We start from the raw sequence: 55,236 nt of genomic DNA, 5'->3' as shown, positions 1-55,236 counted from the left end.
TCCGCCGACGCCATTGCAGAGATATTTTTTCCCCACCTCCTGCCCGGTCAATCCATCGTTGTTCAACAGGACTTCTTTCATACATCCCAGCCGTGGCTGGCGGCCCAGATGCAGCGCCTGTCGGCGTTCTTCACACCGCTAGCATTATGCAAGCAGACTGCGATGGTCTTTCAATGCCGTACGCGGCCTGACACGCCGTCTCTGCATGCCGCCCGCACCGCGCGGCTGACGGATGACGACCTGGTTGCCGATATCCGGTCCGCGCAGAAATGGTTGCGCCGCTACAGCCGTCCCTGGCGCTTTCTGCATCTCACGCAAGCCGTGGAAAAGAACCCCGGTGCCCGGGAAGCATGGCGATTCCGTTCCGCCCCCTGAAACGGGAAAGGCCGCCCCGAAGGGCGGCCCGGAAACCACGACTGCCTGTCGGGTTACTCGATGATTTTGGAGACGACGCCTGCGCCGACGGTACGTCCGCCTTCGCGGATGGCGAAGCGCAGTTTCTCTTCCATCGCGATCGGCGCAATCAGTTCGACCTTGAACGACACGTTGTCCCCCGGCATCACCATCTCGGTGCCTTCGGCCAGTTGCACGGTGCCGGTCACATCCGTCGTGCGGAAGTAGAACTGCGGACGGTAGTTCGCGAAGAACGGCGTGTGACGACCGCCCTCATCCTTCGTCAGGATGTAGGCCTCCGCCTCGAACTTCGTGTGCGGTGTCACCGAACCGGGCTTGCACAGCACCTGGCCACGCTCAACCTGGTCACGGTCGATCCCCCGCAAAAGCGCCCCGATGTTGTCTCCAGCCTCGCCTCGGTCCAGAAGCTTGCGGAACATCTCAACGCCCGTGCAGGTCGTCTTCTGCGTCGCCTTGATCCCGACAATCTGAACCTCGTCGCCAACGTTGATGACCCCGCGCTCAACTCGGCCCGTCACAACCGTGCCACGGCCCGAAATCGAGAAAACGTCCTCAACCGGCATCAAAAACGGCTGATCAACCGCACGCTCGGGCGTCGGAATGTAATCGTCAACCGCTGTCATCAACTCACGGATCTTGTTTTCCCCAATCTCGGGATCGCGCCCCTCCATCGCGGCAAGTGCAGATCCCGCCACAATCGGAATGTCGTCGCCGGGATACTCATACGAAGACAGAAGCTCGCGAACCTCCATCTCGACAAGCTCCAGAAGCTCCGCGTCGTCAACCTGATCAACCTTGTTCAGAAAAACGACCATCGCCGGAATGCCAACCTGGCGGCCAAGAAGAATGTGCTCTCGCGTCTGCGGCATCGGACCGTCAGCAGCGTTCACAACCAAAATCGCGCCGTCCATCTGCGCCGCGCCCGTGATCATGTTCTTCACGTAGTCCGCGTGACCGGGGCAGTCCACATGCGCGTAGTGACGGTTCTCCGTCTCGTACTCAACATGCGCCGTCGAAATCGTGATCCCGCGTGCCTTCTCCTCAGGCGCGCCATCAATCTGGTCATACGCCCGAAAATCCCCGAAATACTTCGTGATCGCAGCCGTCAGCGTCGTCTTCCCGTGGTCAACGTGACCAATCGTGCCGATGTTAACGTGCGGTTTCGTACGTTCAAACTTTGCCTTAGCCATATTCGAGGCGCCTCATTCCTTTAGGGGGCCATAACGGACCCGAGTCAGCATCGGGCGCTCTTTATTTGCTGGGGGCTTGGAAATCAAGGCCCTGTTGATCCCCCACCGTGCCGGGCTGTTGCAGCCACGCGTCACGATGGCGCGCCAGCCAGCGCTCGATCTGAAGCGCGGCATTGCGTGCGAGTGCTCTCATTTGTTCCTCGCGCGAGCGGGTCAGACCGGTGCCGATCAGCGTATCGGCACCCAGATCTTCGAACACGACGATCTGTTCCGGCGCGTCGTGCAGTTTCCGCCCGGCAGCGTCATCCCAAAGATTGGCGGAAATCACCAGAACCGATTTGGGCGCCGCAACCACCGGCACACCGGGCACCGCCAGCGCATACCCATCTACATTCACGGCGATATGGTAAAGCCGCCTCCCGCCGCGACCGCCGAAGCGGGTGGTGATTTCTTCCCTCAGAACGGTCTCCCATTCTTCGGCCAGCGCCCTGCGCGATGGCGGAATGGGTTTGGCGTTGCCTGCCAAGACGATGGCATGGCCCAGCCGGAAATCCCCCAGATCTTCGTGCGGGGCATCCAGATTGACGGGGGCGCAGCCCGCGCACAAAAGAGCAACCCCCAACACCCCCCGCCGGAGCCGGAAAAACAGCATACATGCCTCCTGTCAGTCGGTGAAGCGATTGTTTCTCGGGAAACCACGGGGCGCCATCCGTCCGGCTCCGGCGCGCTTTCCGAGCCACTCGCTCAGATCGGTTTCCGTACGCGTGCGCCCCGCCGGATCACGCCAGATCAGGCCGTCTTCCAACCGGAAGGTCCTCGCATCGGACAGGCCGCCATCCTTGTATTTCTGCAACCGAACGCCCTTGCCTCGGGCCATCTCGGGCAGTTCGTCCAGCGCAAAAACCAGCAGCTTCCGGTTTTCTCCCACGCAGGCAACGTGATCGCCCGAAACCGTGCAGCAAACACTGGCCTCCACATCGCCGCGCAGGTTCAGGACCTGCTTGCCCGCACGGGTCTGGGCCAGAACCTCATCCGCGGGCACCACGAAACCGTCCCCGGCACCGGAGGCCACCAGCAGGCGCACCCCGGCCCGGTGAATGAACAGGCTGACGATCCCGCTCTCGTTGGGCAGGTCCACCATCAGGCGCACCGGCTCCCCCATACCACGCCCGCCGGGCAACTGCGCGGCGGCAAGCGTATAGAAACGCCCGTTCGCCCCGAACAGCAGAAGCTTGTCGGTCGTTTCGGCATGGATAAGAAAACGCCCCTCATCGCCATCCTTGAACTTCAGGCCGGTGTCCGGGGAGATATGACCCTTCAACGCCCGCACCCAGCCCATTTTCGAACAGACCACGGTGATAGGCTCGCGCTCGATCATCGCCTCCAGCGGCACGTCCTCGACCTCGGCCGCCTTTGAGAACCGCGTGCGGCGCGCACCGCCGTCGGACTTCGCACCGAACGCCTCACGTGTTTCGCGCAACTCGCTGGCAATACGGTCCCACTGGACGCCATCGCTCTCCAGCAAGTCCTCCAGCCCGGCACGCTCTTCCATCAGGGCATCGCGCTCACGGGTCAGCTCGATCTCCTCCAGCCGGCGCAGGCTGCGCAGGCGCATGTTCAGGATCGCCTCTGCCTGCACCTCGGTCAGTTCGCCCTCTCCCGTCGCCGGCAAGGGCGAGACGTAATCCACCCCTGACGCCGCGCGCGGACGGCGCAGCGCCCAGTTCTCGGCCATCAGCGCAGCCTTGGGATCGTCGTCATAGCGGATGATGTCGATCACCCGGTCAAGGTTAAGGAAAGCGACCAGGAGCCCCTCCAGCACCTCCAGCCGGTGGTCGATCCTGTCCATCCTGTGCCGCGAACGGCGCAGCAAGACCTCCCGCCGGTGGTCGAGGAATGCGCGCAGCACCTCTTTCAGGCTGCAAACCTTCGGCGTGCGCCCGTCGATCAGCACGTTCATGTTCAGGCTGAAGCGTACCTCAAGGTCGGAGTGCCGGAACAAGGTTCCCATCAGCACGTCGGCATCCACGTTCTTGGAACGCGGTTCCAGAACAAGCCGCACGTCATCGGCGCTTTCGTCCCGGATGTCGGCGAGGATGGGGATCTTCTTGCTCTGGATCAGGTCCGCGATCTTCTCGATCAGGCGCGATTTCTGCACCTGATAGGGAATTTCCGTCACCACGACCTGCCACTGCCCGCGACCGAGCTCCTCGATCTCCCATGCGGCACGCAGACGGAAACTGCCACGCCCGGTGCGGTAGGCCAGCGCGATGTTCGCGGGATCTTCGACCACCACCCCGCCGGTTGGAAAATCCGGGCCGGGGATATAGTTCAGCAGCGTGTCGTCGCGGGCGTCCGGTGTCTTGATCAGATGCAGACACGCCCCGATCAGTTCATCGATATTATGGGGCGGAATATTCGTCGCCATCCCCACGGCGATACCGCTGGCACCGTTGGCCAGCAGGTTCGGGAATGCCGCGGGCAGCACAGCGGGTTCTTCCAGCGTCCCATCGTAGTTGGGGCGAAAATCCACCGCGTTCTCGGCCAGCCCCTCCATCAACGCCTCGGCGGCAGCGGTCAGGCGGGCCTCGGTATAGCGGCTGGCGGCGGGGTTGTCGCCATCGATATTGCCAAAATTCCCCTGCCCGTCCACCAGGGGGTAGCGGACGTTGAAGTCCTGCGCCAGCCGGGCCATGGCATCATAAATCGCCGCATCGCCATGGGGGTGATAATTCCCCATGACGTCACCGGAGATCTTGGCCGATTTCCGAAACGCCCCGGTCGAGGTCAGTTTCAACTCCCGCATTGCGTAGAGGATGCGGCGGTGAACCGGCTTCATCCCGTCACGCGCATCGGGCAGGGCACGATCCATGATCGTGCTCAACGCGTAGGTCAGATAGCGGTCCCCGATGGCGCGGCGCAAAGGCTCGGCCAGTGGATGGGGCTCGATCTTGGGGTCGTCGGTGGTATCGCTCATGAATATTGTGTAGAGCCAGTGCAAACTGCGGTCCAGTGGTGAATGAGATCATGGTGCGAAGGACGGTTCTTGTCACGGGGTGTTCCTCGGGTATCGGATATGACGCGGCACATGGGCTGGCGCGGCGGGGATGGCGGGTGTTCGCCACCTGCCGGTCCGGAACGGACTGTGCCCGCCTGCGCGACGAGGGGCTGGAAAGCCTGCCGCTGGATTACGCGGAGGAGGCCAGCATCGCCACCGCGCTGGAGGAGATTCTCTCGCGCACCGGCGGGCGGCTGGACGCGCTTTACAATAACGGCGCCTTCGCCTGCCCCGGCGCGGTGGAGGACCTGCCCCGCGGCGCGTTGCGCGAAATTTTCGAAACCAACCTTTTCGGTGTCCACGACCTGACACGCCGGGTAATCCCGGTGATGCGGGCGCAAGGCCACGGGCGGGTGGTGAACTGCTCCTCGATTCTGGGGCTGGTGCCGCTGAAATGGCGCGGGGCCTATGTGGCAACCAAATTCGCGCTGGAAGGACTGACCGACACCTTGCGGCTGGAAATGCGTGACACGCCCCTGCATGTCAGCCTGATCGAACCGGGGCCGGTCACCTCGAAGATCCGCGTCAACTCGATCCCCCCGTTCGAACGCTGGGTGGACTGGGAAACTTCCGCCCGCGCGGATCAGTACCGCGCCAGCCTGCGCAAACGGCTTTATGAAGACCGCGGTCCGGACATGTTCGAACTGCCGCCCTCGGCGGTAACGAAGAAACTGATCCACGCGCTGGAAGCCCCCCGTCCGCGCGCCAGATATTACGTGACTACGCCGACCTACCTGATGGGGACGCTGCGGCGGCTCTTGCCAACGGCGGCGCTGGACTGGATCATCGCGAAACGATAGGCGCAAAGACCGCCGGAAAGGGAGATGAAATGAACGGGAAAATCTATACCCGCCGCGGCGACACCGGCGAGACGCGGCTGGGGGACGGCACCCCCGCCCCCAAGCATGGCACCCGGATGCGCGCCTACGGGATGGTGGATGAAATCAACGCGGCCATCGGGCTGGCCCGTCTTCAGGCCGATGGCGCGGTGGACGCACGCCTTTCGGCCATTCAGCACGATCTGTTCGACCTTGGCGCAGACCTGCACAAGGACAAGGCCGATGACCGCCCCCTGCGCATCACCGCCGACCAGGTCGCCCGGCTGGAAACCGAAATCGACGCCGCCTCCGCCGACCTGCCGGCCCTGCAAAGCTTCATCCTGCCCGGCGGCACGCCGCTGGCCGCCCATTTGCACGCCTGCTGCACGGTCGCGCGCCGGGCGGAATGCCTGACCGCACGCCTCGCCTCCGAGGAAAGCGTGAACCCCCAGGCGCTGGCCTATCTCAACCGCCTGTCGGACTGGCTGTTCGTCGCCGCACGGGCGGCCAATGGCAGCGGCGCTCAGGATATGCTGTGGCGTCCGGCGGCGGATCGTTAGGGCGCTGGAGACCTGCGCAACATTCTCGCAATAGAAAACGCGGCGTCGAAATTTCATTTTCCGTCGCTTTTTCCCTGTTCCACGCGGCGCAGAGTCGCTAACAAACCCGCGAAGATGCAGACGGAGCGGCCCGGCCGGTCCGCCATATAGGAGGAGAGACACGCCCATGAAGGTACTTGTGCCTGTTAAGCGCGTGATCGACTACAACGTGAAAGTCCGCGTCAAGGCGGACGGCACCGGGGTCGATCTGGCCAACGTCAAGATGTCGATGAACCCGTTCGACGAAATCGCCGTTGAGGAAGCCATCCGCCTGAAAGAGGCCGGCAAGGCCGAAGAGATCGTGGCCGTATCCATCGGCGTCAAGCAGGCCCAGGAGACCTTGCGCACCGCGCTGGCGATGGGGGCGGACCGCGCGATCCTCGTGACGGCCGCAGAGGATATTCACGACGATATCGAGCCGCTGGCCGTTGCCAAGATACTGAAAGCCGTGATCGACGAGGAGCAGCCCGGCCTGGTCCTGTGCGGCAAGCAGGCCATCGACAATGACCAGAACGCCACCGGCCAGATGCTGTCGGCGCTGCTGGGCTGGTCGCAGGGCACCTTTGCCTCGAAGCTGGATATCGACGGCGACACCGCCACCGTCACCCGCGAGGTGGATGGCGGATTGCAGACCATCAAGGTCAGGATGCCTGCCATCGTCACCGTGGACCTGCGCCTGAACGAGCCGCGCTATGCCTCGCTGCCAAACATCATGAAGGCGAAAAAGAAGCCGCTCGACGAAAAGACCCCGGCGGATTACGGCGTGGACACGACCCCCCGCCACCAGGTGCTGAAAACTGCCGAGCCGCGCGAGCGCCAGGCCGGCGTGAAGGTCGGCTCGGTCGATGAGCTGATCGCCAAACTCAAAGACGAAGCGGGGGTGCTGTAAGATGGCCGTTCTTCTTCTTGCCGAAGTCACCGGGGGCGAACTGCAACTGGACGCCACCGCCAAGACCGTGACCGCCGTGAAAGGTCTGGGCGACGTGAGCGTGCTGTGTTGCGGCGCACAGGCAAAAACCGCCGCCGAGGCCGCCGCGAAGATCGACGGCGTGGCCAGGGTCCTCTGTGCCGAGGACGCGCTTTACGGTCACCGTCTGGCCGAGCCGACCGCGGCGCTGATCGCCTCGCTGGCCGGGGATTACGAGCACATCGTCGCCCCCGCCACCACCGACGCCAAGAACATCATGCCGCGCGTCGCCGCGTTGCTTGATGTGATGATCCTGTCCGACGTCGTCGGCGTGGAAAATGCTGACACGTTCCAGCGCCCGATCTATGCCGGCAACGCGATCCAGACGGTCAAGACCTCGGACGCCAGGAAAGTGCTCACGATCCGCACCTCGACCTTCGAGGCCGCCGGCACCGGAGGCGCCGCCCCGGTGGAAAACATCGCCTCCGCCGACAACCCCGCCCTGTCGGACTGGGTCGAAGACACCGCCGCCGAAAGCGACCGCCCGGAGCTGACCTCCGCCAGCGTGATCGTCTCGGGCGGGCGTGGCGTCGGCTCGGAGGAAAGCTTCCGGCTGATCGAACAGCTCGCCGACAAGCTGGGTGCCGCCGTGGGCGCCAGCCGTGCCGCCGTCGACTCGGGCTATGCCCCGAACGACTGGCAGGTGGGTCAGACCGGCAAGGTCGTCGCGCCGGAGCTCTACATCGCCGTTGGCATTTCGGGCGCCATCCAGCACCTTGCCGGGATGAAGGACTCGAAAGTCATCGTCGCCATCAACAAGGACGAAGAAGCCCCGATCTTCCAGGTTGCCGATTACGGTCTGGTCGCCGATCTGTTCGACGCCGTCCCCGAGCTGATCGAAAAGCTCTGACCTTCGAAAAGACCCCGCGAAGGCCCGCCCCCGTGGCGGGCTTTCGGCATTTTTGCGAACGCAGCATTACTACACCGCGTCACCTCCCGATCAGGCTTGCACCCCTGTCCGGCCCCCGCGTATGGTTCGCGCGACCAGCGCGACAAAAAAAGGACAGGTCATGGAAATTGAAACCGTTGGCATAGTAGGTGCAGGCCAGATGGGCAACGGGATTGCCCATGTGTTTGCCCTTGCGGGCTACCAGGTCACGATGAACGACCTGTCCGAGGAAAACCTGGCAGAGGCGATGGCCCTGATCGACAAGAACCTGAGCCGTCAGGTCAGCCGCGACAAGATCGACGAGACCACGAAAACCGCCGCCCTGGCCCGCATTTCCACCACCACGACGCTGACGGATCTCGGCTCGTCGGATCTGATCATCGAAGCCGCGACCGAGCGTGAGACCATCAAGAACGCGATCTTCGCAGAACTCCAGCCGCACCTGAAGCCGACAACGATCCTGACCTCGAATACCTCGTCGATCTCCATCACCCGGCTCGCAAGCCGAACCGACCGGCCCGAAAAGTTCATGGGTTTCCATTTCATGAACCCGGTACCGGTCATGCAGTTGGTGGAACTGATCCGAGGAATCGCTACGGATGAGACGACCTACAAAACTCTTCTGAACGTGGTCGAACGGATCGGCAAGACCGCCGCCAGCGCCGAGGACTTTCCCGCCTTCATCGTCAACCGCATCCTGATGCCGATGATCAACGAGGCGGTCTATACCCTCTACGAAGGCGTGGGGAACGTGCGTTCGATCGACGAATCCATGAAACTTGGCGCAAACCATCCGATGGGACCGCTGGAACTGGCGGATTTCATCGGGCTGGACACCTGCCTTGCCATCATGAACGTCCTGCATGACGGCCTGGCGGACACCAAATACCGCCCCTGCCCGCTTCTGACGAAATATGTCGAAGCCGGCTGGCTGGGCCGCAAGACCCACCGCGGCTTTTACGACTACCGCGGGGAGACTCCGGTTCCAACCCGCTGAGCTCAGCGCCGCACCCCGCGCGGGTGCGGCCTACATGTCTTCTCCGAAACGGTTGGCCACCAGCGTCTGCAACGCGTCCGCCAGACCCGGCGCATCGGGGCCGCGGACCTGCACCTCAATGGTGCTGCCACGCGCCGCCGCCAGCATCAGAAGCCCCATGATCGAATCCCCCGAAGCCGACATCCCGTCCTTGCACACTTCAACGCGCGCCTCGTAGGCCTCTACGGTTTCAACGAACTTGGCGGACGCGCGGGCATGCAGGCCCTTTTCATTCACGATTTCAAGATTTCGGGTAATCGTCTCTGTCATCTGCACTCTTTCATGGCGACGGCGGGGCCGTCAAAACAATCAATGTATTTGCGCCCGGCCACCAACGCACAGGCAGCCGCGTCACTGACACTCAGATGGCGTGATTTGGCCAGCTTAATCAACAGCGGCAGGTTCGCGCCATACAGGATCTTGCGGTCGCGCTGATCGCAGGCGCAAAGCGAAAGGTTGGAAGGCGACCCGCCGAACATGTCCGTCACGACAATGACGCCATGCCCCGAATCCACCGCATCCGCGGCGTCGCAGATCTCGCGCTGCTTGGCTGCACGGTTGTCCTCCGGTTCGATCGAGATGGCCAACACACCGGCCTGTCGCCCGACCACATGTTCCATTGCCGCCCGATACTCCCGCGCCAGCCCCCCGTGGGCTACGATGACGATCCCGATCACGCGCTTCCCCTTATCCCACACGGGCAGGCGCAAGCCGCGCCCGGCGTTCCATTTCCCTGTGTCTTATGGACACCTGGCAATCTTCCTGTGCAAGCGCCTTCCGCAACCGCTCGGACACCGCGACGGAACGGTGCTGTCCCCCGGTGCATCCCAGTCCGATCGACAGGTGCGTGCGGCCTTCGGCAGTGCAGGCCGGCAGCAGAAACCGGACCAGATCCAGCACACGGTCAAAGAACGGCTGAAAGCGCGTATCCGCGGTGACATACGCATCCACCTTCGCGTTCTTGCCGTTGAGGGGGCGCAGGGTTTCATCCCAATAGGGGTTACGCAGGAAACGACAGTCAAACACCATGTCCATGCCGTGGGGCACACCGCGCTTGTAAGAAAACGAGTGGACCGAGACCGCCAGCCGACCGGACCGGGGCCCCGCGAACAGAGCCGACAACTCGGCCCGGAGATCATGAGGGGTCAGGTCCGAGGTATCGATCAGAATGTCGGCCAGGTTGCGGATACGCTCCAGCACGTCTTGTTCGCGTGCAATACCTTCGGCCGGACTTTCGGCCGGGGCCATCGGATGGCGGCGGCGGGTTTCGGAATAGCGGCGTAGCAAAACCTCGCTCCGGCAATCGAGGAACAGAACCTCTGCCGGCACGTCCCCCTCCCCCGAGAATTGCCGGATCAGCTCCGCCAGGGCGTTGGCACTGAAATCGCGGGTCCGGGTATCGACACCCAGCGCCAGCGGCGGGTCCGGCGGCGGGCCGTCCATCAGACGCGGGATCAGCGAAAGCGGCAGGTTGTCGATGGCCTCGTAACCGAGATCCTCAAGCGCGTTCAGCGCCGTCGATCGGCCCGCGCCCGACGGCCCGGTCACAAGCACCAGGCGGTGAGCCCGATCCGGGGCAGAGCGCGAAGAATCCTGTGGGGTCATGCGAACCGTCCGTGGGCAAGAACCTGTAGAAGAGATGCAGCGAAATATGGCTCTGAAACCTTGTAAAACAAGGGTAAATCCACATCGAAAATTCGTGTGTTGCGCAACGGCGGCAGTCTTTCCGTTTCCTGCCGATCAAGATCGACGACCAGCGCCAGCCCCGCCTCCGCAACTGCGGGCACATTCAGAAGGCCGACATAGCGGGCCTCGATCTTGCCCGATATGGCGGCAGGCGCGCGCGCCGTCACACCCCCCCCCTGCATCAGGAGTTCCGTCCGGTCGTCGGCCACAAGAACCGCGCCCAGTGCGATCATCTGCAAGGACAGCGCCGACTTCCCCGACCCCGACGATCCCCGGATCAGCGCCGCCCACCCCCTGTAGGCCACACAACTGGCATGTTCAATCCGCCCCTGCGCCATGATCACCTTTCCCCTTGCCTCCCTTTCTTGTACCGGCCCTGCGGGACGCGGGGAAACCTGTCCGTTCGGGCATGCGAATCACCATAAAGTGGCACGGACAGAGAAGATTCATGAAAATCCAATGACAACACAGCGGAAATCGCCCGCAGCATGTTTCGTTTTTTATCGGGAACTTGTAATTTGATTGCGCTAACGGGCTGAAAGCGCCCTGTTCTTTTTTGGAAACGTCATGATATAGGGCGTCATCCGTGCCCGGCACGGGACGGCCCTGCCGCCCGGCCCGGTACGCTGGAACATGAATTCTGAAGAAGCCGCGCAAGGAGCTTGCAAATGAACATCGGTCGGGTGAACCCATCACAGCGCCTGGAAGATCAGGGGATCGAGGGTCTGGGGAAGGTTTTTTACAACCTGCTCGAGCCCGCCCTGATCGAAGAGGCGATCCGCCGCGGCGAAGGACATCTGGGCAAGGGCGGCTCCTTCCTCGTGGCAACGGGGGAACACACCGGCCGCTCCCCGAAGGACAAGCATGTGGTGCGTACCCCCGGCGTCGAGGATACGATCTGGTGGGACAACAACCGCCCGATGGACGCGGAAGCCTTTGACCGCCTGCACGCCGACATGCTGGCGCATCTCAAGGGCGGCGAAGTCTTCGTGGAAGATCTCTATGTCGGGGCCGACCCCAGGAACCGCCTGGACGTGCGTGTCGTGACCGAGATGGCCTGGCACGGGCTTTTCTCCCGCCACCTGCTGCGCCGGCCCGCGCAGGAAGAACTGGACAGTTTCACCCCCGAGTTCACCGTCATCAACTGCCCCTCGTTCAAAGCCGACCCGGAGCGTCACGGCTGCCGCAGCAAGACCGTCGTCGCACTGAACTTCGAAAAAAAGCTGATCCTGATCGGGGATACCGAATACGCCGGCGAGATCAAGAAGTCGGTCTTCACGCTGATGAACTACATCCTGCCCGGCAAGGGAATCATGGCGATGCACTGCTCTGCCAACCATGCCATCGGCAACCCGGTTGACACGGCGATCTTCTTCGGCCTGTCCGGCACCGGAAAGACGACGCTGTCGGCCGATCCTTCGCGCACGCTGATCGGCGATGATGAGCACGGCTGGTCGGACACCGGCACCTTCAACTTCGAAGGCGGCTGCTATGCCAAGACCATCAACCTCTCTGCCGAAGCGGAGCCGGAAATCTACGCCACGACCGAAAAATTCTCCACCGTGGTGGAGAACATGGTCTACGACGAACAAACCCGCAATCTCGACTTCGCCGATGACAGCCTGACCGCCAATACCCGTTGCGCCTATCCGCTGGACTACATCTCGAACGCCTCGGACAGCTCCGTGGGCGGGCACCCGAAAAACATCATCATGCTGACATGCGACGCCTTCGGCGTGCTGCCGCCGATCGCACGGCTGACCCCGGCACAGGCAATGTACCACTTCCTGTCGGGCTTCACCTCCAAGGTGGCGGGCACCGAAAAAGGTGTGACCGAACCGGAGCCGACCTTCTCCACCTGCTTCGGCGCGCCCTTCATGCCGCGCCGCCCGGAAGTGTACGGCAACCTGCTGCGCGACAAGATCGCCAAGCACGGCGCCACCTGCTGGCTGGTCAACACCGGCTGGACCGGCGGGGCTTATGGCACCGGGTCGCGCATGCCGATCAAGGCCACCCGCGCCTTGCTGAGCGCGGCGCTGGACGGCTCGCTCAATGCCGCCGAATTCCGCAAGGATCCAAACTTCGGCTTCGAGGTGCCCGTCTCTGTCCCCGGTGTCGATGACGCGCTTCTGGACCCGCGCCAGACCTGGGCCGATACCGGCGCCTATGACGCTCAGGCCGCGAAGCTGGTGGCAATGTTCGCGGAGAACTTCGCCCAGTACACCCCCCATATCGACGAGGACGTGAAAGCCGCCGCGATCGGCTGATCATCCCGCCACCTCCCAAAAGGCCCGGGCGCTCCCCCGGGCCTTTTTCATCCCAGGCCGGCAAATCCGCGGCGCAGCAGGTTCAGCGCCGCAAGGAACAGAACCACCAATGTTGCCTTGCGGAATCGCTCCGGGTCCAGCCAGTCTTGCAGGCGCAAGCCCCCCCACATCCCCAGCACCGCCGGCACCACCAGCGCCGCAGAGAATGGTAGCGTCTGCGCATTCAGCACCCCCGACCCCAGATGTGCGCCCACCAATACGAGGCTGCCGATCAGGTAAACGACCCCTTGCACACGAACCATGTCCTGTTTTTCAGTATCAAAGCTCAGGAGATAGGCGATGACCGGCGGCCCCCACACCCCGGAAATCCCTCCGAAGAACCCGCCCAGCAGCCCCATCGCCACCTCGGCCCGCGCACGATGAAGGGAAGGCAGGACAAGCTGCCAGCCCATCAGTTGCGACACCGTGAAAAGCAGAATCGGACCGCCAAGGATCAGGTACATCCAGTGTGCGGGCAATACCCGCACCAGCGGGGCAGACACGAGAATCGCCCCCCCTACGCAGCCGATCAACCGCCAGTAGCGGCGTATCGTCAGCACAGCCACCCCCACCCCCTGACGCAGCGCCTGCGCGAGGTTCGTCAGAACCGTCGAGAGAATCAACCCCGCCAGCGCCACTTCAGCGGGCAGAAAACTCGACATGCCCGAGATCATGATCATCGGCATCGCGAACCCCACGGCGCCCTTGACGAACCCCGCAAACAACGCCACCACCGCGGCAGCGGCAAACAGGACAGGGTCCAACCCGAACAGCGTCATCCGCACCTCCTTTGGGCAGCTTAGCACCGCCTGGGGCGCTGCGGGTGCGAAATCACGCAGAGACATTACCTTTCAAAACACTAGCTTCAGTTGAATTTTTGTTGCGCTGCGCCTGCGAAAAGCCTAGATGAACCCAAGCCCAAAGAAGGAGACGATTCATGCCCCATGACGGACAGGACATGACCGCAAGCCGCAGCACCATCCTCCCCGATCTTCTGATGCTGACCGGCGCCGCGCTGAACCCGGTCGACGCCGTTTTGAGCACCGCGCGCGAGGCCGTGCGCACCCGTGTCAGCGAGGGCGGGCGCGTCTCCGGCAAACTGGTGGAACAGCATCAGGCCGCCGCGCACGGGTTGGCATGGCTGGCGACATATGCCCAGGCGTTGTGCCAGATGCATGGCTGGGCCACACGCCTGCAAGAGACCGGAAAACTGGGCGAGGTGGAGCAACTGATCCTCCAGATCGCCTTTGGCGAATATCTCAACCAGATCCGCGGCGGCATCCCCATGAGCCAGGGGGAAATGTGCCGGCTGGCCGATCTGGGCGCCACGGCCGCGCCGCTTGCCACCGCAGAGATAGAAACCCTCTGCGCCGAAGCCAACTCCGCCCCGGCGCGGGCACGACTTGTCGCCCTGATGCAGGAACAGGCCGCCAACGTCACCGTTGGCGCCACGGGTCTTGACGAAGAACTGGAGATGATCCGCGAACAGTTCCGCCGCTTTGCCGTGGACAAGGTGGAACCCAACGCGCATGACTGGCACCTCAAGGATGAGCTGATCCCGATGGATATCATCGGAGAAATGGCGGAACTTGGAGTATTCGGCCTGACCATTCCCGAGGAATTCGGGGGGTTCGGCCTGTCCAAGGCCTCCATGTGCGTGGTATCGGAAGAATTGTCGCGCGGGTATATCGGCGTTGGCAGCCTTGGCACCCGCTCCGAAATCGCGGCGGAACTGATCCTGTGCGGCGGCACGCTCGAACAGAAAGCCGCATGGCTGCCGAAACTGGCCAGTGGCGAAATCCTGCCCACAGCCGTGTTCACCGAACCCAACACCGGCTCCGACCTCGGGGCGCTGCGCACCCGCGCGGTCAAAGTCGGAGACGATTACGAAATCACCGGCAACAAGACCTGGATCACCCATGCCGCGCGCACCCATGTGATGACCTTGCTGGCCCGGACGGACCCGGACACGACCGACTACAAGGGCCTGTCGATGTTTCTGGCGGAGAAGACGCCGGGCACAGACGAAACCCCCTTTCCCACCGAGGGCATGACCGGCGGCGAGATCGAAGTGCTGGGCTATCGCGGCATGAAGGAGTATGAACTCGGCTTCGACAAGTTCAGGGTCAAGGGCGAAAACCTTCTGGGCGGCGTCGAGGGTCAGGGGTTCAAGCAGCTGATGCAAACTTTCGAATCCGCACGGATCCAGACCGCCGCACGCGCCATTGGCGTGGCGCAGTCGGCACTGGATATCTCGATGCAATATGCGCTGGACCGCAAGCAATTCGGGAAACCGTTGATCGCCTTCCCGCGTGTCTCCGACAAGCTGGCGATGATGGCGGTGGAAATCATGGTGGCGCGCCAACTCACCTATTTTGCCGCGTGGGAAAAGGACCATGACCGCCGCTGCGACCTTGAGGCCGGGATGGCCAAGCTGCTGGGGGCCCGCGTGGCTTGGGCCGCCGCCGATAACGGGTTGCAGATTCATGGCGGCAACGGGTTCGCAATGGAATACACGATCTCCCGGATTCTGTGTGACGCGCGCATTCTCAACATTTTCGAAGGGGCTGCGGAAATTCAGGCACAGGTCATCGCGCGCCGCGTTCTGGGGTAAGATCAGGCGCCGCGGCGCGACAAAAGCTGCACCAGCCGCGCACGCGCAGGCGGCAAGGGCCGGTCCCCCAACGCGGGGGCCAGCCGGTTCTCGAGGAAGTAGCCGGTGGTCCGCAGCCCTGCGGCGATCTCCCCGGTGCGGGCCAGGTCCTGCCCCATCAGGCAGGGCGGCAGGGGCAAAAGGCGCGAAGCCCACGCCCCGGCACCCGTCCGGCTTACCGCGCGGCCACTTTTGGGAGAAACGAAAGCCAGGTCCTCCCGCGCACCGGTCACCGCGCAGCAGGTCAGATCGAGACCGAACCCCAGCTCCTCCAGCAACGCCAGTTCCCAACGCAAATAGGCCAGCGGCCATTCGCCCCGGTGCCCAAGCCAATCCACGAGCCCGACCGATCGCAGGTAAAGCGACGGGTGAGGATCGCGTTCGGGAAGGGCAAACGACAAAAGCGCCGTAATCGCGCAAAGGGCCGCCAGCGCCTCCCGGTCATCCATCACCTCTGCGGCCCGGTTGCGCAATGGCTCGACGGCAAAGGTACCCAAATGGTCTTCCAGCCGGGCGCGCCATGCCAGATCGAGCGAAGCGCCCGGTTGCAGAACCGGCCCGATACGCCGCCCCGCGCCGCCACGGACCACCCCCAGATGGCGCCCCCGGCTGGCCGTGAAAACCTCGATGATCGCCGCGCTTTCGCCGTGGGGGCGTACCGCCAGGACCATGCCGTTCTCCCGCCATTCAATCATGTGCGCCCCATGTCTTGTCTGGCGGCAGCTTGTCACGCAAGGCTGGGGTCATCAAGCAGGTGGCGCCCGGCGCGGTCCTCAACCTCGATCACCCAAAGATCCGGGTCGAATCCGCGCTGACGGGCAATGGCGCCATCCACCTCCGGTTCGTTGCCCTCAGCCAGAGGCATCCACACGCGCGCACCGCTTATGATGTCAAAGCTGCGCTGAAACAGCCGCGCCTGACCGTCCAGCGTGTTGAGCTTCACCAGAACCGCACCGCCTGTGTCATCCCCGTGCGCAACGACAAAGGCCGGGATACCCTCCAGCCGCAGACGAGCCAGATAGGCCTGCACCCAGAATTCGCTGGTCAGGCGCATTCTGCACCCGGAATCTGGACGCAGGCGTGCCACCCCTTGGATAAACCCGCGAAAGCAAAATGGCCCGCACCCGTGTCACAATCGCGCCCCCTCCCCCGTACCGCGAAAGCGGTTCTTGCACTCGCCGTTCTTCTCAACCTTGCGGTGGTCACTGGGCTCTCCCGATCCGGCCTTGCGATGGGGCCGATGGTGGTTGCGACTATATCCGTGTGCGGCGTGATCTGCTGGATCCTCCTGCGTCAGTTCGACGATCACCTCACTGAGCCTAGTCGCCTTCGCGAAAATCCAACCCCATTTCCGAGTAACGCTCGGCCTCGTCCAGCCAGTTGGGGCGCACGCGGACTTGCAGGAACAGGTGCACCGGGCGGCCAAGAAATTCCGCCATTTCCGCCCGCGCGGCCTGGCTGATCGCCTTGATGGTTTCGCCCTTATGGCCCAGCACGATCCCCTTGTGCCCGTCACGGGCGACGTAGATCACCTGGTCGATACGGGTGGAGCCGTCCTTGCGGTCCTGCCATTGTTCGGTTTCGACAGTCAACTGGTAAGGCAGTTCCTGATGCAGGCGCAGGGTCAGCTTCTCGCGGGTGATCTCGGCGGCGATCATGCGCATCGGCAGATCGGCAATCTGGTCTTCGGGGTAGAGCCACGGCCCCACAGGCAGAATCCCGGCCAGCCAGCGGCGCAGGTCATCCACGCCATAGCCTTTTTCGGCGGAAATCATGAAGGTGCGCATAAACGGATAGGCCGCGTTCAGCTTCTCCGACAGCGCCAGGAGGGCTTCCGCCTTGACGCGATCGATCTTGTTGATCGCAAGCGCAACGGCCTGTCCTTCAGCCAAACGTTCGTTAAGCGCCTCCAGGATCGTCTGTACGCCATCGGTCAGCCCGCGATGGGCCTCGACCAGCAGGACGACGGCATCCGCATCCGCTGCCCCTCCCCATGCTGCGGCAACCATCGCCCTGTCCAGACGGCGGCGGGGGCGAAACAGGCCCGGCGTGTCGACGAACACGATCTGCGCGTCGCCTTCCAGCGCCACCCCGCGAATGCGTGCGCGGGTGGTCTGCACCTTGTGGGTCACGATCGATACCTTTGCGCCCACCATGCGGTTAAGCAAGGTGGACTTGCCCGCGTTGGGCTCTCCGATCAGGGCGACGAAGCCGGCACGCGTGTCAGCCATTCTGGGTCTCCATCCGCCGTAACAGGGCCTGTGCGGCCGCCTGCTCGGCATGGCGTTTGGAACTGGCCGAGGCCTGTTCGCTCTCGCCGGTTTCAAGATACGCGGCGATGGTGAAAACAGGGGCATGGTCGGGGCCGCTGCGCGCAACCATGTCGTAATGGGGCGGATGCAGACCACGCGCCTGCGCCCATTCCTGAAGCGCGGTTTTCGGATCGCGCGCATCGGCCTTGACGGAACCGATCCGCGCGCCCCACAGTTGCAAGACCATATCGCGCGCGGCCCCGAACCCGGCGTCGACGTAGACCGCGGCAATGACGGCCTCCATCGCATCGGCCAGCAACGCCTCCTTCCGGCGCCCCCCGGACATCATCTCCGAACGGCCCAGCTTCAGCACCTCCCCCAACCCGATGTCACGAGCCACGGCGGCACAGGTCTCACGCCGGACCAGCGCGTTGAAACGCGGGGCCAGTCGCCCCTCCCGCGCCCGCGGGTCGGCGCCCAGCAATGCCTCGGCCATCACCAGGCCCAGAACCCGGTCCCCCAGGAACTCCAGCCGCTGGTTGTCCGGTCGCGTGGGGCTGGACAGGGAAGCATGTGTCAGCGCCTCGATCAAAAGTCCCGGCTGGCGAAACCGATGGCCAAGCCGGTCGGCAAAATCGGATATTTCGGCGGAAAGTTTCACTCGACAGCCTTGAAGAAACGGTCGGCGCGCCAGGTCCAGACGTAAAACAGCGACCGCCCGGCAGAGGAGAACATGATCCGGTCGGCGCGTCCGATCAGGTTTTCCGCCGGCACGAAGCCCGCCCCCCCATTGGCCTGGGCATAGCGGCTGTCCTGACTGTTGTCCCGGTTGTCCCCCATGAAGAAGTAATGCCCCTGCGGCACGGTGAACACGGGCGTATTATCGGAGAAGAACCCATCGCGGATATTCAGCACATCATGGCTTTTGCCGTTTGGCAGATGCTCGGTATAGCGCGACTTGATGCAGGTTGCGCCCTCGCCCACGGGGGCATTCTCACATTGCGGGAAATAGCCGGACGGGCCCTGCCGGGCATAGGTCTCCTCGAACTGGCCGCTGGACTCCTGCCGGACCGGCTCGCCGTTGAGGTAAAGCACCCCGTCCCGCATCTGCACCACATCGCCGGGAAGACCGACCAGTCGTTTGATGAAATCCGATCCGTTCACCGGATGGCGAAACACGACGACATCCCCACGCTCGGGCTCCGAGGCGAAGATGCGCCCCTCGATCGGACACATGGAAAAGGGGCAGGAATATTTCGAGTAGCCGTAGACCATCTTGTTGACGAACAGGAAGTCGCCGATCAGCAGCGTATCCTTCATGGAACCGGACGGGATCCAGAACGGCTGGAAAAATAGCGTACGGAACACCCCCGCGATCAGCAGGGCGTAGACGACCGTCTTGATCGTCTCCATAAGGCTGTTTTCTTTGTCCGAACTGGCCATCTCTTATCCTGCCTGAATGATCTGCCGCTTCATGGGGGTGCGCGCGGGGGCTGTCAAGGCACCGGCGAACGGGGGCGCGCCTCGATCACCACGAAAGCCTGCGCCCACGGGTGGTCATCTGTAAGCGTGACATGAATGATCGCCTCATGGCCGGGGGGCGTCATGTCGGCCAGGCGTTCGGCCGCCCAGCCGGTCACCTGCATCACCGGCTGGCCGGAGGGCAGATTGCTGACCGCCATGTCCTTCCAGGAGATCCCCATCCGCAGCCCCGTGCCCAGCGCCTTGGAGCACGCTTCCTTCGCGGCCCAGCGCTTTGCATAGGTGCCGGCCACATCTGCGCGGGTATCGGCCTTGCGGCGCTCGGTCTCGGTAAAGACACGGTTGCGAAACCGATCCCCAAAGCGGTCCAGCGTGGCGGATATGCGGTCGATATTGGCCAGATCCGTTCCGATACCGAGAATCATGGGCTATCCCCGCGCAGCGTCCATCCGACGGCGCATTTCGCTGATCGCGGCTTCGAGCCCGAGGAAAATTGCCTCTCCGATCAGGAAGTGGCCGATATTCAGTTCGCGCACCTGCGGAAAGGCGGCAATGGGGCCCACGGTGTCATAGGTCAGCCCATGGCCGGCATGAACCTCAAGCCCAAGCCCATGGGCATGGGCCGCCATGGCACGCAGGCGCTCAAGCTCGGCATCCCGCTCACCTCTCCGGCCTTCCGCGTGCAGGTCGCAATAGGCGCCGGTGTGAAGTTCCACCACCGCAGCGCCGATGCGGGCCGCAGCCTCGACCTGTGCGGATTCGGCCCCGATGAACAGCGACACACGGCATCCCGCCTCGCGCAAAGGGGCGATGAAGGCCGCCAGGCGCGCCTGCTCTCCGGCGACGTCCAGCCCGCCCTCCGTGGTCCGTTCCTCACGCTTTTCCGGCACGATACAGACTGCATGCGGGCGGTGACGCAAGGCGATGGCCTGCATTTCGCCGGTCGCTGCCATTTCAAGGTTCAGCGGCACGCTCAGACGCGCGGTCAGGGCCTCGATATCCGCGTCCGAGATATGGCGCCGGTCCTCGCGCAGATGGGCGGTGATGCCGTCCGCGCCTGCCTGTTCGGCCAACAGGGCCGCGCGCAGCGGATCCGGATAGGCGGACCCGCGCGCATTGCGCACTGTGGCCACATGGTCGATATTCACTCCCAGCCGCAGCCGGGACCCGCTCACAGTCATGGCAAAACCCTTCGTTTTACGCCCGGTCAGGGGCGGCGGCGCGGCGCCTTCTTGCGCAGCGCCGCCAGTTTCGTCTTCAGCCGCCCCTTGCGGCGGTTCTGATATGCCGTGATCACCGGCACGCTCAGGTAATATGCGATCAATCCCGTTAATATGCCCGGACAGATCCCCCCGACAAGATAGGGCAGAAAAACTTCGCCGTAATAGACCGCGAGGCTGCTCCAGTCCGCCGGGGCGCCGGTAAACAGGGCAAGGAGATTCTCTTTCACATCGGACAGCGCGGCGTAGACCTTGCCAAACAGGCTGCGGTGAACCGTTTCGTCGAACTCGGTTCCCAACAGGAAATGTCCTGTCTTGAGCGACACGACCCCGATCGGCACATAGGTCAGGGGGTTGCCGAAAAACGTCCCCAGAAGTGCGGCGAGAATATTGCCGTTGACCACCCGTGCAACAAGTGCCGCGGTAAGGAAATGGAACCCGTAAAACGGCGTGAAGGTGACAAAGACCCCCGCAAAAATCCCCCGTGCGATGCGCCTGGGATCGTCGGGCAACCGGCGCAGCCGATGGCTGACATAATACGCCGCCCGGCTCCATCCCCCCCGCGGGTAGAAGAACTCCCGCACGAGCCGTCCGGTGCTGCGTTTGTCTCGGCGCCTGAAAACCACGCCAGCCCTTCCCTTTCCGGCGGTTACGTGTCGAGCGCCGGATCCCTCTGGCGCAGGATCTCGGCCACGTCGCTTTCGGCTTCCAGAGCCGTCATGACCGTGTGCAGATGCTCGACATCGCGCAACTCGACACAAATGCGCAAACGGAAGAAGTCCGGTTTCGTGTCCAGGAACTCCATGTTCGATATGTTCGCCTTCTGCTCCCCGATGAGCGTACAGATATGGCCCAGCACCCCGGCGTCGTTACGGAGCGTGACCAGCAGACTGACCGTGTGTTCGGGGGCGTGGCGGCCCGAATGCCAGTGCAGATCCATCCAGCGGCCGGGCTGACCTTCGTACTTGGCCAGAGCGCCGCAATCGATGGCATGCACCACGACGCCGCGCCCGCGCCACGCGATACCCACGATGCGCTCCCCCGGAACCGGCTCACAGCAGACGGCCCGGTTGAAGGACTGGTCCGGCGAAAGACCGATAACGGCATGGGACGGCTCGATCTCCTCCCCCTGGGTGGTGGCGATATCGGGGTAAAGCAGTTCGACCACACGGGACGGGCGGATCTCGGCGGAGCCAAGCCGGGCCAGCAATGCGGATTCGTCGCGCAGACCGAGATTTTTCGCGGCGGTCCGCAGCGCCTTGTCGGTCGCCCTGCGGCCGACATGTTCAAACGCGACACGGGCCAGTTCCCGCCCCAGCTTGATATAGCGGTCCCGGTCCTCTTCGCGCAGCGACCGGCGGATGGAGGATTTGGCGCGTCCGGTCACCACAAGGTCCAGAGAGGCCGCCTGCGGGCGCTGCCCTTCGGCAGTGATGATCTCCACCGACTGCCCGTTCTTGAGCCGCGTCCAGAGGGGGACGCGCAGCCCGTCGACCTTGGCGCCGACGCAACTGTCCCCGATGCGGGTATGGATGGCATAGGCAAAATCCAGCGGCATCGCCCCGCGTGGCAGTTTGACCACGTCCCCCTTGGGGGTAAAGCAGAAGACCTGGTCCGAGTACATTTCCATCTTGACGTGTTCAAGAAACTCGTCGTGGTCCTCCGCCACCTCGAAACGCTCGGTCAGAGAGGCCAGCCACTTGGCCGGATCGACGGCAAAGGGGTTCTCCGCACGCACGCCGTCCCGGTAGGACCAGTGTGCCGCGACGCCCGATTCCGCCACCTCATGCATCTGGCGGGTACGGATCTGCACCTCGACCCGCTTGCCATCGCGCCCCGAAACCGTCGTCTGGATCGAACGGTAGCCGTTGGATTTCGGTTGGCTGATGTAATCCTTGAACCGGCCCGGAACCGCGCGCCAACGGCGGTGGATCGCCCCCAGAACCCGGTAGCAATCGCTTTCGTTCTCGGTGATGACACGGAACCCGTAAATATCCGACAGGCGGGAAAAGCCGATCTCCTTCTGCTCCATCTTGCGCCATATCGAATAGGGACGCTTGGCCCGCCCGAACACATCCGCCTCCACATTCTCGCGCTCCAGCTCGATACGGATGTCATTGGTGATCTTGGCAATCACGTCCCCCGATTCACGCTGCAAAGTCACGAAACGGCGCAGGATAGAGGCCCGCGCCTCGGGATTGAGCACCTTGAAAGACAGGTCCTCCAGTTCCTCACGCATCCATTGCATCCCCATGCGCCCGGCCAGAGGCGCAAAGATGTCCATGGTTTCCTTGCTCTTGCGAACCTGCTTTTCGTGGGGCAGCGACTTGATCGTCCGCATGTTATGCAGACGGTCGGCCAGCTTGACCAGAATCACCCGCAAATCCCTGGCCATGGCCATGAAAAGCTTGCGGAAGTTTTCGGCCTGCTTCGTCTGCGTGGACGAAAGCTGAAGGTTTGTCAGCTTGGTCACCCCGTCCACGAGATCGGCGATCTCCGCACCGAACAGGTTGGCGACCTCACCATAGGTGGATTTGGTGTCCTCTACGGTGTCATGCAGCAACGCGGTCACGATCGTCGCGTCATCCAGCCGCTGCTCGGTCAGGATCGCCGCCACGGCGACCGGATGGGTGAAATAGGGTTCGCCCGAGCGGCGGGTCTGCCCCTCGTGCATTTCCTTGCCGTAGGCATAAGCCTTTCGAATCAGGTCTACGTCGGTTCGGGGGTTGTAGTTGCGGACCAATTGAATCAGGTCCTCGACGTCGATCATCCGCCTGTCTGCCCCGCTGGGACGCAGTCCGCGCCCGTATTATTTCTGGCCCTGTGCTTCCATCAATGCGCGCAGGAGGTTTTCCTCCGACATGTCGTCCTGAGCCGGGGCGTCGGGCTCCCCACCCATCAGGAACGCCATCGAATCCTCTTCGGGTTCGTCGATCTCGATCTGGGTCTGGTTGGCCTCGATCATGCGCTCGCGCAGGGCATCGGCCGGCTGGGCCTCATCGGCGATTTCGCGCAAGGACACAACAGGGTTCTTGTCATTGTCACGGTCGACCGTCAGCGGCGCACCAGACGCGATTTCGCGCGCGCGGTGCGCGGCAAGCATGACAAGCTCGAACCGGTTCGGAACCTTGTCAACGCAGTCTTCTACCGTCACGCGGGCCATGAATTACTCCACCTCATTTGGAAGATCGAACCTTACTTCTAGGGCCTGTTCCAAAGCATTACAAGGGCGAATCCCCCCTGCCCCGGCCCGGAAGCGGGCGAATCTGCGCGATTTCCCCGGCAGGCAGCGCATCGCGCAGCTCGACGGCGGTGCGCCCCAGCAGCGGGTGGCGCCAGTCCGGGGCGATTTCCGCCAGCGGGACAAGCACGAACGCACGCTCCTGCAAGCGCGGATGGGGCAGGATCAGGCGTTCCGGCGCATACCTGCGCTGATCCGGCAAGGGCAGGGTCCGCCACCGGGTCTGGGTGGCCGCATCCGGAACAACCCTCCCCTCATAGTCCAGCAAGTCGAGATCAAGGCTGCGCGGCGCCCAGCGTGTCGTGCGTCGCCGTCCGAAATCGGCCTCGACCTCGTGCAACCGCGCGAGCAACGCCTCCGGTGTCAGGACGGTGAAAACCCGAAGACAGGCATTGACAAAGTCCGGCCCGGACCCATGGGGAAAACCAGGCGTTTGATAAAATTCACTTATAGTGTCAATGTGAAGCGAATCACCCCCCATCACCGAAAGCGCCCCCCGAAGATTTTCGCAGGGGTCGCGTCCGCCAGAGGGCAGGTTTGCCCCAATAGAAACCAGTACTTTTAGGCAGGTCTTTCGCCTGAAAGCTCTTGTTTTATTGGCGTTGAGAATTGATGTGAGAGAATTACGCCCTTGAAGCATCGGCAATAACCTTTACTTTTACCCCCGCTTTGGCCGCGAAATGGGCGGTTAGTGATACACATTCATAGACGTCTGAGACAACTGGGCATCTGATACAACTGTTGCAGGTGCGGGGCAGCGGCGGCAAAGGTATTACCGGAAGGATAACAAATGTTCTACAGAGACGAACGCCTCGCCCTCTTCATCGACGGATCAAACCTGTACGCGGCGGCAAAGGCGCTTGGCTTCGACATCGACTACAAGCTTCTGCGGCAGGAATTCATGCGTCGTGGCAAGCTGTTGCGGGCGTTCTATTACACCGCCCTTCTGGAAAACGACGATTATTCCCCGATCCGACCCCTGGTGGACTGGCTGCATTACAACGGCTTCTCGATGGTCACCAAGCCGGCCAAGGAGTACACCGACAGTCAAGGCCGCCGGAAGGTCAAGGGCAACATGGATATCGAACTGACCGTAGACGCCATGGAACTGGCCCCACGTGTGGATCACATCGTTCTCTTTTCCGGCGATGGCGACTTTCGCCCGCTCGTCGAAAGCCTGCAGCGTCAGGGGGTCCGGGTTTCGGTCGTCTCCACGATTCGCAGCACGCCGCCGATGATCGCGGACGAGTTGCGCCGCCAGGCCGACAACTTCATCGAACTGGACGAACTGAAAGACGTGATCGGCCGACCGCCGCGGGAACCGCGCCCCGACACCCACTCCGAACAGGCCGACGATTTCTGAGAAGACACGGTCCGGTCGCCCAGACCAATTGCCGCCCCGTGTCGGCGGGGCTGGACGCGAAAGGTCTTTCGGCTTACCTGTTCCCCAAGCAGGAGGTTGCCGATGACCAAACCCCGACTCTCCCTTTTCCTCGCCGCACCCCGCGGGTTTTGCGCCGGCGTGGACCGCGCGACCAAAATCGTCGAGATGGCACTGGAAAAATGGGGGGCCCCCGTCTATGTCCGCCACGAGATCGTGCATAACAAGTTCGTCGTGGACGGGCTGCGCGCAAGGGGCGCCGTCTTTGTCGAGGATCTGGACGAATGCCCCGATGATCGCCCGGTGATCTTTTCCGCCCACGGGGTGCCGAAGGCGGTCCCCGCAGAAGCGGAGCGGCGCAACCTGATCTATGTCGATGCCACCTGCCCGCTGGTGTCCAAGGTCCACCTGGAGGCCGCGCGCCACCACGAGAACGGCAAGCAGATGGTCATGATCGGCCACAAGGGCCACCCGGAGGTGATCGGCACGATGGGTCAGTTGCCCGAGGGCGAGGTCCTGCTGGTGGAAACGCCCGGGGATGTCGCAACGCTTGAGGTGCGCAACCCGGAGCATCTCGCCTTCATCACCCAGACCACGCTCTCCCTCGACGATACCGCCGAGGTGGTCAGGGCGCTGCAGGCCCGCTTCCCCGCCATCGAAGGCCCCCACAAGGAAGACATCTGCTACGCCACCACCAACCGCCAGAACGCGGTCAAACAGGTGGCGCCGAAGGTGCAGGCGCTCCTGGTGATCGGGGCGCCCAACTCGTCGAACTCGCGCCGCCTGGTCGAAGTGGCCGCTGCCGCCGGCTGCGATTACGCGCAATTGATTCAGCGTGCCACGGATATCGACTGGCGCGCGCTTGAAGGATGCTCGGCGATCGGCCTGACCGCGGGGGCCTCCGCGCCCGATGTGCTGGTGCAAGAGGTGCTGGACGCGTTCCGCGAACGCTTCGACCTGACTCTGGAACAGGTTGTCACCGCCACCGAAAAGATCGAGTTCCGTATTCCCCGTATCGTACGGGAACCCGCCTGATGATTTCTGCCCAGTTCCTGCTGACGGCACTTGTCGTGGTGCTGGCACCGGGGGCCGGTGTACTCTACGTTCTGATGATATCCTTGGGTCAGGGAAAGCGGGCGGCACTGCCGGCGGCACTGGGCTGCACGGTTGGGGTTTTGCCACACCTGGCGGCGGCGATGCTGGGCGTTGCGGCGCTGGTGCATTCTTCGGCGGCGCTGTTCCAGACGGTCAAACTCGCCGGGGTGGCATACCTTCTGTACCTCGCGTGGCAAACGCTCCGCCAGAGGGGCACCCTGAAAATCCGCGCCGAAAGCAGGCATGACAGGTTTTCCAGGATTGCCTTGCGGGGTATCCTGCTGAACCTGCTGAACCCCAAGCTTTCGCTGTTCTTCCTTGCGCTGCTGCCCCCCTTTCTTTCTGGCAACCCGGCCACCGCAACCGCCGAGATGCTGGCCCTTGGCGCGGTTTTCACCGCTCTGACCGCCATTGTCTTCCTGGGCTACGGGCTGTTTGCCGCCACGGCCCGTGACCGGCTGCTCGGCAGTCCGCGGGCGATGACATGGCTCAACCGCACCTTTGCCGCCGCCTTTGCCGGACTTGCCCTGCGTCTTGCCGCGGAGAAAGCATGATCCGAATTCCACGTTCGGCCCTGCTGCTCGGGTTTGCCGGGCTGATCCCGTTCCTGTGGGGCGCGGTCACCCTTCTCATACCGCAAACCTATGACCTGAGCCTCGCCCGTCTTGGCCCACGGTTCATGGGGCAGTATGTGCTGAACTTCTACGGCACGATTGTCCTTGCCTTCATGTCCGGCGTCTTGTGGGGCTTTGCCACACGCGCCGAGGGGCGGGTGGCCCAACTGGGTTATGCTCTGTCGATGCTGCCTGTATTGTGGGCCTTTTTCACCGTCGGCGGCGGTCCCGACAGTTCGCTGGTGTTCCTGATCGCGGGATATGCCGGTCTTCTGGGGCTGGACTGGCTGTTCTGGCGTCAGGGCCTTGCCCCGCCCTGGTGGATGGCACTGCGGGTGCCGCTGACCCTGATCGTCGTACTCTGCCTGTTCATCGGCCTTCTGTGACGGGACCGGACAAAAAGACGCTTGCCGTTTATGCGGCCCATGCGGCCCGGTATGGCGGGCTGACCCGGGATGCCGCCACGCAAGCACATCTTGAGCATTTCATCGCCGCCCTGCCCAAAGGCGGCGCGGCGCTTGATCTTGGCTGCGGCGCCGGCTGGGCCGCGGCACGAATGCAGGCAGCGGGGCTGACTGTCACCGCGCTGGACGCCAGCCCGGAAATGGTCGCCGAGACCCGGACCCGCTACGGCGTTCCGGCGCGCGTGGCCTCCTTCGAATCGTTAGCGGCGGCCAACGCCTTCGACGGTGTCTGGGCGCATTTCAGCCTGCTCCACGCCGCCCGCACAACCTTCGGCACCCACCTTGAGGCCATCCACCGGGCATTGCGCTCCGGCGGGCTTTTCGTTCTGGCAATGAAACTCGGCCTGGGAGAAAGCCGCGACCGGCTGGGTCGCAGGTACACCTATTATAATCCCACAGACTTGCGCCGCCACCTGTCCGGCGCAGGCTTCACGATCAGGAGCGATGACATCTCGCCCTCGGTCGGGTATGACGGCACCCCCTGTGACCGTATCGTGATTTTTGCCCATGCCTGAACTCTTCGCCTATACCGATGGTGCCTGTAGCGGAAACCCCGGACCGGGCGGCTGGGGCGTTCTGCTGCTGGCCAAAGACAACGACCGCGTTGTGAAAGAGCGTATGCTGAAAGGCGGCGCACCGGACACCACCAACAACCGGATGGAACTTCTGGCCGCAATCCGTGCGCTGGAGGCGCTTTCAAGGCCTTCGAAGGTCACCGTGATCACCGACAGCTCCTATGTGAAAAACGGCGTTACCAGCTGGATTCACGGCTGGAAGCGCAACGGGTGGAAAACGTCCACCCGGAAACCGGTGAAAAACGCGGACTTGTGGCAACGGCTCGACACCGCGCAGGCCCGCCACTCTGTCACGTGGGAGTGGATCAAGGGTCACGCCGGCCACCCGGAAAACGAACGCGCGGATGAGCTTGCCCGCGCGGGAATGACCCCGTTCAAGGGTTAACCGCGAAAGCCTGCCTCGGCCATCAGCCGGTTCGAGGCGCTTTCCACAGCCTCCTCCAGTTCGCTCATGAAGGTATCCACCGGCTTGCCTGCGGGAATGACCGGCAGGAACTCCACCACTGCCAGCCCCGGTTTGCGATAGATGCCCGTGCGCGGCCAGAACACGCCCACATTGGTTGCGGCGGGCAGGCAATCCTGCCCGAACTGCGCGTATAAAACACCCGTCCCGATCTTGTAGGGGCGTTGCACACCGGGGGCTACGCGCGTCCCCTGCGGGTAAATGATGAGTTGGCCGGGCCGCTCCTGCCCTTCGGCAACCCGCTTGACCATCTCGGCGATCGCCGCCCCACGCTTGCCTCGATCCACAGGCACACAGCCCAGCCGCATCGCATACCAGCCCAGGACTGGCGCCCATTTCAGCGACTGCTTCATGATGAAACGCGGGTGCGGCGTCACGCTGACAAGCAAGATGATATCGAAGAAAGACTGGTGTTTGGAGGCGATCAGAACTTCCCCCGCAGGGGGCGTACCACGCACCTCCGACCTCAGGCCAACCATCCAGCGCGCGGTCCAGCGCACCCAATGGCAGTAGATGTGAACCGCGTGAAAGACACCATCCCGCCGCAAAAGCACATAGGGCGCCAGAACCAGCCCGAAAACGGGCATCGCCAGATACATCTGCCCAACGAAAAGAAGCGAGCGCAGCCATTGCAGTGCATGGGCCATGGGGGTCTCCTTGGTCTGGGCGGACACGCCGGTGGCCATCTTTTGCCCCAGCTGCGGGCCGGTTGCAATCGGGCGGCTTTTGTATCGCGTCCGGGGCTGATAAAAGCACTAGGCAAATCCGGCACAGGCACCGGTTCGGGGGGGCATTATGGAACTGACCTGCGAAAAATGCGGGGCGCGCTATCAGATCGAGGATCGCGCCATCCCGGTCGGCGGGCGGAAGGTCAAGTGTTCCGCCTGCGCCCATGCCTGGCACCAGCCCGCCCCTGCCGCCCGCAAGATCGACGAGTCGGTGCTGAATATCCTGCGCGAAGAGGTCGCATACGAACAGCGCGCCCGCGCACAAACCCCGCCCCGCCCCGAAGACACACCGCCGCCGAAGGTGCAACTGCCGGCCAAACCGCCAGCCCCCGGAGACCCACCGGGTTTTGCCATCGGTTTCTGGGGCACACTGGCCGTGGCGGCGCTGGCTTTGGGCGTGTATATCCTCGCGCCACAAATCCGTGCCGCACGGCCCGAGGCCGCCCAGACCCTGGACAGTTACACCACAATCGTCGGGCAAACGCGTCAGGCACTGCACAGGGCGCTGGAGAACGTGGTGAAGAGGGGTGGCGGGGGCTAGAAACGCTCCAGGAGCCGCTCAAGGTAGTCGCGTTCGGTCTCCGACCGCTCCCGCTCACCCGAACGGCGGCGGATTTCCTCTTGCAACGCGCGCGCCCGGTTGCCTGGGGCGATGTCTTCGCGCAACATTTCACGGCTCGTACCGATCTGGCCACGCCCCCCGCCTTCCCGGCCCAGCGGATCGCGCTCCGCACGACCGGGCGCACCCGCCTGCGGCCCCCCTTCTCCGCTTTCGGCCTGCGCAAGCGCCTGGTCAAGGTTCCGCATCCCCTCGCGCAGCGCCTCCAGCACCTCGGCCTGACGGTCGAGCGCCCCAGCCAGATCATCGTCACGCAAGGCACGCTCCGCATCGTCCATGGCACGCCCGGCACGGTCCAGCGCCTCGCGCATTTCGCGCGCGCCGTCTGACTCGCCAAGACCGGGAAGGTTGTGCATCTGTTCGTCCAGTTCCCGGCGCAGGCCGCGTTGCCTTTCGGCCAGACCTTCCGGATCCCCGGATTGTGCGCCGGGACCAAAGCGATTCTGCAGCTGGCCGAAGGCATCATCGCTCAACTCCTGCTGGCCACGCAGGGTCTGGCCCAGCCCTTCCATCGCCTGCCGGCCAGGGGGTTCACCGCCCCCGGGGTTCTGCGTGACACGCAGGTTTTCCATCATCTGGCGAAGCTGGTTCAAAAGTTGCTCGGCCTCGGCCATACGGCCTTCTTCCATCAGGCGCTGCAACTGATCCATCATTTGCTGCATCTGTTCGCCGGTAATCTCCTGCCCCGGCGGGGTTTCGGCACGCTGTGTATCGGGGTCGGCGCGTTCGGCCAGCTGCCGGGCATAATCGCGCAAGGCCTCGCGCAATTCCTGCATCAACTCCGCGATCTCGGCATCCGAGGCCCCGTTTCGAATCGCCTCGGAAAGACGGTCCTGGGCGCGGTGCAGGCGTTGCTCGGCATCGGACAGATCGCCGAGTTCGATCTCCAGCGCGATCTTCCACAGGGCGGCAGCGATTTCATCCTGAACCTCTGCCGTCAGACCTTCGTGCACGGCCGCGTCGAGCCGCCGAAGGGCAACGCGCAGTTGCAGATAGGTGGAATCGTCTCGGAAAATCTCCTCGGGCCGGTGACTGAGGGCACGCAACACCTGCACCACGCGCCGGCCATTCACACGGGTCCACAGCAAATCCCGCCGCTGCTCCGCCACCGCCCGCGCCAGGGGATCGAAAAAGCGGCGCCCGGACAAGACCATCGCCTGGGGCATGCTTTGTCCACCCTGCCCGGCCGCATCCTGCGCCGTCAGCACCACCTGAACCGGCAAGCCTGCCCACGGATGCTGGGAGAGATTTTCCACCAGAGTTTCCGTAAAAGCGTCCCGGCTTCCGGACACCGGCATCGGCAGATCCAGAATCAACGACGGGCGCGGATCGGGCGGCGGGACCAGACCGTGGATCCGCTCCACTGCCGGCATGTCCAGCGTGATCCGCGCCTGTGCGGAGACCACGCCATAGTCGTCCAGGGCGGTGAATCGCTGGCGCATCTCACCGTTCGCACGCACCTCCGGCGGTCCGTCAAGGCGGATTTCAGGCGGCAGGTCCGGCAAAAGCCCGACCTGCCATGTCCGCCCCCCCCGCCCCTTGATCGCCACTTCCCCTGCGCGGACGACCACGAAGGTTTCCGCCACCTCGCCACGCCCGGAGACGGTCTCGCGCAGAATCAGCGCACCGGGATCGCCATAGAGCCGCAGACTCACCCGGCTGCCCCGCGGCAGATCAAGCGCACTCCCCGGGCTGTCGTTGAGATAAATCGTCGGGCGGCGCGTATAGGCGGGAGGCTCGACCCATCCTTCCCAGGCCGACCGCGCAGCGGTCTCACCAGAGACAAGATCCGCCGCCGTCCCCACGCGCCACAACGATCCGAAAACCGCCGCCACCAAAAACGCCGTCAGGGCGACATAACGCAATGCGAAAGGGTCCGCGCGCGAAAGTCTCAGATCGGGCGGCACCGCACGAGCCTGCGCCAGCCGCCCGGTCATGCGAACCAGATGAGCATGCCAGACAGCCTGTGCCCCGACATCGTCGGCGCCCGCCTCCTGACGATCGGCCAGCGCGGCAAGGGGCCGTCCGGGCAGCGCCGCATCGAGGCGGGCACAGGCTTCGGACATGCGGGGCCAGCGAAACCGCCACAGCCCCCAGCCCAAAGCGACGAGACCGGCAGCCCCGGCCCCGACCATCCCCGCCATTGCGACCCGGGGCGCAAGCGTCTGGGGCAGGCCCAGCGCAAGACCCGCGATAACAGCCAGCAGAACGGTCCAGACCGGCCAGAATGCACGGGTCAGCCGCTCTGCCAGCAGCCCGGCCCAGGTCGCACGCAACGGCCAGCGCAAGCGCATCGTCGGATCGGGCTGGGGGGGCCGTCCGGTCATAGTTCCTCCCGATGGCGGCGGCTAGAGCCACTCGGGAATGGTATCTCGGTTCAGCATTTCTTCAAAGGACGGGCGCGCGCGGATGACGGCGCTGTGATCCCCGCTGACAAGCACCTCGGGGACCAGAGGACGGCTGTTGTATTCCGACGCCATGACCGCCCCATAGGCCCCGGCAGAGCGGAAAGCGACCAGATCCCCTTCCTTCAGCGGTTTCAGGCGGCGTTGCCGGGCGAAAGTGTCGCCGGTTTCGCACACCGGTCCGACCACGTCATAGGTGACACTGTCGCCCCCGGGTTCGGGTTCGACCACCGGCACGATATCATGGTGGGCATCGTACATGGCCGGACGAATCAGGTCGTTCATTGCCGCATCCAGGATCAGGAAGTCGCGGTCTTCTCCGTGCTTCACGTAAATCACCCGTGCCACCAGCACCCCGGCATTGCCCGCGATCAGGCGCCCCGGTTCAATCAATATCTCGCATCCGGTGTCGCCAAGCACCCGGCGAACCATATGGCCATATTCCACCGGCAGGGGCGGTGCGGAGTTCGACCGTTCATAAGGGATACCCAGCCCGCCGCCAAGATCGAGCCGGACGATCCGGTGCCCGTCCCCGCGCAAGGTCCGGGTCAGCGCCGCAAGCTTGGTATACGCCTGTTCGAAGGGGGCAAGGTCCGTCAACTGGCTGCCGATGTGCATGTCGATGCCCACCACCTCCAGCCCCGGCAGGGCCGCGGCTGCGGCATAGGTGGAACCCGCCCGGGAAATCGGGATGCCGAACTTGTTTTCTGACTTCCCGGTGGAAATCTTCGCGTGGGTCTTCGCGTCCACGTCCGGGTTGATGCGCAGCGCCACGGGTGCGCGGGTGCCCATCGACAGGGCAACAGCGTTGAGGGCCTCCATCTCCGGTTCGGACTCGACGTTGAACTGGCGTATGCCTTCGCCCAGGGCAAGGCGCATTTCTTCGCGCGTCTTGCCGACACCGGAGAAGACGATACGCTCTCCGGGGATGCCCGCTGCGCGGGCCTTGCGGTATTCACCGCCCGAAACGACATCCGCCCCCGCGCCCAGCCCCCCCAGAAGCCTGAGCACCGCGAGATTGGAGTTGGCCTTGACCGCATAACAGACGAGATGCTCCATCCCTTCCAGCGCCTCGTCGAACAGGCGGAAATGACGGGTCAGCGTGGCGGCGGAATAGACGTAGAACGGCGTGCCCGTCTGCGCGGACAGGTCCGGCAGGGGGATGTCCTCGGCGTGGAGGACGCCGTCGCGATAGAGAAAGTGATCCATCAGCTCTCCGGACGGGAACGCAGGAAAAGATAAAGCGGCAGACCACAGGACAGGCCGATACCAAAAGTGGCCGGGATGGCCCAGAGCCCGCGCCAGTTCCGGCGCGTGACGCTTTCCGTCAGCACCCAGAGCGTCAGCGCGATCGCAGCGATGGTCAGATCCCATGTCAGGCCGGTGGTGCTGTCGTTGACATACCAGGCATCGATCATGGCACCGAAATCCCAGCCGTTGGCCGCCAGCCATGAGACGAAATAATACATCGGGTGCACCGCGCCCCAGACCGCAAGCCCCAGGAACACATACCGCATCAATTCCCCCCGCTAACGCCCATTTCCACGGTCCCGGAAACGGTGAGTCCGGGCTCCGCAGCCGGACGCTGGGGCGGGCCATCCACCCCACAGGCGGCAAGAACGGCAACCAGTGCCAGTGCAATCAGCCTAGAACCCAACTCTCAGCCCTCCCGGTCCGATTCCAACCCCGACCGGCGAACCGGCCGGCCGCACCGAGACGCCCGCGCCGCCGGTACCCACGGTGACGTCGGTGGTGGGCGTATCCACCACCTTGACGGAGGCATTGGCCCCGTTCGGGCCCACCCCGGCCGAAGCCGGGCCGCTGCGCACCGCCCCCGACGCCTTGCCATCCGGCGCAACGCCAACATGGCCCGAAGGCTGTGCACAGGCCGCAAGCCCCAACACGGCGATCAAAACGAATGCCCTCACCCCAACCTCTCTTTCCAACGGCCGATCTGCGTGCGCACCTGTTCAGGCGCGGTCCCGCCGTAGCTTACGCGACTCGCCACCGAATTGTGCACCCCCAAAACGCCGAAAACCTCTGCCGTGATGCCGGGGTGAACGGCCCGCATATCCTCCAGCCGGAGATCGGGCAGGTCACAATTCCTCTTCTCTGCCAGGGCGACGAGCGTTCCGGTGACGTGATGGGCTTCACGGAACGGCAGGTTGAGCGCGCGGACCAGCCAATCCGCCAGGTCGGTCGCGGTGGAAAACCCGCTGGCCGCTGCGGCCTCCAGCGCCGGACGGTTCGCGGTCATGTCCCGGACCATGCCTTCCATTGCAGCCAGCGCCAACATCAGGGTATCTGCCGCATCGAAGACCTGTTCCTTGTCCTCCTGCATGTCCTTGGAATACGCCAGCGGCAGCCCTTTCATCACCGTCATCAGCGCCACGTTGGCCCCGAAGATGCGCCCGATCTTGGCGCGAATCAGTTCCGCCGCGTCGGGGTTCTTCTTTTGCGGCATGATCGAGGACCCCGTCGAAAACCGATCGGACAACGCCACGAACCGGAACTGGGCGGAGGACCAGATCACCAGTTCCTCGGCGAGACGGCTCAGATGCATCGCGCAGATCGACGCGCATGACAGGAAATCCAGCGCAAAGTCGCGGTCGCTGACCGCATCGAGGCTGTTGGCCGCGGGCCGGTCGAAACCCAGTGCCCGTGCCGTCATGTGCCGGTCGATCGGAAAGGACGTTCCCGCCAGCGCGGCCGCACCAAGGGGGCATTCGTTCATCCGCACCCGCGCATCGGCAAACCGCGACATATCACGGCCGAACATTTCCACATAGGCCATCATGTGGTGGCCCCAGGTTACCGGCTGGGCGGTTTGCAGGTGAGTGAACCCGGGCATGACCCAATCCGCCCCGGCGTCGGCCTGTGCCAGCAACGCACGGATCAGCGCCTCCAGCCCGCTCATGGCCGCGTCGATCTGATCGCGGACCCAAAGCCTGAAATCGGTCGCCACCTGATCATTGCGCGAACGCGCCGTATGCAAACGCCCGGCGGCTTCGCCGATCAGGTCTTTCAGCCGGGCCTCGACATTCATGTGGATATCTTCCAGCGCCGTTGAAAAGGCGAAGTCTCCGGCCTCGATCTCCGACAGAACCGTGCACAGGCCGTTGCGGATCGCCTCCGCGTCCGTGGGGCTCAGGATTCCGGTCTCGGCCAACATGGCGGCATGCGCGCGTGAGCCCGCGATATCCTGCGCGGCAAGACGCTTGTCAAAACTGACCGAAGCGTTGATAGCTTCCATGATGGCGTCGGGGCCGGCGGCAAAGCGTCCGCCCCACATGGCGTTGGATTGGTCGTTGGTCATTGTGGTTGCCCTCGGAGGGAATATGCGTCTGGTTCGGTTGCTTGTCCTCTACACGGCCCTTGCCCTCGGTGCAAATGGCGCACATGCCGACAATTGGGACCGCCTGGAGGTGCACGACACCCCACGCCCGGTCCCCGATGCCATTCTGCAAGGCGAGTCCGCGACCGCGGGGATATCTGACTTTCACGGCAAATGGGTGATCCTGACATTCTGGGCAACCTGGTGCGCCCCCTGCCGGGAGGAACTGCCCGGGCTGGAGGCCCTTCAGGTCGCGCGCCCCGATATCACGGTGCTGACCGTTGCCGCAGGCCCCCACGACCCGGCCCAGATCACCCGGCTTTTCAGGCAGCTCGGCCTGCGCCACCTGCCGCAATGGCGCGACCCGCATGGGAAATTCGCCGCCGCGATGGCGGTCAAGACCATCCCCCTGACCGTGATCCTGACGCCTGAGGGCAAGGAGGTGGCCCGTCTGCCCGCCCCGGTCGACTGGAACAGCGCCAAAGCCCGCAGCGTGCTGGAAAACCTGCGCCTTTGACCATTTGTTAAATGCCGGCGCGCAGACTGCCCCGTGCTCACGATGGAGGCAGCCAATGAACTTGCCTGAAGATTCTTCTTTCCCCGTCGGCGGTGAAAGCCCGCTGGATGTGGCCAACGCCCTGCGCGCGGCCGACGCCCCGCGCCTTGTTCGGGAGGCGGTATCCCGCAAGGACGTCACCCTCGCCTACCAGCCGGTGGTTACCGCGGGCGAAGGATATATCGCATTTTATGAGGGGCTCGTCCGTGTTTTCGATACGCAGGGCCGGGCCATCCCGGCGCGCCATTTCATCGACAGCGTCGAAACCACCGAAATCGGCCGCCGGATCGACTGCCTCGCCCTTGAAAAGGGGTTGCGCGCGCTGGCGGAAACACCCGATCTGCGCCTCTCGATCAATCTCTCGGCCCGGTCCATCGCCTACCCGGACTGGATGAAAACGCTCAACCGCGGGCTGGCCATCGACCCCACAGCCGCAGAACGGCTGATCCTTGAAATCACCGAAAGCTCCGCAATGACGGTGCCTGACCTCGTCTCCGTCTTCATGCGCGACCTGCAGGCGCGGGGCATTGCGTTTGCGCTGGACGATTTCGGCGCCGGGTACACCGCACTGCGCTATCTTCGCAACTTCTATTTCGACATCCTCAAGATCGACGGCCAGTTCATCCAGAACATCCACGCCGATGCGGACAACCAGGTCCTGACCGGGGCGATCCTGTCCATCGCAAGGCAGCTCGACATGCTGACCGTGGCCGAGAATGTCGAAAAATCCATCGATGCGGCCTACCTTATCGATGCGGGGGTCGACTGCCTGCAGGGATATGCATTCGCCGCGCCCACACTGTCACCGCCCTGGCTGGCCACACGTGAGCAACTGCGGGCCTGATTTTGCATGCGCAGAAAGAATGGGTGCCTTTCGGGCATGGCTCGCCTATAGTCCGGGGCGTAGAACACACGGGCAAAAGGAAACACCCATGACCAATGTTGTGATCGTCTCGGCCGCGCGGACCCCGGTCGGCAGTTTCAACGGTTCTTTCGCCACCGTTCCCGCCCATGAGCTGGGGCGAACCGTGCTGGAGGCTCTGGTCGCCCGGGCAGGGATCGACAAGTCGGAAGTTTCGGAGACGATTCTTGGCCAGGTGCTGACCGCCGGCCAAGGGCAAAACCCCGCGCGTCAGGCCCATATCAATGCCGGGCTGCCCACCGAAGCCGCGGCCTGGAGCATCAACCAGGTCTGTGGTTCCGGCCTGCGGGCCGTGGCCCTGGCCGCACAGCACGTGCAACTGGGCGACGCCGCGGTCGTCGCCGCCGGCGGGCAGGAAAACATGACGCTGTCGCCCCATGTGGCGCATTTGCGCGCGGGCCACAAGATGGGCGACATGAAGTTCATCGACTCGATGATCAGGGACGGCCTGTGGGATGCCTTCAACGGGTACCACATGGGCCAGACCGCCGAGAATGTCGCCGAGCAATGGCAGATCAGCCGCGAAATGCAGGACTCATTCGCCGTTGCCAGCCAGAACAAGGCCGAGGCCGCCCAAAAGGCCGGCAAGTTCACCGATGAGATCGTGCCCGTCACTGTCAGGCACCGCAAGGGCGAGACGGTCGTGGACGCGGACGAGTACATCCGGCACGGCGCCACTCTGGAGGCGATGCAAAAGCTGCGCCCGGCCTTCACCAGGGACGGCAGCGTAACGGCCGCGAACGCCTCCGGCCTCAACGACGGGGCCGCCGGTGTTCTGGTGATGCGCGCCGAAGACGCCGAAAAGCGCGGACTGGAACCGCTGGCACGCATCGCCTCTTACGCCACCGCCGGACTGGACCCGTCGATCATGGGCACCGGGCCTATCCCGGCCTCGCGCAAGGCGCTGGAAAAGGCCGGCTGGTCTGTCGGAGATCTCGACCTTGTCGAGGCCAACGAGGCCTTCGCCGCACAGGCCTGCGCCGTGAACAAGGATATGGGCTGGAACCCGGAGATCGTGAATGTGAATGGCGGCGCCATTGCCATCGGTCACCCGATCGGGGCCTCTGGGGCGCGCATCTTGAACACCCTGCTGTTCGAAATGAAGCGTCGCAGCGCGAAGAAGGGTCTTGCCACCTTGTGCATTGGCGGCGGCATGGGCGTGGCGATGTGCCTTGAACGTCCGTAACGAAAAACGCAGCCGGGTGCGCAATATTATTGCGCACCCGAATTGTATTTCGTACCAACATTACCGATACGCATATTTTCGCTTCCGGAGGAATCATGGCTAAAGTTGCACTCGTTACTGGTGGTACTCGTGGCATCGGCGCCGCCATCAGCAAAACCCTGAAAGAGGCCGGCTATACCGTGGCGGCAAACTTCGCAGGAAACGAAGAGGCGGCCCGCAAGTTTACCGACGAAACCGGTATCCCGACCTACAAGTGGTCGGTGGCCGATTATGACGCCTGCAAGGCAGGCGCCGCGAAGATCGAGGCCGATCTCGGCCCCATCGACGTGGTGGTGGCCAACGCGGGCATCACCCGCGATGCCCCCTTCCACAAGATGACACGCGAGCAGTGGCAGGAGGTGATCGACACCAACCTGACCGGCGTTTTCAACACCGTGCACCCGGTATGGCCCGGCATGCGGGAGCGCAAGTTCGGCCGCATCGTGGTGATCAGTTCGATCAACGGGCAAAAGGGCCAGTTCGGGCAGGTGAACTATGCCGCCACCAAGGCGGGCGACCTGGGTATAGTCAAATCTCTGGCGCAGGAGGGTGCGCGCTACGGCATCACCGCAAACGCGATCTGTCCGGGTTACATCGCCACCGAAATGGTGATGGCGGTACCGGAAAAGGTGCGCGAGGCGATCATTTCCCAAATTCCCGCCGGTCGCCTGGGCGCGCCCGCCGAAATCGCACGCTGCGTGGCATTCCTTGCCTCCGAAGACGCGGCTTTCCTGAACGGCTCCACCATTTCCGCGAATGGCGGGCAGTTTTTCGTCTGACACCCTTGGCGGGCCGGCAAAGGCCGGCCCGCCGTGACCTGACACATGTTTGCCAGCCGCCGCCCCGCCCCTGACCGGGTATAGGCGTGATCTTTACGCCAGCGAACCATGCGGAACTGCCAAGACCGTGACCGGGCTTTGCGCAGCAAGATTCTTGTCCGCGAATCTCCACCTGGCACAGACCCGCACGGAATCGCCCCGGCAATGGTCCGGCGTTTGCGGCAATCTTGTGCCGGTGGACCGGACATATCCCCGGTCTCAACATTTCCCGGATATCAAACGTCATTGCCGGAATGCCCCGATTGCAGTGGCGATATTGGGCCGCGAGATTCTACTTGCGACTGCCTCTCATTTTCAAATACTGTGTCTCAACCCTCATATGTCATGGATTCCAATGCTTCTCCGCCTTCGCACCCTCACCCCAATGATCGGGCTGGTCGCCGCGCTGTCCCTGCCCGCCGCGGCCCAGGACAAGATGAAGGTCGTCACGACCTTCACGGTACTCGCCGACATGGCCGCCAATGTGGCCGGCGACGCGGCAGAGGTTGTCTCCGTCACCAAGCCCGGCGCGGAAATTCATGGCTACGAACCCACCCCACGCGACATCGTACGGGCAAGCGATGCAGATCTGATCTTGTGGAACGGGCTGAACCTTGAACTGTGGTTCGAACAATTCCTGAAAAATCTTGGCGACGTGCCCTCGGCAACGCTTTCGGACGGGATCGTCCCGATCCCGATCGCGCAGGGGGCTTATGGGGGCAAGCCGAACCCCCACGCATGGATGGGGCTGGAAAACGCGGTGATCTACATCGACAACATTGCCCGCACCTTTTCCACCCACGACCCGGCCAACGCGAAAACTTACGCCACAAACGCCGCCACGTATAAGGCACAGCTGCGCGCCACGCTGGAACCGCTGAAGGAACAGGTTGCCGCCATCCCCGAAGACCGGCGCTGGCTGGTCACCTGTGAAGGCGCCTTCGGCTACCTTGCACGGGATTTCGCACTGAAAGAACTTTACCTCTGGCCGATGAACGCCGACCAGACCGGCACGCCACAACAGGTCCGCGCGGTGATAGATGGCGTGCGGGCACATGACATTCCGGTCGTTTTCTGTGAAAGCACGGTCAACACCGCACCCGCCAAGCAAGTCGCCCGTGAGACCGGGGCACGCTACGGGGGGGTGCTCTATGTCGACTCGCTCAGCACAACGGACGGCCCGGTCCCAACCTATCTGGACCTGCTGCGCGTTACGGCCCAGACTGTCGTTTCCGGGCTGAGCGCACAAAACTAGGAGCGGGCATGTTCAACCGACAGGCGCAAAACGCACAGCCCGTCGCAAACGGTCCCGCCGGGCTCCTGGCCCGTGATGTCACGGTGACCTATAGAAACGGACACACCGCCCTGCGCGGGGCCAGCTTCGCGATCCCGCGCGGCACGGTTACCGCGCTGGTGGGCGTGAACGGGGCGGGAAAATCGACTCTCTTCAAGGCGATCATGGGGTTTGTGCCTGCCACACGGGGGGAGATCCGCCTGCTGGACCGCACGGTAAAACAGGCCCTGCGCGAAAATATCGTGGCTTATGTTCCGCAGTCCGAGGAGGTCGACTGGAGCTTCCCCGTCCTGGTCGAGGACGTCGTGATGATGGGGCGCTACGGGCGTATGGGCCTGCTGCGGCGTCCCCGCACCGCCGACCGCGCGGCCGTGGACGCCGCCCTGGAACGCGTGGGCATGCAAGAATTTCGCCACCGCCAGATCGGGGAATTGTCAGGCGGTCAACGCAAGCGTGTCTTCCTGGCCCGCGCCCTGGCGCAGGACGGGCAGGTGATCTTGCTGGACGAACCGTTCACCGGTGTCGACGTCAAGACCGAAGAGCAAATCGTCACCTTGCTGCGCGCTCTGCGTGACGAAGGGCGGGTGATGCTGGTTTCCACCCACAATCTCGGCTCCGTACCCGAGTTCTGTGACCGGACGGTACTGATGAAGGGCACGGTACTGGCCCACGGCCCGACGGCAACCACTTTCACCCGCGAAAACCTCGAACGCGCCTTTGGTGGCGTTCTGCGCCACGTCACCCTTGGCGGGACGGAGTTGCACGATGATGGCGACCCGCGCCGGGTAACCATCCTCACCGATGACGAACGCCCCTTCGTGCAATACGGCGACAAGACACACACCGCCGAGGGTCAGCCATGATCCTGCTGGAACCGTTTGCCTACAGCTACATGACCACCGCGATGTGGGTTTCGGCGCTGGTAGGGGCGGTTTGCGCGTTCCTGTCGGCCTACCTGATGCTCAAGGGCTGGTCGCTGATCGGGGATGCGCTCTCGCACGCGGTGGTGCCAGGGGTCGCGGGGGCCTACATGCTGGGCCTGCCCTTCGCCCTGGGGGCATTCCTGGCCGGCGGACTGGCGGCGGGGACGATGCTGTTTCTTTCGGATCGTTCCGGGCTGAAGGTGGACGTCATCATCGGGCTGATCTTCACGTCATTCTTCGGGTTAGGGTTGTTCATGGTTTCGGTCAGCCCGGTCTCGGTCAGCGTTCAAACCATCACGATGGGCAACATCCTGGCCATCACACCCGAAGACACGCTGCAACTGACGATCATCGGGGGGGTGTCGCTGGCAGTACTTCTGGCCAGATGGAAAGACCTGATGGTGACCTTCTTCGACGAAACCCACGCACGCTCCATCGGGCTGCGGACAGGGCTGCTGAAAGCCGTTTTCTTCGTGATGCTTTCGGCCTCGGTGGTGGCGGCCATGCAGACCGTGGGGGCGTTTCTGGTCATCGCGCTGGTCGTCACACCGGGCGCGACGGCCTACCTGCTGTGCGACCGTTTTCCGCGCCTCGTCGCCACCTCGGTCGCGATCGGAGCGGGGACAAGCTTTGCCGGGGCGTATGCCAGCTATTTCCTCAACGGCGCAACCGGTGGCATCATCGTCACATTCCAGACCCTGCTGTTTCTGGCGGTGTTCGTGCTGGCACCCAAACACGGGCTTCTGGCCCATCGCCGCCAGGGGCGCGCGGCGCTGAACGGAGACGCCCGATGATCGAAACCGTGCTGATGCCGTTCCAGTTTCCCTTCATGCAGAACGCCTTCCTGATTTCCGCCATGGTGGCGGTCCCCACTGCGCTGTTGTCCTGCTTTCTGGTGCTCAAGGGCTGGGCACTGATGGGAGACGCGGTCAGCCACGCGGTCCTGCCGGGAATCGTGCTGGCCCATGTGATGGGGCTGCCGCTGATCCTTGGGGCCTTTGCCGCCGGAATGGTCTGCACCACGGCCACCGGGTACCTGGCCGAAAACAGCCGGGTCCGGCAAGACACGGTGATGGGCGTGGTCTTTTCGGGCATGTTCGGACTGGGCCTTGTGATGTATGTCGCGATCGACACCAACATCCATCTTGACCACATCCTGTTTGGCAACATGCTGGGGGTGGAACCGCACGAGATGCGTACTGCCGGGGCGATCTCGGTCGGGGTTGCCGCCGCGCTTTTGCTGAAATGGAAAGACCTGCTGCTGCACGCCTTCGACCCGGCACAGGCCCGTGCCTGCGGATTGCGGGTGGGGTGGCTTCATTACGGGCTTCTGGCGGCCCTGTCGGCGACCATAGTGGCGACACTCTCGGCGGTGGGGCTGATCCTTGCGATCGGGCTGCTGATCGCACCGGGGGCAATCGCCTTCCTGCTGGCGCGCAGCTTTGCCCGAATGATGGCCGTGGCAGTGGCCGTCTGCCTGAGCGCGATGCTGGGGGGAACCTACCTGAGCTTTCACCTCGACAGCGCGCCCGCACCAACGATCGTCCTGGTGATGACGGGGATGTTCGGTCTTGCCTTTCTGAAACGGCAGATCGCGGTACGGCCGCGCGACTCTCAAACCTGACCATTCTGCCTTCTCACCGGGACGCAGGGCCGGCCCTGCGCCAGGAGACAGGGCCCGCCGGGTGGGCACGCCCTGAAGGGACGTCGGCCGAACCGTTGTCAAAACACCCTGTGGTTATCCACCCGATGTCTCGGGCAAACGAAAATCCGGCCTGGCTACGGGCAGCGCCTTGCCCCCGCCGCTGACACCCGCCCACAAAGGATCGGATTCGACGGAACGCGGCTGACGGAGATGCCCGTTCGCCGCAAATCAGGCCCCCCGCCCATCGTCGGAAACCGCATTCCAGCGCCGCGCAGGATCGAAATGAATGATGACATCGGCCCCTGGGAAAATCTGTATTATCTTGTGCTTAAGCGTCGCCCCGATGGCGTGGGCCTCGTGCAGACTCTGGGCCCCGTCCAGTTCGATATGCAAATTCACGAACAGGCGTGACCCTGCCACCCGCGTCTTGAGATCATGGTAGCCCAACACGCCCGGCTGATTTTCGGCCAGTGCCGCAACCTGGGCGACGATCTCATCGGGGGCCGCACGGTCCATCAGGGCATCCCAGGCCCGTCGGCCAATTCCCAGCGCCCCGACCGCCAGCATCCCCGCCGCGCCCAGCGCCACGATACTGTCGAACCGCACCAGCCCGTAGCGGGCAGAGACCCACAACGCCACCAAAGCCCCGATATTGGGGACGAGATCTCCAAGATAATGCAGCGAATCGGCTGCCACGACCTTGCTGCCCGTCCGCCGCGCCACCCGGCGCTGCCACAGCACCAGCGCCAGTGTCAGCAGGATCGACGCACCCATGACCACCATGCCGCGCCCCTCGGCGCGGAGCGGGGCGGGCGACGGGTCGCTCACCCGCAGGAGCGCCGCGACGGCAATCGCCCCGGCAGAGATCAGGATGAAAACCGATTGCCCCAACGCGGCCAGGTCCTCGGCGGCAGTATGCCCGAAAGCATGATCCTGATCGGGAGGTCGCGCCGCGTACAGGACCGCCGCCAGTGCCGCCAGCGAGACCATCAGGTCCAGCGCGCTGTCGGCCAGAGACGCCGCAACCGACAGCGCCTGCGTCTCCCCCAGCGCCCATAGTTTGAGCCCCACCAGAATCACGGCAACCCCGACCGAAGCCACCACCGCAGAAAGGTTCAACCTCCGGCTGGCCCGCGGGTCGGAGAACACGGCCTGTCCGCTCATGGGTTATTGCCGCAGGTCATCGGGCGAAACCCCCCAAAGCACGGCCTTGGGCACCCAGCCTTTCTGGCCCTGTGCCACAATCCGGCACCAGTCCGGGTTGCACTCGCCCAGCCGCGCGATCACGCCGCGCTCCGCCCGGGCCATGATGCGCGACTCGGCACTGGGAGAACGATACAGCGCGACATCCTCGGCCTCGACAAGCACCGTGCGCACCCCGGACAGTAACGAATAGTGCATCCACCCGCCTGCGCCGTCGCGGTCCTGCACCCGGCGCCAGTGGCCGTATTCCGCGGTGATCTGCAAGGGCATGTTCCGCCGCTTAAACACCCAGTCTATCCGGTGGCTCAGGCCGGGGCCGCGGCGGACATTGCCCTCGGAACTTTTCAACGACACGAACCGCGGCAGCGGCAGGTCGGTGACCCGCCCCCGCTCCTGTGCCGCGACCGCCCCCCCGGCCAGGAGCACCATGCCCAAAATTGCCGCCAGACCCACCCGTATCGTCATGACCTTGCGCCGCCTCTTGTTACGGGGTCTTGTGCCTTGCCCCGATCTCGGACAGTTTGCCACTCAGACACCGGGAAGGAAAGCAGCAGGAGGCCCCCACATGCCGGCTCAACGTCTGAGTGTTGTCGTGACGCGACGATTGCCCGAACCCGTCGAGACCCGGCTGAAAGAGCTGTTCGATGTCTCCCTCTCGGAGGACGACCACAAACTGACACGCGGCGAACTGGTCGAGGCGATGCAGAAGGCGGATGTCCTGATCCCCTGTGTCACGGACCGGATCGATCAGGCCATGCTGGCCCAGGCGGGCGAACAACTCAAGCTGATCGCCAATTACGGTGCCGGCATCGACCATATCGATGTGCAGACCGCCCGCCAGCGCGGCATCCTGGTGTCCAACACGCCGGGCGTCGTTACGGACGATACCGCCGACATGACGATGGCGCTGATTCTTGCCGTCACCCGTCGCATCCCGGAGGGGTTGCGGAAGATGCAGTCGGGGGACTGGGGGGGCTGGACTCCGACCGCGATGATGGGGGGGCGCATCAGCGGCCGCCGGCTGGGAATTCTCGGCATGGGGCAGATCGGGCAGGCCGTGGCCCGGCGGGCACGGGCCTTTGGCATGCAGGTGCATTATCACAACCGCCGCCGTGTCCGCCTTGAAACCGAACAGGATCTGGAGGCGACCTACTGGGAGAGCCTCGACCAGATGGTCAGCCGGATGGATGTGCTCAGCATCAACTGTCCGCACACGCCGTCCACCTTTCACCTCATGAACGCCCGGCGGCTCAAGCTGCTCAAGCCCAGCGCGGTAATCGTGAACACCTCCCGCGGGGAAGTGATCGACGAAAACGCCCTTACCCGAATGCTGCGCGCGGGGGAGATCGCCGGCGCCGGCCTCGACGTGTTCGAACACGGCCATGAGATCAACCCGCGCCTGCGCGAGATGGACAACATCGTGCTGCTGCCACATATGGGGTCCGCCACGCTCGAGGGGCGGACCGAAATGGGGGAGAAGGTTCTCATCAACGTCAAGACCTTCGCGGACGGGCACCGGCCGCCGGATCTGGTTGTGCCGGGCATGCTGTAGAAAATGGCCGGGCCCGCAGCCCAACGGACGACACTGGCCTTTGTGCTGGCGCTCACCGTCTACTTCGCGGCCCAGGCCGGCCTGCGTTTGGCACTTGGCGGCGCGCTGGAAACCGACGAGGCCGAGATGATGGTCATGACGCCCGGTCTTGCGCCGGGCTACGGGCCGCAACTGCCGCTTTACAACTGGTTTCAGATCGGGCTTTTCGAACTGTTCGGGCGTTCGCTTTTCTCGCTCGCGCTGCTGAAGAACCTGCTGTTGTGGGGCAGCTACCTGTTCCTGTTCCTGGGGCTGCGGTTGTGGATTCCGGCGGGGGCGGCCGCGCTGGGGGCCATGTCGCTGTTCCTGTTGCCCGACCTTGCGTGGGAAGCCCAGCGCGCCACGACCCATTCCAATATCCTGTTCACGACATCCATGGCAACGATCGCCGCCTTCCTGTGGGCAATGCGCGACGGATCGCGGCGGGCATGGGTCGTACTGGGGGTTGCGCTGGGGCTTGGCGGGCTGTCGAAATACAATTTCTGGATGGTGCCCGGCGCGCTGGCTCTTGCGGCACTGACCCTCCCGCAAATGCGGGCAGGGATGCTGTGCCGGCGCGCCCTGATCGCGCCTGCGCTGGCGGTTCTTGTCGTCGCCATCCCCTACGGCTGGATGGTACAGAACCCGGACCTGGCATTTTCCTCGGCCTCGAAAATGCGCCTGAACGGCGCCTCTGCGGACTGGGTGCGCGGGGTGCGCATGGCCGCGGCCGGAGGGCTCACGCTGATGGCGCCCGCTCTTCTGGCAGCCGGGGCGATGTGGGTCTTCGGCCGCAGGCGGGCAAAAGAAACAACCGCCCCGGTGCCCGCGCTGCTGTTGCGCGCGGCCGTCCTGCTGCTGCTGATCATCCTGCTGGGCATTTGGCAGGCGAATGTGGGCCATGTGACCCAGCGCTGGATGCTGCCGGTCGCGTTTCTGGCGGTGCCGGGCATTTTCGTCTGGCTCGCGCCCCGGACTGGCCCGCGTGCGGTTTCGGGGTTCTGTCTGCTGATCGCCCTGATCGCCCTTCTGGTGATGGCGGGCTTGTCCTATGACCGTTTCAAGGAAGGGGCACGGCGCGACGTGGAGTTCGCCCCTCTGCCGGAGCGGATCGAAACCATCGCCCCGAACACCCCGGTAATCGCCGAGTTTTTCACCGCCGGAAACCTGGCCCGCTTGCGCCCCGGTTGGCAGGTGGCGCCCTATCTGGGGTTTGCACGGGCACGGTTCGGCGGACAACGGGTGCTGTTCTTGTTGCGCGAAAATGTACCGCCCAGCCTTGAAACAGGCCTGCAACAGGCGGGCTGGCCCAGCGACAGCGCCAACCGGACAGTGGACGCGGGCAGCTTTACCCTGCCCTATGGCCATTCCGAGGCGGCACTGCCGTTGCGCTGGTACCTGGTAGACGTTCCGCGATGAACCGCGCGGCCCTGTTCCTCCTGGCCCTGGCGGCCTATTTCGCCACACAGGCCGGCCTGCGAATCTGGTTGGGCGGCGCGCTGGAGGGCGACGAGGCCGAAATGGTCGTGATCGCCCGCCAATGGCACTTCGTCGCCGGATCGCAGCCGCCACTTTACAACTGGTACCAGACGCTGGGCTTCGCGCTTTTCGGAGTTGGAACGGCAGGTATCGTCCTCCCCAAGAACATCCTGCTTTTCCTGACCTACGCAACGGTGTTCCTGGCGCTGCGACCGCTGGCGGGCCTGCGCAAGGCCATGCTGGGCACGCTGGCGCTGGCGCTGATCCCCAACCTTGCCTGGTGGGCACAGCGCACCGGATCGCACAGTATCGCGCTGGTGGCCCTGACGGCACTGACGCTGGCGGCCTTCTTCCACCTGTTGCGGCGGCCTTCGACCCGGGCCTTCGTCCTGCTGGGGCTGGCTGCGGGCCTGGGAGGGTTGGCCAAGCCGAATTACTGGGTGCTGCCGCCCGCGCTGCTTCTGGCCGGGTTCAGCCTGCCCGTCTATCGCGCGATCCTGTGGGACAGGCGCCTGTGGCTGAGCGGCGCGGTCACCCTGGCCATTGTGGCCCTGCCTTACGCAACGATGCTGGCCGCACCGCAGGCAACCTTTTCGGACACGTGGGAATTTGCCAGGGGGGCCGCCGGGGCCGCCGCTCGCTGGCCGCTGGGGCTGGCGCGCCTGGGTCGCCAGACCCTGACCGAGCTTCTGCCATTGGCGCTGGTGGCGGGGCTGGTGGCGCTTGGTCGGCCCGCTCTCCGCCAGCCGCAACCGTTCGAAACGCTCTTGTTGCGCGCCGCGCTGATCGGGCTGGGGCTGGTGGCGGTGGGGATCGTCGCCGCCGATATTGCCTTTGTCCGGGCGCGCTGGCTGTTACCACTGTTCATGATGGCGGTCCCCGCGGCAGTGATGATCCTGCTGACGAATGCGTCCCCCCGGACAACGCGCAATTTCGGCATCGGTATCGCGGCACTGGCCATTTTACTGTTGGGCGCGATGGCGGAAACGCGTCTGCGCGGCACCGGCAGCCACGCCCTGCGGATCGACCTTCTGGCACAGGAAATCGAAGCCCTGGACCCCGATACCCCGCCCCTTCTGGCGCATCACTATTACGCCGGAAACCTGCTGGTACTGCGTCCGGGCTGGCAGGCCCTTCCCCCCTACCCAACCCAGCGGCTGGCCGGGGGCGGGCGCGTCCTGGCAATCGAAAGCAAGCCGGGCCAGGCTGCCACCCTGCTGGCCGAGCATGGCTATACCCGCCCCCTGCCCCCGTCCGTACCTGTCGAGGTTTCCATCCCCTACCGCTTCGACCCGGCGCAGACCCGCCCCCTGCGGGTGATCCTGCTGGAGGTGCCGGTGCATTAGGGTCGGTTTCAGGCGACGTTCGGTCGGATGATTCTCCCCCGCGGGCGCGTTTTCCGCCTAACTGGAAGAAGGGCCTGGAATACGGGAGGATCGGTCATGAAAACCCATGTCAAAGCCTTGGTCGTCGGCGGCGGTGCAGTAGGGGCCTCGATTGCCTATCACCTCGGCAAGGCGGGATGGGAGACGCTGCTGCTGGAGCGCGACGAGCTGACCAGCGGCTCCACCTGGCATGCGGCGGGGCTTTTGCCCTATTTCAACATGTCCTACGCCACGACCCACATCCACGATTACTCAATCAAGTTCTACAAAACGCTGGAGGCGGAAACCGGCCTGAACCCCGGCTTTTCCGTTGTCGGCAACCTGCGCATGGCCCAAAGCCGCGCACGGATGGAGGAATACCTGCTCTACGCGACCACCGCCGAAACGGTGGGCGTGCCCTACGAATGGTTGACCCCGGCCCAGGTCAGGGAGCGCTGGCCGCTGCTTCGCACCGAGGATCTGGAAGGCGCGATCTACCACCCGACGGATGGTTACATCAACCCCGCCGACGTGACCCAGGCCATGGCCAGGGGCGCGCGCCAGTTCGGCGTGGCGGTGGAGCGCAAATGGCAGGTGGACGCCTATGAGTGGACCGGCTCCGAATGGCGCGTGACCTGCACGAAGATGGCGGACAGGGGCGGCAACCTCATCCCCACCGACGAGACAGTGATAATCGCCGCCGAACATGTCGTGACCGCCACGGGGAACCACGCCCAGCGCACCGCGCGGCTTCTTGGGCTGAAGATCCCTGCGATCCCGGTGGAACATCAGTATATCGTGACCGAACCGGACCCGGCCCTGGTGGCGTGGCGCGGTTCCAACCCGGAACACCCTGTCCTGCGCGATGCGGACGCAAAATGGTACGTGCGCGAGGAGCGCGGCGGGTGGATTCTCGGCCCTTATGAGCGTGGCGCCCCTGCCCGGTTCGCATGGGGCTGCCCCGACAGCTTCCGCGCCGACCTGTTCCCCCTGGACCTGGAGCGGATCGAGGCAGAATACCTGTCCATGATCCACCGGATCCCATCATCGGAGACCGTGGGCCTCAAGGACGATTACAACGGCCCGATCTGTTACACTCCGGACGGCAACCCCCTGCTTGGCCCGGCGCAGGGCCTGCGGAACCTGTGGCTGGCGGAGGGCTTTTCCTTTGGCATCACCGCCGCGGGCGGGGCAGGCTGCTACCTGGCCCAGTTGATGACCGAAGGCGAAGCCGCGATCGACATGGCCAGCCTTGACCCGAGGCGCTACGGCGACTGGATGACAACCGAATACGCCTGCCGCAAGAACGAGGAAGCCTATGAACACGTCTACATCCTGCATCACCCGGATGAGGAACGTCCCGCCTGCCGCCCGCTGAAAACCGCACCATGCCATGACCGCATGGCCGCGCGCGGAGCGCAGTTCGGGCAGGTGAACGGGTGGGAGCGCCCCAACTATTTCGCTCCCGAGGGGTTCTCCGACCATGGCGCACGCAGTTTTCGCCGCGGCGGCTGGTGGCCCTACGCCGTGACCGAAGCCGAGGCCATCCGCTCCACCGCCGGTCTGATCGACGCCACGGCCTTTGCCAAACACATCCTCAAAGGTCCCGGTGCGACAGCATTTCTGGACTGGTTCACCTGCAACCGCCTGCCGAAGGTTGGCCGCATCAACCTGACCTATGCCCTGACCAGTGCGGGCACCGTGCGGAGCGAATACACCATCCATCGCCGGGCCGAGGACGACTATTACCTCGTCTCCGCCGGGGCCTGGCAGGCCTATGATCACGATTATCTCGCCAAGGTCATCGCGGACAAAACGCCCGAGTTCGGCCCCATGTGCCTGAGCGATGTCACCAGCCAATACGGCGTGTTCGCGCTGGCCGGGCCGCAGTCGCGGGCCATTCTGACCGCACTGATCCGCGACCCGGATCCCGAAACCGCCCTGTCGAACAAACGCTTCCCCTGGCTTTCCGCCCGCCGGATCGAGCTGGAGATGTGCCCGCTGACCGCGCTGCGCGTGGCTTATACCGGCGAGTTGGGCTGGGAGTTGCACCACCCGATCGAGATGCAGAACTACCTGTTCGACCGGCTGATGGCGGTGGGGGAACCGCTCGGCCTGAGGCTGGTGGGCGCACGGGCGCAGAACTGGCTGCGGCAGGAAAAAAGCTACCGCGCCTTCGGGACCGAACTGGGCCGCGATGCCACGCCGCTGGAGGCCGGCCTGGATCGCTTCGTGGACCTGTCGAAAGACTTCCTGGGTAAAGAAGCGATGCAGGCCACCGGCCTCCGCAGCCAATGCGCGACCCTTCTGATCGACGGCCCGGAAAATGCCGACCCGTGGGGGCGCGAGGCGCTTTATCACGATGGCAGTCGAATCGGGCGACTGACCTCGGGCGGCTACTCCGTCGCTTTCGGACAGTCCATCGGTATGGGGTATGTCCGGCCCGACCTGGCCACCCCCGGAACGCGGCTGGAGGTCAGGATGTTCGACCGGCTCTGGCCCGCCACGGTCACCGAAGACTGCCCCTATGACAGCCGCAACATCCGAATCCGGCAGGATGGATAAGCCCCGGCCAAAGGTCGGGGCCATCATTCATTCCGCGGCCTTGACGGCCTTTTCTTCCATGAGCTGGTCATAGCAGTCCATCGCGGCGGCGGCGTACATCATCGCCGGGCCGCCACCCATCTGGATGCACATGGCCAGCACATCGCCGACCTCTTCGCGGGTGGCACCAACCCGTACGAGGGCCTCCATATGCAGCACGATACAGGCTTCGCACCGGGTCGCCACGGCGATGCCAAGCGCAATGAATTCCTTTTGTTTGAAATCCAGTGTACCGCCTTCCTTCACAGCCTTGCCAAGGGCACCAAAGGCACGGGTGGCATCGGGTATGGTCTTGTTGAGAAGGCGCAACTGGTCTTTGACCCCGTCACGCTTTTCGGTCCAGTTCATCGGAAGCTCCTGTAATTGAGGTTCAGACGCAAAATATGAATTTTTATATCGCCGACAAGCCGCCGCCGCCGTTTTGACCGGGCTTTCGGGCAATCTGCGTCAAGTTGGCCGCGGGCATCGGGACGGGGTCCTGCGCCACCAGCCCCGCACATGCGCACCACGCCATCACCTGCACGACGGATTTATAGCCGATTTCAACGTCCAGCATGCGCAATTTCGCATCGAAGGCGGAATCATTTTCGCTCACGTAACCGCTCTCTCGCAAGAAGGGGCCGTAGATCATCAGAACTCCGCCGGGGGCCAGCGCCCGCGCGGCCTCGGTTATCAGCGTTTCGGCCTCTGCCGCGCTGACAAGATGCAAAATGTTGCTGGCAAAGATCAGATCCTGCGGTGGAACGGTTTCCGCCCAGCCCGGTGCTGTGGCATCCAGCGCCACGGCAGGACGCAGCGGCACACCGGTCTGCCGCGCCCAGGCGTCGATGCTGGTCAGTGCGCGGGGGTCGGCATCCGTCGGCTGCCATATCAGCCCCAGGCGCGCAGCCAGGTGGACCGCGTGTTCGCCCGTACCGCTGGCCAGTTCCAGCGCCCGCCCCCGCGCGGGCGCATGGGCGGCTACGGTTTCGGCAATGGCCTCTCGATTGCGGCGGGTGGAGTCCGACGTGCGGCGCCCCGTCCCGTCCAGCGCCTCGCTGTAACTGAGCGGCAAACGCCGGGTCATCGCCCGAACCGCACGGGCGACAACGTCCCGGCCATCCCGGTCCCCATCTCTGGCGGGCGCCCGGCGACGATGTCAGCGGCCAGGACACTGGCCGCGGGGGCCGTCTCAAACCCGAAACCACCCTGCCCGGCATGCCAGAAAAACCCCTCCGCGCGGGGATCGAACCCGATCACCAGCAAACGGTCGGGCGAAAAGGTGCGCAACCCGGCCCAGTTGCTCTCGACACGGGTGACGGGCGTGGTCACCATTTCCTCATAGCGGGTCAGCCCCTCGGCCAGAACCATGTCATCGGCAAAAGCGTCGTGCGGGTCCATCGGGTCTTCCTCCGCCGGAGAAACGATCAGCTTGCCCGCGTCGGGCTTGCAATACCAGCGTTCCCCCGCCCCTTCGACCATTGGCCAGCCGGAGATGTCCTGCCCCCCCGGCGCCGGCAGCCGGGCCATCGACCGGCGCATGGGGGCAAAACCCAGCGGCTCCACACCGGCCATCCGGGCGACCTGGTCCACCCATGCCCCGGCGGCGTTCACGACCACCGCCCCTTCGAAGGCCGCCAGCCCGGTTTCCACGCACCAGCCCGCATCGGTGCGGGCAATGCGCGTTACCCGGTGGCCGGTCAGGACCTGCCCGCTGTTGGCGCGGATCTCCCGTGCGAAGGTCTGGATCATCAGATCGGTATCCAGATCGAACGCCGCCTCCTGAAAGCCGGCATAGGCGGTGGTGTCCGGGTTGAGCACCGGCACAAGGGCGCGGGCTTCCTCAAAATCCAGAACGCGCAGCTCCAGCGCGTCGGTCTCGTCCTCGAACAGGGTGCGATCCTCGGCACGGGCCACAACCAGCATCCCACGTGACACCATCACGCCGGTTTCCGCCAGCCACGCCCGGCTGGCCCGGTTGAGCGCCACGACAGGCTTCGACCCATGGGTCTCGATGAACATCGCCGCCGACCGGCCCGAACTGTGGTAGCCCAGCGCCGGTTCGGCCTCCAGCACGGTGACGCGGCCCAGATGCGACAGCCGCGCCCCAACAGAGGTTCCGGCAATGCCGCCCCCGATCACGATAAAATCCTGTTTCATGACCCCGAGATAATCAAACCCCGGCGGGGAGTGAAAGCGATTCCCATGCACGCCGCCTTGGTTCGTGGTCGGCAAACGCATCACGTTGCGGTAGAATACGGAAAATATATTCTCTCACAGGATTCTTTTATGCGTCTGCGGCTTTGCACCTTCAATATCGAGAACCTCTTTACCCGCTTCGATTTCAGCGCCTTCACGGATACACGCGCAGCCCGCTATCTACCCGAGATCGTGCAATTCTACGGCACATTCGACGGCGGCGACCTGACCGGGTTCGAAGAGTTCAAGCAGATGGTCCAAAGTGCCGCCATCGCCCAGGACGACGACAAGCGTCAGCATACCGCGCTGGCCTTTGCCGAGGCCGATGCCGATGTCTATTGCCTTCAGGAAGTAGACAGCTTCAGCGCACTGGATCGCTTCATGGCAGCTTACGTGCGCAAGATCGGGGTGGACCCCTACCCCCAGATGATCCTGCATGAGGGCAACGATCCGCGCGGCATCGACGTGGCAACCGTGGCCCGCGATATTCGCCCGGTGATGACGCGCAGCCACGCCCCCGTGACGCCCGGCTGGGTGCGCCAGACAGACCGGGGCACCCGCCTGCTGGAGGAGTACCCTCTGGCCAAGGCCCGTGCCGCCCGGCTTCGGGGGGCGAACGCGCGCATCTTCCGCCGGGATTGCGTCGAGATCCAGGTGGATGTCGGAGGGGTCCCGGTTTCCCTGTTCAACTGCCACTTCAAATCCATGAGCGGCGGGCGGGAAGCCACACTGGGCATGCGCCAGTTGGAAGCCATCGCCGTGCGCGAGATCGTCAGCCGAAAATTCTCCGATCCGGCACGGGCCTTGTGGGCGATAATGGGCGATCTCAACGACTATCGGATGGCACACGTCATCTCAAAGGCCCGACAGGACGACGGGTCCTATTCCGAACGCCTGAAGGAAGAAAGCGAATCCGGTGTGGACCCGCTACTGAGGGACGGGTTCGGGATCAACACTCTCGAAGACCTCGCCCCGGAAAACCGCTGGAGCCACTATTACGCCGGCGCGCGCCACAAGACCCAACTCGACTATATCATTGCCTCACCGGCCTTGGCGGCGCGCATACGGGGCACCCCACGGATCATCCGCGCGGGGATGCCCCTGCGGGTCCCCAACCTGGAAACCCCCCGCTATCCCCGCATGGGATGGGACCGCCCCAAGGCCAGCGACCACTGCCCGGTGGTGGTGGAATTCCGTATCTGAAAACGCGAAAGCCCCGGCGAACCGGGGCTTCCTTCCGAAGGCGCTGCCCGGATTACTGCGGGATTTCCGCCGCAAGCCCCTCGACGAAAAAATTCATGCCCAGCAACGTCCCGTCATCGGCGGTTTCCCCCTCCGTCAACCACGGCGTACCGTCCTGCTTGTTCAGCGGCCCCGTGAACGGGTGATAGTCGCCGCTGGCGATGGAGTCCTTGAGGGCCAGCGCCGCCTGCTTGACATCGGCAGGAACCGCATCGGTGATCTCCCCGATTTTCACCATGCCCTCTCTGATCCCGTGCCAGGTGTCGTCGCTGGTCCAGGTGCCGTCCATCACCGCCTGCACACGGTCGATGTAATAGGGTGTCCAGTTGTCGATGATCGAACTGACCCGCGGCCTGGGCGCGTATTCGATCATGTCGGAGGCCTGCCCGAAGGTGATGACATTGCCTGCCTTTTCGGCGGCAGCCTGCGGTGCGGTGGAGTCGGTGTGCTGGAGAATGACATCCGCACCCTGCTCGATCAGCGCGGCGGCGGCGTCGGCCTCCTTGGCCGGGTCGAACCAGGTGTAGGCCCAGATCACCTTGAATTGTACGTCCGGGTTGGCCTTCCTGGCGTGGATAAAGGCAGAGTTGATGCCCCGGATAACCTCCGGGATGGGGAAGGATGCGATGTATCCCACCACGTTCGTTTGCGTCATCCGCCCGGCGATCAGCCCCTGAATCGCGCGGCCTTCGTAAAACCGGGCCGAGTAAGTGCCCACATTGTC

At 64.1% G+C, this 55,236-nt stretch carries 59 protein-coding genes (2 of these 59 running past the window's edge); 28 read left to right on the top strand and 31 right to left on the bottom strand.

The window, feature by feature from the left end; genetic code table 11:
• Positions 1-375: the 3' portion of a class I SAM-dependent methyltransferase gene (locus C8N32_RS03600; protein WP_170106723.1), read on the top strand. 471 nt of this gene lie to the left of the window's left edge; 375 of the gene's 846 nt are visible here — the last part of the coding sequence; its start codon lies off the left edge, out of view; its stop codon occupies positions 373-375.
• A 53-nt stretch (positions 376-428) separates the two neighbouring features.
• Here the strand turns inward: C8N32_RS03600 and tuf are convergent, their stop codons facing one another.
• The 3 genes from tuf to C8N32_RS03585 form a co-directional block, all read right to left on the bottom strand.
• Positions 429-1,604 carry an elongation factor Tu gene (gene tuf, locus C8N32_RS03595; protein WP_107891107.1) on the bottom strand — a complete coding sequence of 392 codons (1,176 nt, stop codon included), beginning with the start codon at positions 1,602-1,604 and terminating at the stop codon, positions 429-431.
• A 61-nt stretch (positions 1,605-1,665) separates the two neighbouring features.
• Positions 1,666-2,256 (bottom strand): hypothetical protein, encoded by a 591-nt coding sequence (locus C8N32_RS03590; RefSeq protein WP_107891106.1) that lies wholly within the window; start codon positions 2,254-2,256, stop codon positions 1,666-1,668.
• Between the two features lie 12 nt (positions 2,257-2,268).
• On the bottom strand, positions 2,269-4,581 hold the full coding sequence (locus tag C8N32_RS03585) for a DNA topoisomerase IV subunit A (protein WP_107891105.1): 2,313 nt from the start codon (positions 4,579-4,581) through the stop codon (positions 2,269-2,271).
• Between the two features lie 50 nt (positions 4,582-4,631).
• On the opposite strand from C8N32_RS03585, the gene C8N32_RS03580 reads away from it, so the two are divergent.
• From C8N32_RS03580 to C8N32_RS03560, 5 genes are all read left to right on the top strand, one after another.
• The gene (locus C8N32_RS03580; protein WP_107891245.1) at positions 4,632-5,462 is read left to right on the top strand and encodes an SDR family NAD(P)-dependent oxidoreductase; all 831 of its coding nucleotides are present in this window, start codon (positions 4,632-4,634) and stop codon (positions 5,460-5,462) included.
• A 29-nt stretch (positions 5,463-5,491) separates the two neighbouring features.
• Positions 5,492-6,040 (top strand): cob(I)yrinic acid a,c-diamide adenosyltransferase, encoded by a 549-nt coding sequence (locus tag C8N32_RS03575; RefSeq protein ID WP_107891104.1) that lies wholly within the window; start codon positions 5,492-5,494, stop codon positions 6,038-6,040.
• Between the two features lie 166 nt (positions 6,041-6,206).
• The gene (locus C8N32_RS03570; RefSeq protein WP_107891103.1) at positions 6,207-6,968 is read left to right on the top strand and encodes an electron transfer flavoprotein subunit beta/FixA family protein; all 762 of its coding nucleotides are present in this window, start codon (positions 6,207-6,209) and stop codon (positions 6,966-6,968) included.
• Between the two features lies 1 nt (position 6,969).
• Positions 6,970-7,896 (top strand): electron transfer flavoprotein subunit alpha/FixB family protein, encoded by a 927-nt coding sequence (locus C8N32_RS03565; RefSeq protein ID WP_107891102.1) that lies wholly within the window; start codon positions 6,970-6,972, stop codon positions 7,894-7,896.
• A gap of 160 nt (positions 7,897-8,056) precedes the next feature.
• Positions 8,057-8,932 carry a 3-hydroxybutyryl-CoA dehydrogenase gene (locus C8N32_RS03560; RefSeq protein ID WP_107891101.1) on the top strand — a complete coding sequence of 292 codons (876 nt, stop codon included), beginning with the start codon at positions 8,057-8,059 and terminating at the stop codon, positions 8,930-8,932.
• A 30-nt stretch (positions 8,933-8,962) separates the two neighbouring features.
• Here the strand turns inward: C8N32_RS03560 and C8N32_RS03555 are convergent, their stop codons facing one another.
• Genes C8N32_RS03555 through C8N32_RS03540 form a run of 4 tightly spaced genes read right to left on the bottom strand, consistent with a single transcriptional unit; the run spans position 8,963 to position 10,995 of the window.
• Positions 8,963-9,241, bottom strand: a complete 279-nt coding sequence (locus C8N32_RS03555) for an HPr family phosphocarrier protein (protein WP_107891100.1) — start codon at positions 9,239-9,241, stop codon at positions 8,963-8,965.
• A complete protein-coding gene (locus C8N32_RS03550) occupies positions 9,238-9,648 on the bottom strand; it encodes a PTS sugar transporter subunit IIA (protein WP_107891244.1) in 411 nt (136 codons plus the stop codon). The genes C8N32_RS03555 and C8N32_RS03550 overlap by 4 nt, the downstream gene beginning before the upstream one ends.
• Positions 9,649-9,658: 10 nt before the next feature.
• Complete coding sequence (gene rapZ / locus C8N32_RS03545) at positions 9,659-10,576, bottom strand: RNase adapter RapZ (RefSeq protein WP_107891099.1); 918 nt, start codon at positions 10,574-10,576, stop codon at positions 9,659-9,661.
• Positions 10,573-10,995 (bottom strand): HPr kinase/phosphorylase, encoded by a 423-nt coding sequence (locus tag C8N32_RS03540; protein WP_107891098.1) that lies wholly within the window; start codon positions 10,993-10,995, stop codon positions 10,573-10,575. Before C8N32_RS03540 ends, rapZ begins: the two co-directional genes overlap by 4 nt.
• 330 nt (positions 10,996-11,325) lie before the next feature.
• On the opposite strand from C8N32_RS03540, the gene C8N32_RS03535 reads away from it, so the two are divergent.
• Entirely contained in the window at positions 11,326-12,924 is a 1,599-nt protein-coding gene (locus tag C8N32_RS03535; protein WP_107891097.1) for a phosphoenolpyruvate carboxykinase, read from the top strand.
• Between the two features lie 47 nt (positions 12,925-12,971).
• On the opposite strand, the gene C8N32_RS03530 is transcribed toward C8N32_RS03535, so the two are convergent.
• Entirely contained in the window at positions 12,972-13,742 is a 771-nt protein-coding gene (locus tag C8N32_RS03530) for a sulfite exporter TauE/SafE family protein (RefSeq protein ID WP_107891243.1), read from the bottom strand.
• A 158-nt stretch (positions 13,743-13,900) separates the two neighbouring features.
• On the opposite strand from C8N32_RS03530, the gene C8N32_RS03525 reads away from it, so the two are divergent.
• Complete coding sequence (locus tag C8N32_RS03525) at positions 13,901-15,577, top strand: acyl-CoA dehydrogenase family protein (protein ID WP_107891096.1); 1,677 nt, start codon at positions 13,901-13,903, stop codon at positions 15,575-15,577.
• 2 nt (positions 15,578-15,579) lie between these two features.
• On the opposite strand, the gene recO is transcribed toward C8N32_RS03525, so the two are convergent.
• The 11 genes from recO to folK form a co-directional block, all read right to left on the bottom strand.
• A complete protein-coding gene (gene recO, locus C8N32_RS03520; RefSeq protein ID WP_107891242.1) occupies positions 15,580-16,308 on the bottom strand; it encodes a DNA repair protein RecO in 729 nt (242 codons plus the stop codon).
• A gap of 35 nt (positions 16,309-16,343) precedes the next feature.
• Positions 16,344-16,670, bottom strand: coding sequence for a DUF1491 family protein (locus C8N32_RS03515; protein WP_107891095.1), 327 nt, complete (start codon positions 16,668-16,670; stop codon positions 16,344-16,346).
• 265 nt (positions 16,671-16,935) lie between these two features.
• On the bottom strand, positions 16,936-17,847 hold the full coding sequence (gene era, locus C8N32_RS03510) for a GTPase Era (RefSeq protein WP_107891094.1): 912 nt from the start codon (positions 17,845-17,847) through the stop codon (positions 16,936-16,938).
• Positions 17,840-18,529, bottom strand: a complete 690-nt coding sequence (rnc, locus tag C8N32_RS03505) for a ribonuclease III (protein ID WP_107891093.1) — start codon at positions 18,527-18,529, stop codon at positions 17,840-17,842. The genes era and rnc overlap by 8 nt, the downstream gene beginning before the upstream one ends.
• Positions 18,526-19,311 (bottom strand): signal peptidase I, encoded by a 786-nt coding sequence (lepB, locus tag C8N32_RS03500; protein WP_107891092.1) that lies wholly within the window; start codon positions 19,309-19,311, stop codon positions 18,526-18,528. The genes rnc and lepB overlap by 4 nt, the downstream gene beginning before the upstream one ends.
• 53 nt (positions 19,312-19,364) lie before the next feature.
• Positions 19,365-19,775, bottom strand: coding sequence for a holo-ACP synthase (acpS, locus tag C8N32_RS03495; protein ID WP_107891091.1), 411 nt, complete (start codon positions 19,773-19,775; stop codon positions 19,365-19,367).
• A gap of 3 nt (positions 19,776-19,778) precedes the next feature.
• Complete coding sequence (locus C8N32_RS03490) at positions 19,779-20,531, bottom strand: pyridoxine 5'-phosphate synthase (protein WP_107891090.1); 753 nt, start codon at positions 20,529-20,531, stop codon at positions 19,779-19,781.
• A gap of 26 nt (positions 20,532-20,557) precedes the next feature.
• Positions 20,558-21,196 (bottom strand): DUF2062 domain-containing protein, encoded by a 639-nt coding sequence (locus tag C8N32_RS03485; protein WP_107891089.1) that lies wholly within the window; start codon positions 21,194-21,196, stop codon positions 20,558-20,560.
• A 23-nt stretch (positions 21,197-21,219) separates the two neighbouring features.
• Positions 21,220-23,340 carry a RelA/SpoT family protein gene (locus C8N32_RS03480; RefSeq protein WP_107891088.1) on the bottom strand — a complete coding sequence of 707 codons (2,121 nt, stop codon included), beginning with the start codon at positions 23,338-23,340 and terminating at the stop codon, positions 21,220-21,222.
• A gap of 39 nt (positions 23,341-23,379) precedes the next feature.
• Positions 23,380-23,733 carry a DNA-directed RNA polymerase subunit omega gene (gene rpoZ / locus C8N32_RS03475; RefSeq protein ID WP_107891087.1) on the bottom strand — a complete coding sequence of 118 codons (354 nt, stop codon included), beginning with the start codon at positions 23,731-23,733 and terminating at the stop codon, positions 23,380-23,382.
• 58 nt (positions 23,734-23,791) lie between these two features.
• A complete protein-coding gene (gene folK, locus C8N32_RS03470) occupies positions 23,792-24,451 on the bottom strand; it encodes a 2-amino-4-hydroxy-6-hydroxymethyldihydropteridine diphosphokinase (protein ID WP_107891086.1) in 660 nt (219 codons plus the stop codon).
• Between the two features lie 150 nt (positions 24,452-24,601).
• Between folK and C8N32_RS03465 the strand changes: the two genes are divergently transcribed.
• The 6 genes from C8N32_RS03465 (at position 24,602) to rnhA (ending at position 28,325) form a co-directional block, all read left to right on the top strand.
• A complete protein-coding gene (locus C8N32_RS03465) occupies positions 24,602-25,174 on the top strand; it encodes a LabA-like NYN domain-containing protein (RefSeq protein ID WP_107891085.1) in 573 nt (190 codons plus the stop codon).
• Positions 25,175-25,276: 102 nt separating this feature from the next.
• Positions 25,277-26,227 carry a 4-hydroxy-3-methylbut-2-enyl diphosphate reductase gene (gene ispH / locus C8N32_RS03460; protein WP_107891084.1) on the top strand — a complete coding sequence of 317 codons (951 nt, stop codon included), beginning with the start codon at positions 25,277-25,279 and terminating at the stop codon, positions 26,225-26,227.
• Positions 26,227-26,841 (top strand): LysE family translocator, encoded by a 615-nt coding sequence (locus C8N32_RS03455; protein WP_107891083.1) that lies wholly within the window; start codon positions 26,227-26,229, stop codon positions 26,839-26,841. Before ispH ends, C8N32_RS03455 begins: the two co-directional genes overlap by 1 nt.
• Entirely contained in the window at positions 26,838-27,287 is a 450-nt protein-coding gene (locus tag C8N32_RS03450) for a DUF3429 domain-containing protein (RefSeq protein WP_107891082.1), read from the top strand. Before C8N32_RS03455 ends, C8N32_RS03450 begins: the two co-directional genes overlap by 4 nt.
• Positions 27,284-27,880 (top strand): class I SAM-dependent methyltransferase, encoded by a 597-nt coding sequence (locus tag C8N32_RS03445; RefSeq protein WP_170106722.1) that lies wholly within the window; start codon positions 27,284-27,286, stop codon positions 27,878-27,880. Before C8N32_RS03450 ends, C8N32_RS03445 begins: the two co-directional genes overlap by 4 nt.
• Complete coding sequence (gene rnhA / locus C8N32_RS03440) at positions 27,873-28,325, top strand: ribonuclease HI (protein WP_107891080.1); 453 nt, start codon at positions 27,873-27,875, stop codon at positions 28,323-28,325. Before C8N32_RS03445 ends, rnhA begins: the two co-directional genes overlap by 8 nt.
• On the opposite strand, the gene C8N32_RS03435 is transcribed toward rnhA, so the two are convergent.
• On the bottom strand, positions 28,322-29,050 hold the full coding sequence (locus C8N32_RS03435; RefSeq protein WP_107891241.1) for a lysophospholipid acyltransferase family protein: 729 nt from the start codon (positions 29,048-29,050) through the stop codon (positions 28,322-28,324). The two genes, rnhA and C8N32_RS03435, sit on opposite strands and share 4 nt — an antisense overlap.
• A gap of 148 nt (positions 29,051-29,198) precedes the next feature.
• Here C8N32_RS03435 and C8N32_RS03430 point away from each other — a divergent pair, with 148 nt between their 5' ends.
• On the top strand, positions 29,199-29,672 hold the full coding sequence (locus C8N32_RS03430; RefSeq protein ID WP_107891079.1) for a zinc-ribbon domain-containing protein: 474 nt from the start codon (positions 29,199-29,201) through the stop codon (positions 29,670-29,672).
• Here the strand turns inward: C8N32_RS03430 and C8N32_RS03425 are convergent.
• From C8N32_RS03425 to argH, 5 genes are all read right to left on the bottom strand, one after another.
• Positions 29,669-32,077, bottom strand: coding sequence for a DUF4175 domain-containing protein (locus tag C8N32_RS03425; RefSeq protein ID WP_107891078.1), 2,409 nt, complete (start codon positions 32,075-32,077; stop codon positions 29,669-29,671). The two genes, C8N32_RS03430 and C8N32_RS03425, sit on opposite strands and share 4 nt — an antisense overlap.
• Before the next feature lie 21 nt (positions 32,078-32,098).
• Positions 32,099-33,364, bottom strand: a complete 1,266-nt coding sequence (gene lysA, locus C8N32_RS03420; protein ID WP_107891077.1) for a diaminopimelate decarboxylase — start codon at positions 33,362-33,364, stop codon at positions 32,099-32,101.
• The gene (locus tag C8N32_RS03415) at positions 33,364-33,672 is read right to left on the bottom strand and encodes a DUF2834 domain-containing protein (RefSeq protein ID WP_107891076.1); all 309 of its coding nucleotides are present in this window, start codon (positions 33,670-33,672) and stop codon (positions 33,364-33,366) included. Before C8N32_RS03415 ends, lysA begins: the two co-directional genes overlap by 1 nt.
• Positions 33,673-33,801: 129 nt before the next feature.
• A complete protein-coding gene (locus tag C8N32_RS03405; protein WP_107891074.1) occupies positions 33,802-34,083 on the bottom strand; it encodes a hypothetical protein in 282 nt (93 codons plus the stop codon).
• Entirely contained in the window at positions 34,080-35,471 is a 1,392-nt protein-coding gene (gene argH / locus C8N32_RS03400; protein WP_107891073.1) for an argininosuccinate lyase, read from the bottom strand. Before argH ends, C8N32_RS03405 begins: the two co-directional genes overlap by 4 nt.
• Before the next feature lie 22 nt (positions 35,472-35,493).
• On the opposite strand from argH, the gene C8N32_RS03395 reads away from it, so the two are divergent.
• The 8 genes from C8N32_RS03395 to C8N32_RS03360 all read left to right on the top strand — a co-directional run bounded on the left by C8N32_RS03395 (position 35,494) and on the right by C8N32_RS03360 (position 42,851).
• Positions 35,494-36,006 carry a TlpA family protein disulfide reductase gene (locus C8N32_RS03395; RefSeq protein WP_107891072.1) on the top strand — a complete coding sequence of 171 codons (513 nt, stop codon included), beginning with the start codon at positions 35,494-35,496 and terminating at the stop codon, positions 36,004-36,006.
• A 55-nt stretch (positions 36,007-36,061) separates the two neighbouring features.
• Positions 36,062-36,889, top strand: coding sequence for an EAL domain-containing protein (locus tag C8N32_RS03390; protein ID WP_107891071.1), 828 nt, complete (start codon positions 36,062-36,064; stop codon positions 36,887-36,889).
• Positions 36,890-36,977: 88 nt separating this feature from the next.
• Entirely contained in the window at positions 36,978-38,153 is a 1,176-nt protein-coding gene (locus tag C8N32_RS03385; RefSeq protein WP_107891070.1) for an acetyl-CoA C-acetyltransferase, read from the top strand.
• A 95-nt stretch (positions 38,154-38,248) separates the two neighbouring features.
• Positions 38,249-38,971, top strand: a complete 723-nt coding sequence (gene phbB, locus C8N32_RS03380) for an acetoacetyl-CoA reductase (protein ID WP_107891240.1) — start codon at positions 38,249-38,251, stop codon at positions 38,969-38,971.
• Positions 38,972-39,395: 424 nt separating this feature from the next.
• Positions 39,396-40,265 (top strand): metal ABC transporter substrate-binding protein, encoded by an 870-nt coding sequence (locus C8N32_RS03375; protein ID WP_242509627.1) that lies wholly within the window; start codon positions 39,396-39,398, stop codon positions 40,263-40,265.
• A gap of 8 nt (positions 40,266-40,273) precedes the next feature.
• Positions 40,274-41,167, top strand: coding sequence for a manganese/iron ABC transporter ATP-binding protein (locus C8N32_RS03370; protein WP_107891068.1), 894 nt, complete (start codon positions 40,274-40,276; stop codon positions 41,165-41,167).
• The gene (locus tag C8N32_RS03365) at positions 41,164-42,021 is read left to right on the top strand and encodes a metal ABC transporter permease (RefSeq protein WP_107891067.1); all 858 of its coding nucleotides are present in this window, start codon (positions 41,164-41,166) and stop codon (positions 42,019-42,021) included. Before C8N32_RS03370 ends, C8N32_RS03365 begins: the two co-directional genes overlap by 4 nt.
• The gene (locus C8N32_RS03360; protein ID WP_107891066.1) at positions 42,018-42,851 is read left to right on the top strand and encodes a metal ABC transporter permease; all 834 of its coding nucleotides are present in this window, start codon (positions 42,018-42,020) and stop codon (positions 42,849-42,851) included. Before C8N32_RS03365 ends, C8N32_RS03360 begins: the two co-directional genes overlap by 4 nt.
• A gap of 249 nt (positions 42,852-43,100) precedes the next feature.
• On the opposite strand, the gene C8N32_RS03355 is transcribed toward C8N32_RS03360, so the two are convergent.
• Together C8N32_RS03355 and C8N32_RS03350 are read right to left on the bottom strand one after the other, a co-directional pair.
• On the bottom strand, positions 43,101-44,036 hold the full coding sequence (locus tag C8N32_RS03355) for a cation diffusion facilitator family transporter (protein ID WP_107891065.1): 936 nt from the start codon (positions 44,034-44,036) through the stop codon (positions 43,101-43,103).
• A gap of 3 nt (positions 44,037-44,039) precedes the next feature.
• On the bottom strand, positions 44,040-44,540 hold the full coding sequence (locus C8N32_RS03350; RefSeq protein ID WP_107891064.1) for an SH3 domain-containing protein: 501 nt from the start codon (positions 44,538-44,540) through the stop codon (positions 44,040-44,042).
• A 100-nt stretch (positions 44,541-44,640) separates the two neighbouring features.
• On the opposite strand from C8N32_RS03350, the gene C8N32_RS03345 reads away from it, so the two are divergent.
• The 4 genes from C8N32_RS03345 to C8N32_RS03330 all read left to right on the top strand — a co-directional run bounded on the left by C8N32_RS03345 (position 44,641) and on the right by C8N32_RS03330 (position 51,053).
• Positions 44,641-45,627 (top strand): 2-hydroxyacid dehydrogenase, encoded by a 987-nt coding sequence (locus C8N32_RS03345; protein ID WP_107891063.1) that lies wholly within the window; start codon positions 44,641-44,643, stop codon positions 45,625-45,627.
• 3 nt (positions 45,628-45,630) lie between these two features.
• Positions 45,631-47,064, top strand: a complete 1,434-nt coding sequence (locus C8N32_RS03340; RefSeq protein WP_107891062.1) for a glycosyltransferase family 39 protein — start codon at positions 45,631-45,633, stop codon at positions 47,062-47,064.
• Positions 47,061-48,470 carry a glycosyltransferase family 39 protein gene (locus C8N32_RS03335; protein ID WP_107891061.1) on the top strand — a complete coding sequence of 470 codons (1,410 nt, stop codon included), beginning with the start codon at positions 47,061-47,063 and terminating at the stop codon, positions 48,468-48,470. The genes C8N32_RS03340 and C8N32_RS03335 overlap by 4 nt, the downstream gene beginning before the upstream one ends.
• Positions 48,471-48,566: 96 nt before the next feature.
• Entirely contained in the window at positions 48,567-51,053 is a 2,487-nt protein-coding gene (locus C8N32_RS03330) for a GcvT family protein (protein WP_107891060.1), read from the top strand.
• A 27-nt stretch (positions 51,054-51,080) separates the two neighbouring features.
• On the opposite strand, the gene C8N32_RS03325 is transcribed toward C8N32_RS03330, so the two are convergent.
• Genes C8N32_RS03325 through C8N32_RS03315 form a run of 3 tightly spaced genes read right to left on the bottom strand, consistent with a single transcriptional unit; the run spans position 51,081 to position 53,231 of the window.
• Complete coding sequence (locus tag C8N32_RS03325; RefSeq protein ID WP_107891059.1) at positions 51,081-51,440, bottom strand: carboxymuconolactone decarboxylase family protein; 360 nt, start codon at positions 51,438-51,440, stop codon at positions 51,081-51,083.
• A 43-nt stretch (positions 51,441-51,483) separates the two neighbouring features.
• Positions 51,484-52,158 (bottom strand): DUF938 domain-containing protein, encoded by a 675-nt coding sequence (locus tag C8N32_RS03320; protein ID WP_107891058.1) that lies wholly within the window; start codon positions 52,156-52,158, stop codon positions 51,484-51,486.
• Entirely contained in the window at positions 52,155-53,231 is a 1,077-nt protein-coding gene (locus tag C8N32_RS03315; RefSeq protein WP_107891057.1) for an NAD(P)/FAD-dependent oxidoreductase, read from the bottom strand. The genes C8N32_RS03320 and C8N32_RS03315 overlap by 4 nt, the downstream gene beginning before the upstream one ends.
• Positions 53,232-53,360: 129 nt before the next feature.
• Between C8N32_RS03315 and C8N32_RS03310 the strand changes: the two genes are divergently transcribed.
• On the top strand, positions 53,361-54,473 hold the full coding sequence (locus tag C8N32_RS03310; RefSeq protein ID WP_170106721.1) for an endonuclease/exonuclease/phosphatase family protein: 1,113 nt from the start codon (positions 53,361-53,363) through the stop codon (positions 54,471-54,473).
• A gap of 52 nt (positions 54,474-54,525) precedes the next feature.
• Here C8N32_RS03310 and C8N32_RS03305 read toward each other — a convergent pair whose 3' ends face one another.
• Positions 54,526-55,236, bottom strand: the 3' portion of a protein-coding gene (locus tag C8N32_RS03305) for a BMP family ABC transporter substrate-binding protein (protein ID WP_107891239.1). 363 nt of this gene lie beyond the right edge of the window; 711 of the gene's 1,074 nt are visible here — the last part of the coding sequence; the start codon falls outside the window, past its right edge — the gene reads right to left on this strand; the stop codon is at positions 54,526-54,528.

The sequence above is a fragment of the Rhodovulum imhoffii genome, from assembly GCF_003046545.1.
GTDB lineage: Bacteria > Pseudomonadota > Alphaproteobacteria > Rhodobacterales > Rhodobacteraceae > Rhodovulum > Rhodovulum imhoffii.
The sequence above is the reverse complement of the archived record's forward strand: the minus strand, read 5'-3'. Positions and strand labels throughout refer to the sequence as shown.

Bases quoted from the DNA above. Each gene is read 5' to 3' on its own strand.
- tuf (WP_107891107.1), bottom strand. From the start codon at position 1,604: ATGGCTAAGGCAAAGTTTGAACGTACGAAACCGCACGTTAACATCGGC.
- C8N32_RS03590 (WP_107891106.1), bottom strand. From the start codon at position 2,256: ATGCTGTTTTTCCGGCTCCGGCGGGGGGTGTTGGGGGTTGCTCTTTTG.
- C8N32_RS03585 (WP_107891105.1), bottom strand. From the start codon at position 4,581: ATGAGCGATACCACCGACGACCCCAAGATCGAGCCCCATCCACTGGCC.
- C8N32_RS03580 (WP_107891245.1), top strand. From the start codon at position 4,632: ATGGTGCGAAGGACGGTTCTTGTCACGGGGTGTTCCTCGGGTATCGGA.
- C8N32_RS03575 (WP_107891104.1), top strand. From the start codon at position 5,492: ATGAACGGGAAAATCTATACCCGCCGCGGCGACACCGGCGAGACGCGG.
- C8N32_RS03570 (WP_107891103.1), top strand. From the start codon at position 6,207: ATGAAGGTACTTGTGCCTGTTAAGCGCGTGATCGACTACAACGTGAAA.
- C8N32_RS03565 (WP_107891102.1), top strand. From the start codon at position 6,970: ATGGCCGTTCTTCTTCTTGCCGAAGTCACCGGGGGCGAACTGCAACTG.
- C8N32_RS03560 (WP_107891101.1), top strand. From the start codon at position 8,057: ATGGAAATTGAAACCGTTGGCATAGTAGGTGCAGGCCAGATGGGCAAC.
- C8N32_RS03555 (WP_107891100.1), bottom strand. From the start codon at position 9,241: ATGACAGAGACGATTACCCGAAATCTTGAAATCGTGAATGAAAAGGGC.
- rapZ (WP_107891099.1), bottom strand. From the start codon at position 10,576: ATGACCCCACAGGATTCTTCGCGCTCTGCCCCGGATCGGGCTCACCGC.
- C8N32_RS03540 (WP_107891098.1), bottom strand. From the start codon at position 10,995: ATGGCGCAGGGGCGGATTGAACATGCCAGTTGTGTGGCCTACAGGGGG.
- C8N32_RS03535 (WP_107891097.1), top strand. From the start codon at position 11,326: ATGAACATCGGTCGGGTGAACCCATCACAGCGCCTGGAAGATCAGGGG.
- C8N32_RS03530 (WP_107891243.1), bottom strand. From the start codon at position 13,742: ATGACGCTGTTCGGGTTGGACCCTGTCCTGTTTGCCGCTGCCGCGGTG.
- C8N32_RS03525 (WP_107891096.1), top strand. From the start codon at position 13,901: ATGCCCCATGACGGACAGGACATGACCGCAAGCCGCAGCACCATCCTC.
- C8N32_RS03515 (WP_107891095.1), bottom strand. From the start codon at position 16,670: ATGCGCCTGACCAGCGAATTCTGGGTGCAGGCCTATCTGGCTCGTCTG.
- era (WP_107891094.1), bottom strand. From the start codon at position 17,847: ATGGCTGACACGCGTGCCGGCTTCGTCGCCCTGATCGGAGAGCCCAAC.
- lepB (WP_107891092.1), bottom strand. From the start codon at position 19,311: ATGGCCAGTTCGGACAAAGAAAACAGCCTTATGGAGACGATCAAGACG.
- acpS (WP_107891091.1), bottom strand. From the start codon at position 19,775: ATGATTCTCGGTATCGGAACGGATCTGGCCAATATCGACCGCATATCC.
- C8N32_RS03490 (WP_107891090.1), bottom strand. From the start codon at position 20,531: ATGACTGTGAGCGGGTCCCGGCTGCGGCTGGGAGTGAATATCGACCAT.
- C8N32_RS03480 (WP_107891088.1), bottom strand. From the start codon at position 23,340: ATGATCGACGTCGAGGACCTGATTCAATTGGTCCGCAACTACAACCCC.
- rpoZ (WP_107891087.1), bottom strand. From the start codon at position 23,733: ATGGCCCGCGTGACGGTAGAAGACTGCGTTGACAAGGTTCCGAACCGG.
- folK (WP_107891086.1), bottom strand. From the start codon at position 24,451: ATGCTTCAAGGGCGTAATTCTCTCACATCAATTCTCAACGCCAATAAA.
- C8N32_RS03465 (WP_107891085.1), top strand. From the start codon at position 24,602: ATGTTCTACAGAGACGAACGCCTCGCCCTCTTCATCGACGGATCAAAC.
- ispH (WP_107891084.1), top strand. From the start codon at position 25,277: ATGACCAAACCCCGACTCTCCCTTTTCCTCGCCGCACCCCGCGGGTTT.
- C8N32_RS03455 (WP_107891083.1), top strand. From the start codon at position 26,227: ATGATTTCTGCCCAGTTCCTGCTGACGGCACTTGTCGTGGTGCTGGCA.
- C8N32_RS03450 (WP_107891082.1), top strand. From the start codon at position 26,838: ATGATCCGAATTCCACGTTCGGCCCTGCTGCTCGGGTTTGCCGGGCTG.
- rnhA (WP_107891080.1), top strand. From the start codon at position 27,873: ATGCCTGAACTCTTCGCCTATACCGATGGTGCCTGTAGCGGAAACCCC.
- C8N32_RS03435 (WP_107891241.1), bottom strand. From the start codon at position 29,050: ATGGCCCATGCACTGCAATGGCTGCGCTCGCTTCTTTTCGTTGGGCAG.
- C8N32_RS03430 (WP_107891079.1), top strand. From the start codon at position 29,199: ATGGAACTGACCTGCGAAAAATGCGGGGCGCGCTATCAGATCGAGGAT.
- C8N32_RS03425 (WP_107891078.1), bottom strand. From the start codon at position 32,077: ATGACCGGACGGCCCCCCCAGCCCGATCCGACGATGCGCTTGCGCTGG.
- lysA (WP_107891077.1), bottom strand. From the start codon at position 33,364: ATGGATCACTTTCTCTATCGCGACGGCGTCCTCCACGCCGAGGACATC.
- C8N32_RS03415 (WP_107891076.1), bottom strand. From the start codon at position 33,672: ATGCGGTATGTGTTCCTGGGGCTTGCGGTCTGGGGCGCGGTGCACCCG.
- argH (WP_107891073.1), bottom strand. From the start codon at position 35,471: ATGACCAACGACCAATCCAACGCCATGTGGGGCGGACGCTTTGCCGCC.
- C8N32_RS03395 (WP_107891072.1), top strand. From the start codon at position 35,494: ATGCGTCTGGTTCGGTTGCTTGTCCTCTACACGGCCCTTGCCCTCGGT.
- C8N32_RS03390 (WP_107891071.1), top strand. From the start codon at position 36,062: ATGAACTTGCCTGAAGATTCTTCTTTCCCCGTCGGCGGTGAAAGCCCG.
- C8N32_RS03385 (WP_107891070.1), top strand. From the start codon at position 36,978: ATGACCAATGTTGTGATCGTCTCGGCCGCGCGGACCCCGGTCGGCAGT.
- phbB (WP_107891240.1), top strand. From the start codon at position 38,249: ATGGCTAAAGTTGCACTCGTTACTGGTGGTACTCGTGGCATCGGCGCC.
- C8N32_RS03375 (WP_242509627.1), top strand. From the start codon at position 39,396: ATGATCGGGCTGGTCGCCGCGCTGTCCCTGCCCGCCGCGGCCCAGGAC.
- C8N32_RS03370 (WP_107891068.1), top strand. From the start codon at position 40,274: ATGTTCAACCGACAGGCGCAAAACGCACAGCCCGTCGCAAACGGTCCC.
- C8N32_RS03365 (WP_107891067.1), top strand. From the start codon at position 41,164: ATGATCCTGCTGGAACCGTTTGCCTACAGCTACATGACCACCGCGATG.
- C8N32_RS03360 (WP_107891066.1), top strand. From the start codon at position 42,018: ATGATCGAAACCGTGCTGATGCCGTTCCAGTTTCCCTTCATGCAGAAC.
- C8N32_RS03355 (WP_107891065.1), bottom strand. From the start codon at position 44,036: ATGAGCGGACAGGCCGTGTTCTCCGACCCGCGGGCCAGCCGGAGGTTG.
- C8N32_RS03350 (WP_107891064.1), bottom strand. From the start codon at position 44,540: ATGACGATACGGGTGGGTCTGGCGGCAATTTTGGGCATGGTGCTCCTG.
- C8N32_RS03345 (WP_107891063.1), top strand. From the start codon at position 44,641: ATGCCGGCTCAACGTCTGAGTGTTGTCGTGACGCGACGATTGCCCGAA.
- C8N32_RS03340 (WP_107891062.1), top strand. From the start codon at position 45,631: ATGGCCGGGCCCGCAGCCCAACGGACGACACTGGCCTTTGTGCTGGCG.
- C8N32_RS03335 (WP_107891061.1), top strand. From the start codon at position 47,061: ATGAACCGCGCGGCCCTGTTCCTCCTGGCCCTGGCGGCCTATTTCGCC.
- C8N32_RS03330 (WP_107891060.1), top strand. From the start codon at position 48,567: ATGAAAACCCATGTCAAAGCCTTGGTCGTCGGCGGCGGTGCAGTAGGG.
- C8N32_RS03325 (WP_107891059.1), bottom strand. From the start codon at position 51,440: ATGAACTGGACCGAAAAGCGTGACGGGGTCAAAGACCAGTTGCGCCTT.
- C8N32_RS03320 (WP_107891058.1), bottom strand. From the start codon at position 52,158: ATGACCCGGCGTTTGCCGCTCAGTTACAGCGAGGCGCTGGACGGGACG.
- C8N32_RS03315 (WP_107891057.1), bottom strand. From the start codon at position 53,231: ATGAAACAGGATTTTATCGTGATCGGGGGCGGCATTGCCGGAACCTCT.
- C8N32_RS03310 (WP_170106721.1), top strand. From the start codon at position 53,361: ATGCGTCTGCGGCTTTGCACCTTCAATATCGAGAACCTCTTTACCCGC.